Raw genomic sequence first — 57,671 nt, 5'->3', positions numbered from 1 at the left:
AATGAGCGTACGAAAAAGTTTTTACGACAATTGAATGCTTCAGAAGAAGGCAATCATTTCGTTATTTAGGAGGAAAAATTATGAGGAAATCATCATTATTACTAACATTGGCATTAACAGTATCGGTTGGGCTTTTATCTGCTTGTGGTTCAGATACAGCGAGCAAAAAAACAGATGAAAAAGTAGTGAAAGTTGGGACGTCTGCAGGTCGTAGTCCATTTATTTTTAAAGAGGGTGAGAAAGTAAAAGGCTTTGATGCTGAAATTATTGAAGCGGCTGCTAAAAAAGCTGGATATAAAGTTGAATGGAACGTTTCTGATTTTGAAGGATTATTCGGTTTATTAGACTCGGGTCGTATTGATACAATTGCAAATGAATTATCGGTTTCTCCGGAAAGAAAAAAGAAATATGACTTTTCAATTCCATATGTTTATTCAGGATCTGTTTTCGCGGTGAAGAAAGATAATAATACAATTAAATCGATAGAAGATCTAAAAGGAAAGACTGTAGGTGTGGGGCTTGGTACAGCCGGGGAACAAGAATTAAAAGCTTTAAATAAAAATAATGCTTTTACAATTAAAACGTTCTCAGAAGATCCAACAGCAGAATTGAATGAAGTGGGACTTGGTCGTGTAGATGCTTACTATAATGATAAAGTGCAAGTAGAAACAACAATTAAAAAGGCAGATTTAGATAATGTGAAAGTAGGATTTGGTCCACTTAAATGGGGAGAGATTGCATTTCCATTTGCTAAAAAGAGCGAAAAGTTAGAAGATATAAATAAAGCATTGAAAGAATTAGAACAAGATGGGACATTAAGCGAAATATCAAAAAAATGGCTGAAAGTTGATGCTACAAAAAAACAAAATTAAAGTATGTTCGTTGAATGTGGCTATTGTCCATCAACTTATATAAAAATAAAAGGAAATTGGGGAGGAAGTTACTCATGGTACAAATTCATCCAAAAACACGTATTGGTCATGTTGAATTTAAGGTGTTAAATTTAGAACGTCAAATTGCTTTTTACGAGAATGTTGTAGGTTTAGAAGTAATTAAGCAAGAGGGGAATAAAGCGTATTTATCTGGAAAAGGTGGAAAGAACACGTTACTTGTTCTTGAAAAGTTAGAGGATGGGGTACTGCAAGAGCCGCGTACGACTGGTATATATCATGTAGCCTTTTTAGTTCCGACTCGTGAGGCGTTTGCTTCGGCATTATTTGGTGTGATTCGTAATAAGAATGTAATTGATAGTCCAGCTGAGCAAGAGGGACGTTATACATATTCAAATGAAATTTTACCAATTTCAAGGTTTAATAGTGCGAGTGATCATACGTATAGCGAAGCGTTTTATTTACAAGACTTAGAGGGAAATGGTATTGAAATATATGCGGATCGTCCGCGCGATCAATGGGGAGAAGGGCCAGGAGGAAGTACCCCGCTTGATTTAAAAGAACTAGCAACGCTTGTTGATTATGAATTTGATGGATTACCTGCTAATACTGTCGTTGGACACGTGCATTTACGGATAGCCGATGTAGAGGAGTCATATGAATTTTATGTAGATACAGTAGGCTTTGAAGTACAACAACGCGAGGATGACTGCTTATTCATTTCTGCAGGAGGATATCATCACCATATCGGTGCAAATACGTGGAACGGAGTAAATAATCCGTACCCACCGGCATATGCAACTGGATTAAAAGTGTATACGATAGTACTGCCGCATAAAGAAGCGTTAGATGAAGTGAAAGAAAGATTAATAGAAAAACAACATGGAATAAATGAGATTTTAAATGGATTTACTGTAGTAGACCCGAGTGGTATTACAGTACAGTTTGAAATAGAAACAGCATAAAAGAAGTCGGAAGGTGTATAATTACCTTCCGATTTCTTTTTGATACGTAATCCAGGTAGTACAAGGATTGAAAGGGAAAGATTTTAATATCTCCATTGCATATATACTTGTTGAATCGAATTCACCTTGAAAGAAAGAATAACCGTGTGTATTTGCATACATAGCTTGTTTGAAAATGAGAAGTTTCAGTAAGGATACATTTTCTGTATTGTGAGTCCCGCACCATCCTAGTTCTACTGTATTATCCTTTTCTGATGTATGGAGGAAAGAGTATGCCATAATTCGATGCTCTTCATCTATAATGAGAAAGCTCCCATCTAGTAGTACGTCATCAGCTAAAATCATCTCTTGCCAAGTTTGTAGTGGGAATGAGGCAACGGGATTTGCTAGGTGGGTTTGCTCATAATTTTCTTTTACTAAGTAGGCTAGTTTTTCTAATAAATTATTATTTGATACGATGTTCGATAAAGTTTGTATATGATAATTTGAATTAGGGACTATCTCGATAGAAACTATTTTTTGTAAGTCTAATATCGGCATATATGTTCTTCGGATTTCCGTAAAATTATGTTCTTCAAAAAACGCTTTTAAATGAGCTGATGTTTCCCATATAGAGGTTTGTAATGGTAGTTTGAAGTTTTCTCTTTTTGAAATCTCGTTTAATAAAAATTTTTCAATGTGTAGCTCCGAATAGAAAGGATTCGTATATATTCGAAAGTATGTGCAGTATGGATGGAAGTTACTGCCCCAGGTGAAAAAGATGCCTACTACATCTTTTTTATAGTAGGCAACATACGCACATTTTGTTTTATTATCTCGTAATAAGTGAAATACGTACGATTCTTCATTATATAAATCAATAAGTTGTTTTACTTGTAGCTCATTATTTTTACTATATTTCTCTATAACAAGATTATGTTCATTCAATGACTTCTTCATAGCTCAATCCAAAAACGTCTTACTACATTTCCGTCTTCCTCAGTGAAATCATCATCACGAAGGCCGCCGTTATGTAAAATTGTTTTTTCTGAAGCAGTATTTACTTCATCGCAAACGACAAGTGCTTTCGTGATGTTTAATTGCTTCGCTTTTTCCAGTGATAATGCTAGTAACTTCGTAGCATAACCTTTTCTTCTTTCAGAAGGGCGAATGCCATAACCGATATGACCGCCAGCGTTAAATAAATGTTCGGTTAAACTATGACGTATATTAACAGCGCCTACAATTCTATTATGATCTGTAACGAGCCAATACGTAGAATCTGGTACCCAAGATTCAGGAAGATTTATTCCGTTATGTGCATCGAGTAGTTCTTGTACCATAGCAGGGAAGTTAGAAGGGTCTTTTGTAATAACCCACGGAATCATCGTTTCACCGCTATCTTTCCATTCGTTATAAAAATCTAAGTATTCGTCTTGTAAATCGGTAGTAGGTGTAATCAAAGAGACGTTCATTGTTAGCAAGCTCCTTTATTTATGTAGAATGTATAAAAAAATTACAACACAAAATGAAAGCGTTTTCTGAACTTTCTCAACCTCATTTCATGTAATCCACCTTTGTTTTTCAAGAAAATGAGTGGATGTTTAAAACTAGAAGTTATTCATTTTATGTTAATATTTAAAATATTAACATAAAATGACCTAGGTATTAAGTGTATTTTAATGAAATTCATTCATATCGATAAATCAATGTGTGTGATAATTTTTATTTTATTTATCTATAATGAATGAAAGGGGGAAGGGCTCGTGAGTGTAAATATTGATTTCATTATACGAATCGGTGTTGCTGGTTTGTTAGGAGCAATAATCGGTATTGAAAGGGAAATTCGCTCAAAAGAGGCAGGATTAAAAACACATTTCCTAGTAGCGGTAGGAAGTGCTTTAATAATGGTCGTTTCGAAATATGCTTTTTCAGATATTATGAATGAAGAACATATGGCTCTTGATCCAAGCCGTATTGCAGCGCAAGTTGTTAGTGGAGTAGGGTTTTTAGGTGCAGGTACAATTATTATTCAAAAGCAGGCGGTGAAAGGATTAACGACAGCGGCTGGTTTATGGGCTACAGCAGGAATTGGATTAGCAATTGGGGCTGGCATGTATGTAGTAGGAATTGGAGCGACGATTCTCGTTTTAATTGGTTTAGAGATTGTAAGCCGTATTTTTAAGGTGCAATTTTTATTTCCGCAAAATATAACGGTGCAAATGTGTATAAGTCAACATGAAGCAGTACAACAAATATTAGAAACACTACAAGTGAAAGGCATTCCAATACTTTCATATGAAGTGGAAACTTCACAGCAAGGTACAGAAATAGTTTATAAGATAGGGATGCAGCTGAAAAATATATCGTCAGAAGAAAAGAATGAGTTTATTCAGTATATGCAAACATTACCGGAAGTAACATTTATAAAGTTAAAATCATAGCGCTGAAAACGAGGGTAGATGTAGCGGGAATTTCGCTATTATCTATCTTTTTTTGATATAAAATGCACATAAAGTCAAGTGTTAATTTTACACGGCGTGGATACATGTGTGAACGTTACCTTATTTTTTCTCAATACAGTATAAAAAGTAAAAATAGTAAAATAATGGTGAGGAACACTAAAAAATGTAAGGTAGGGGAGAGCATGAAAGGCTATTCAAAAAAAGTGTTAGTAGGGGTAAGTTTTGCTAGTTTCATGTTAGGGAGTTTTCAAGGAGGCGCATTGGCGGAAAGTACAAAGGGAGAGCAAGTTTCTTATCGGAACGTTCTCAAAATGGAGCCAGTTGGTGTACAATTACCAGTGCAAGAATTAGCTCATTCATCAAAAGTGCTTGAAAGCAAGTCTTTTGAGAAAAGGCTACAGCTTGCTGATTTATCGCAAAGACCACCAGAAGTAAAAAAGAAAAGTAAACAATTAACCGCAGCGAAAACATATACAATTGCTGAATTAAATCAATTGAGCAATCAGCAGTTAGTGGATTTACTTGTAACAATTGATTGGGAGCAAATTACTGGGCTATTTCAGTTTGATAAGGATAGTCTTGCATTCTATCAAAATGATAGTAGAATGCAGGCAATTATTGATAAATTGAAGCAGCAAGGACAAGCTTATACGAAAGATGATTCAAAAGGGATTGAGACTTTAGTAGAGGTATTACGCTCAGGGTTTTATTTAGGATTTTATCATACAGAATTAAGTAAACTAAATGATCGAAGCTATCATGATAAATGCTTACCTGCATTAAAAACGATTGCGAATAACCCGAATTTCAAACTCGGTACGTTAGAACAAAATAGAGTTGTCTCATCATACGGAAAATTAATAGGAAATGCTTCGAGTGATGTGGAAACGATAACATCAGCTGCAAAGATTTTTAAACAATATAACGATAATTTTTCTACATTGGTAGACAATCTATCAGCTGGAAATGCAATTTACGATATTATGCAAGGTGTTGATTACGATATTCAATCGTATTTATACGATACGAGAAAAGCACCGAAAGATACAATATGGTATCAAAAAATTGATAGCTATATTAATGAATTAAGTCGTTTTGCCTTAATTGGAACGGTGACAGAGAAAAATGGTTGGTTAATTAATAATGGTATTTATTATACAGGTAGACTTGGTACGTTCCATAGTACAGGAACGAAAGGGTTGCAAGTTGTAACGGACGCAATGAAAATGTATCCGTATTTAGGAGAGCAATATTTCGTAGCGGCTGAGCAAATTGCGACGAATTATGGCGGGAAAGATGCGAATGGTAAAGTGGTTGATCTAGATCAAATAAGAGAAGATGGTAAGAAAAAATATTTACCAAAAACGTATACGTTCGATGATGGAGCAATTGTGTTAAAAGCTGGAGATAAGGTGACTGAGGAAAAAGTAAAACGTCTATATTGGGCGGCAAAAGAAGTGAAGGCACAATTCCATCGTACGGTTGAAAGTGACCAGCCATTAGAAAAAGGCAATCCTGATGATGTATTAACGATGGTTATTTATAATAGCCCAGCTGAATATCAATTTAACCGTCAATTATACGGGTATGAAACGAATAACGGCGGTCTTTATATAGAAGGAACAGGTACGTTCTTTACGTATGAACGTACGCCAGAAGAAAGTATTTATAGTTTAGAAGAATTGTTCCGACATGAGTTCACGCATTATTTACAAGGCAGATATGAAGTGCCAGGACTTTGGGGACAAGGGAAGATGTATGAGAATGAGAGATTATCTTGGTTTGAAGAAGGGAATGCGGAGTTTTTTGCAGGTGCAACGAGAACAGATAATGTTGTACCGAGAAAGAGCATTATAGGGGGAATATCTTCAAATCCAGCAGAACGTTATACAGCAGAGAGAACGTTAAACGCAAAATATGGAACGTGGGATTTCTATAATTATTCCTTCGCTTTACAATCGTACATGTACAATAAGAGATATGATATGTTTGACAAAATTCATGATCTTATTAGGAAAAATGATGTAACAGCATATGATGCATACCGCTCTGCTTTAAGTAAAGATGCGAATTTAAATAAAGAATATCAAGATTATATGCAAATGTTAGTAGATAACCGTGAGAAATATAATGTTCCGTTAGTATCAGATGATTATTTAGCAACTCACGCACCGAAACCAGTTTCAGATATTGCGGCAGAAATTACAGCCGAAGCAAAATTAAATAATGTATCAGTTAAGAAAAATAAATCACAGTTCTTTCATACATTTACATTACAAGGGACGTACACAGGTACTACTGCAAAAGGAGAATATGAAGACTGGAAGACAATTACACAAAACGTGAATGATACGTTAAAACGTTTAAGTGCGAAAGAATGGACAGGCTATAAAACAGTAACAGCTTATTTCGTAAATTACCGTGTGAATGCAGCAGGACAATTTGAGTATGATGTTGTATTCCATGGTATTAATACAGAAGAAGGTGCTGTGAATAAAGCGCCAGTTGCGGTTATAAATGGTCCCTATAGTGGAAATGTAAATGAAGCAATTTCGTTTAAAAGCGATGGATCAAAAGATGAAGATGGGAAAATTACTTCGTATAAATGGGAGTTTGGTGATGGAGCAGTAAGTAATGAGCAAAATCCGACTCACGTGTATACAAAAGAAGGAACATATACAGCGAAATTAACAGTAACAGATGACAAAGGATTAACGAATACTGCTACAACGAATGTAACGGTTCAAAAGAAAGAAGATAACAGTGTGGAAAAAGAGCCGAATAACTCATTTCAAACAGCAAACAAACTGCAGCTAAATCAAATTTTACGTGCTAGTTTAGGAAATGGCGATACGAGTGATTTCTTTGAAATTAATGTGGATACTGCTAAAAACCTTCAAATTAACGTAACGAATGAAAATAATATCGGAATGAACTGGGTTCTTTATTCGGAAGCAGATTTAAATAATTATGTTACGTATGCACAGCAAGAAGGAAATAAGTTAGTAGGAAGTTACTACACGTATCCAGGGAAATATTATTTACATGTGTATCAGTATGGCGGGGGAACAGGGAATTATACGGTAGAAGTGAAATAGTAAAAAGGTCGCCGTGAGTGGCGACCTTTTTGTTGCGTGTTATACAAAAAAATTTACAAAAGCTTGATAGGCACTACCAAGAGAAAATAACGTAGCTACCATATGTGCAGTCCATTTAGGCATATTTAAATTCAATACGACATTATACAAGATTCCATATAAGATACAAATGATTAATATAAATGCAATGAATTGAAGAACTAATAAAAATAGTGGTTGTCCCATTTATTCTCACCTCTTTATTTATTATATTAATATAATAAATTTATAAACGGAAGAATTATTTCTATAAAGTACCAAAAATGCGATATGAAAGGATCATCACCAAAAGATGGGGGTGATAAAATCAACGTTCTGTTTCTAAGCGAATGCGCAAGAAAAGATGGTCATCACTTCTTTAGCCAAACCCACGCCGTTTGATAAGTTTAATCTTATTGTTTGTTCCCTCCATGATTCCATTGGATAAAGGTGACACAATTGTATCGAGCATCGCTTTCTCACGTAATACGAAGCTTTTCACAATTTTCGCAACCGCACCGCAAACATGGAATTGATAGCGTTTTATCCAATCAGCTAATCGTCTTTTTGCCTGTTTCGATTGCCTCTTGATTACGATTCGGAACGACAGTTAAAACATGCCCTGTATCTGCATTTAGCACACTTGTTGCATACGTGTGCCCTTTACGAATCGCAAACTCATCTACACAAATTCGAGTAGCTATTTCATCATGGAATTGTTCAGGGGCATACCAATAAAACCAGCGCTCTACCGTGGTGTAAGGCAAGTTATATTCGCAGGCAACATCTGACAAAGCGCGCCCCTTACAACGCTGTACAATTTCACGACGAAATGAGGCTGTTGAAGAGTGAATCAGCCCTAACCCGTAATCAAAAGTAAATGTATAATTGCACTGTGTACAACGTTGACGAGGCACCGCTAATTCAATCCAAAGCACTCCAATTCATGCTAAGCATAAGTTTACCAATAAAATAAAAAACAAAGTCTGTAAATTTATGTAAAATAATGATATGATTTAATTGAATATAAAGAAAAAGGAAACCGATACAGCTTGTGCGTATGCAGTGCATTTTGGTCTGGGTCACAGTCTTTTAACGTGCTCGAACTACAGGAGGAGTAAGCATATTCCCGATGGATTCATTGCTGCACTTCCATTATCTGGGGGGATCCCCTGGTATCCAAGACTAAATTTTACCCATACATCATTTTTTTGATGTAGCTCTTGAAGATAAAAACTATTTAATTTTCAAGGAACAGTTATTAACTTAAAACTTATTATACGAGGAGGGTGTATCATGAAAAAAATATGCTTTGTATTAATTGTCGACGCTGGTATAAATTATGGTTCAATATTTTCTCTACCATTTTTAAGGAATCAGGATGATTTGAAGGAATATTTTTCTAAGTATTATGATGTTTCGATTAATTATATTAGGGATAAAAACTCAGTTGACTATTTGGTAGTTCCCAAACCGTGTCCACCTTTTGATAATGAAAATAATCTTCCAATAATTGAAGTACCAGCAATCTTATTTATGGAAAAGAATTTTGAAAAAATAAAGACTTATATAGACAATTATTTTTCTAATAACTCATAAAGAAAATAAAAGTACAGTAAAAAGAAGTTCGATAAAAAACGAGTGGTGAAGATTCAATGAATAAGGCACAAGCAACATTAGTAAATTACTAGCACCAACTAGAATTAGCTTCTTATTGGGGAGATGGTACCACTTCGTCTTCAGATGGGATGTGCATGCAAATTGGGGTTTCATCTTTACATGCAGACGCAAATCCACATTACGGAACAGGTAAAGGTGCTACCATTTATCCCACTTTAATGGGCAGTAAGACCCCCACCTCAAGATTCAGCGAAAGCAAAGAAGTTAGGTGGGGGATCAACTGCCCATAAAAGTCCGATTGGTTCAACTAATAATCAGTGGGGGATGAAGAAAACCCCCACTGATTAAAGTTTCACTTTATCGCTTTGTGAGTGATCAATTCTCTAGCTTTTATACAAAAGTGATTAATACGAATGCTAGGGATGCCGTTCATGTCATTGATGGTTTACTACATCACGAAACAGATTTACATATGGAAGTAGGAAAACATCAGGAGCCTTTACTTGCCCATATTCCACCTTTAGGTTGGGAGCATATAAATTTCTTAGGTCAATATAAATTCGATATTAACAGTTCCCATTCTATTCGATCATTACGCCCCCTTAGAACATAAATGAAGCCCTTGATTTTCTGCTTAGCGTAGACAAATCAAGGGTTTTTCTTTCAAAATCTTTTTTACGCGTTATACCCGAATAATTTTAAATCTTCCCCTGAGTCCGAAATGATCTCTTCGAACTTCAATCCTACTTTTTCTAAAAGCTTTCCTGAATTGATGTTATCAATAGTAGTAATTGCTACAATTCGTTTCAGTCCTAGTTTTTGTACTCCGTATTCGATTACAGCGGAGGCTGACTCGTAGCCATATCCTTTTGAACGGAATTCTTCTAAAAAGGCAAAGCCAATATCAACATCTTCTAATGAATCTCTTTTAATAAGACCGCACATACCGAGTGGAGTGAGATCTTCTTTGCGCTCTACTAAGTAAAGACCAAATCCAAGTTTGTTATACATATCGATTGGTCCGTTTACAATATAATTTGTTGCGTCTTCTAAGGTTCTAACTCCTTTATTACCGATAAACTGAATCCATGCAGGATCGTTTACTAACTCTAGAATAAACGGAGCATCTTTTATATCGAGCCAACGAAGAATGAGTCGTTCCGTTTCAAGAACTATCAAGCTACTGCACCACCTTTAACATTTATAATCATTAGTATGGATTGTGTAATACAAAATCGCAACATATTTTAAAAGAGCCCGGATTGTTCACATAAAGTTCGTTTGTTTTGCATAAAGGGATATTTTATAATTAGAATTGATTGTAAAGAGTGAGATGCTTATACAATGACTCCTAGGTGACTAGGAGTTTTTACTATATAACTATCATTATTACTAAATATGACACACTACACATTCTACTCAAGGAGGTACATAATGAAGAAATTATATAATGCATCGTTTACGTATTTGATTATCGGTTTATTATCAGGGATTTTCGCTAGGGAGTATGGAAAGTATAAAGGGATTGTAGGATCTACTTTGTTAAACCTTTTACATACACATACACTTGTACTCGGCTTTTTCTTCTTTTTAATTACTTTAGGATTAGCAAAAGTATTCGCGTTTCATGAAGCGAAAAGTTTTAATAAGTGGTTTGTTGTACATAATATCGCATTAATTTTGATGTTAGGTTCGCTAGCAGCAAGAGGGCTTCTTCAGTTAAATGGAGCGGACTTTAAAGGATTAACTTATATTGTTGGTTTTTCTCATTCGTTGATGGCAGTTACTTTAATTTGGTTTATGTTGTTAATAAAGAAGTCGTTTAAAATGTAGTTTTATAGAAAAGAACTTGCGATAGGTATTGCAAGTTCTTTTTGTTTATTCGACAGTATGAAACGAATTGCATATGTATAAAACTTGAATTATTTAATTTTTCGGATTATTATGTATAAAATACTTAACATATTTTGTAATTAAAATTTATAGAGAGTAGGAGAGTGTACGATGGAAATAACAGTAGAGCGTTTAGTAAATGAATTAAAGGGTGTGCTTCCCGAAGATCGAGTAGTAATCAATACGACAGTAAGAGAGTTGCATAGTAAAGATGAATCTTATCATGCTAGTAGTTTACCTGATGTAGTAGTTTTTCCGAAAACGACCGAAGAGGTTAGTAGAATAATGAAAGTAGCGAGTGAGCATAAAAAAACTGTCGTTCCTTTTGGGGTAGGCTCTAGTTTAGAAGGGCATGTTATTCCATATGAAAAAGGAATTACAATGGACTTTTCACTTATGAATAAAATACTCGAGATAAGAGAGAAAGATTTTCTAGTGAGAGTACAACCGGGAGTGACTCGCTCTCAGCTTAATAAAGAATTGAAAAAGTATGGATTGTTTTTTAGTGTGGATCCAGGAGCAGATGCAACGTTAGGTGGAATGGCCGCTACAAATGCGAGTGGAACGACAGCCGTGAAATATGGCGTTATGCGTGATCAAGTTCGTGATTTAGAAGTCGTTCTTGCTGATGGGGAAGTAATACATACTGGGAATTTAGCTGCGAAGTCGTCATCAGGTTATCATTTAAATGGTATTTTCGTAGGTTCAGAAGGGACGCTTGGATGTTTTACGGAATTAACTGTAAAAGTATACGGTATACCAGAGCATGTTATGGCCGCGAGAGCATCGTTTCCAACTATAAATGATGCAGTAGAAGCTGTTATTAACATATTACAAGCGGGTATTCCAATTGCGAGAATTGAACTCGTTGATGAACTATCTATAAAACAAGTCAATCATTACAGTGAAACAAGTTACAGAGAAGAGCCTACGCTGTTTTTAGAGTTTCACGGTAATGAAGCAGGGCTAAAGCAAGATATTGAGTTTACGAAAGAAATTGTTTTTGATCATAAATGTAAAGAAGTTGCGTTTGAGACGGAGACAGCAGCGAGAAATAAACTGTGGGATGCAAGACATAACTTAGCGTACTCTTATGTGCATAGTTATCCTGGTAAAAAATTAATGAGTACAGACGTATGTGTACCAATTTCAGAATTGGCTGGGGCAATTCAACATGCCAGAGAGACATTAGATAAGGTTGGTCTTGTTGGTGGTATTCTTGGTCATGTAGGAGATGGGAATTTCCATGTGCTCTTAATGATTGATCCTAACGATAAAGAAGAAGTGGAAAAGGCAGACGAAATAAATGAAAGTATCGTTTTATATGCTCTTAAACGAGGGGGAACGTGTACGGGAGAACATGGCGTTGGAATCGGAAAGCGGAAGTATCAAGAAGAAGAACATGGGGCGGCATTACTCGTAATGGAGAAAATAAAGAAAGCTCTTGACCCGCAAAATATTTTGAATCCGAATAAAGTTTTTCAGTTAAAGGATAGGGGCTGATTGGGTGAAAGTACTAGAAGCGATAAGTAATATAGCTGGAAAGTATTTTGCATTTTGGGTTATTTGTATTGCAGCTATTGCGTATTTTATTCCTGCTCCATTTCTAGGGTTAACTAGTTACATAACGATTTTACTTGGGGTTGTTATGTTTGGGATGGGATTAACGTTAAAGGCTGTTGATTTTAAAATCATTGCTACAAAACCATTGCCAGTTATTATCGGTGTATGTGCTCAGTTTATTATTATGCCACTTGTCGCATACGTACTAGCCTACGTTATGAATCTGCCAGCCGAATTAGCAGCTGGACTAGTGTTACTCGGTTCAGTACCGGGTGGCACCGCATCAAATGTTATGGTTTATTTAGCAAAAGGGAACTTAGCGTTGTCTATTGCAATGACGTCATTATCAACGTTACTAGCACCAATTGCTACACCTCTTATTTTACTATTGCTTGCAGGACAATGGATGCCGGTTAATCCTATGTCTATGTTTCTTTCTATCGTACAAGTCATTATCATACCGATTATTTTAGGATTAGTAGTGAAGAAGTTTTTCCCTAAAACTGTTACGAAAGGAATGACCGTTATCCCTTTCATATCAGTTGTAGCAATTATCATTATTGTTTCAGCGGTAGTTTCAGCAAATGTAAGTAGCATTACTTCTTCAGGACTTCTTATATTTATCGCAGTTATGCTTCATAATGCATTTGGTTTTTTACTCGGATATATAACAGCATTCGTACTTGGACTAGATGAAGGGACAAGAAGAGCTATTTCAATAGAAGTAGGAATGCAAAATTCAGGCCTAGGTGTTGCCTTAGCAACAGCACATTTTGGACCAGCAGCTGCGCTTCCAAGTGTATTAGCAGCAGTATGGCATAACATTGCAGGACCGATTTTAGCAACCATCTGGTCAAAAAATGCAAAGGATACTTTCAGTGATGAAACTTTATCGGTAAATATAGAAAAATAGGAATGATAAAGAATGCAAAAACGCATTGTACATTTTGAAGGGCTAGTTGTTTTCATAGCTGCGATTTATGCGTATTCAGTATATGAATTTAGTTGGATAATATTTTTTCTGTTCCTTTTAGCTCCGGATTTATCAATGTTAGCGTATGGTATAAATAATCATGTAGGTGCTAAGATTTATAATATATGTCACATATATATATTATATCGATAGTAATAGCTATCATAGGAGTCTATTTTAAGGTAGATACGGTTATAATGATCGGTTTAATATGGACAGCACATATTGGAATGGATCGAATGTTTGGATATGGATTGAAATATGAGACAGATTTTAAGGATACTCATATTCAGAGGTTATAGTTGCTTTTGAGGAGAGGGATACATTGAAACAAAGAATTACTATCGAAGAATATAACATCAAATGGGAAAGTGAATTTAATAAGCTACAAACTCTCATTAACGATGTAATGGAAGACAGCATTTTATCCATTGAACATGTTGGGAGTACATCTATTAAAGGGCTTGCAGCAAAACCAATATTAGATATTGATATTGTAATAGAAGATTATGAAATCTTTCCTGAAATAGTAAAAAAACTTGAAACGATAGGATACTATCATCAGGCAGAATGGAGTTACAAAGGGAGAGAGGCGTTTGGCAGAAAGGACGCTTTCGTTCCGTGGAGTGAAGAAAGTATAGTTTGGATGGAACATCATTTATATGTTTGTGATAAAAATAGTGAAGAGTTAAGAAAACATATAGCGTTTCGGGATTACCTTCGTGAACATGAAGATGTTGCTGGTGAATATGGTCGTTTAAAGGACGAGTTAGCAAGAGAATCAAAAAGTAGAACGAGCTACAGTGAAGGTAAGACGAAATTTATTACAAATATATTAGAAGAAATAAACTAAGGCGGCATGGAGTATATGCCGCCTGTTCTTTTTGGATAGAAAGCTGCTATTGTAAAAGAAATACAAACTGGCCCTATTGAATGAAACGATAAATATAATGAGAAATAAAAGAGTGGAAAAGAGGGAGTTTATGTATATACCAAAATACTTTGCAATACAAGATGAAGAGATGAAGTACGAAATAATTGAACAAAATAGCTTTGCGACATTATTTTCTCAACATAACGGGGAACCATATGCAACACATTTGCAGTTGTTGTTAAATAGGGAAACACTCACGTTACATGGTCATTTCGCACGGCCGAATGAACAGTGGAAAGATAGTGGGAATCAACAAGTACTCGCTATATTCCAAGGGCCACACAGTTACATATCGCCGTCATGGTATGAAACAAACAATGCAGTACCAACATGGAATTACGTTGCAGTGCATGTATAGGGTGAATTAGAAATTGTTGAAGAAGAACAGGAATTAATAGATTCTCTTCAAGAGTTAGTACATACATATGAAGATCCACAGAGTGCCTACTCATTTGATGATGTAGATCCGAATTATATGGCGGGATTAAGTAAGGGGATAATTGGTTTTAAAATTAAGATTAGTAAAATAGAAGGAAAAGCAAAGCTAAGTCAAAATCATTCTGTGGGGAGACGGAAATTAGTTGTGGAGGAACTTGAGAAAGTTGATAGTGAGGGGAGTAAGGGGATTGCGGAGTTGATGAGAAAATAAAGCCTATATGAAAGGGAAATATTCTAAATAAGCTTATTAAAAAAGACCTTCTTAATGAAGGTCTTTCGTTTTCTAAAGTGTTTTTTCAGCTATTGTTGAGTTATAGTCTTTACTTACGTCAACGGATTGAACAAGGTCAGGTCTTTGTGGTGCAGGAAGATCAGCATGACCCGCTTGGTATGTAAATGAATTATGAATACCAGTAGCCAAAATACCGAAAACAGATAGTCCTAAAAAAACAGAGCTAATTTTTTTAATCATTTCAATGCCCCTTTCTCAAACGTTTTTTCTTTTGCTTGTAACGCTTTATGAAAATATTCACTTGCCTTAATGTGATTATTTTCACTATAAAATTTAACAGCTAATTTTTCTGAGTATTCTTGAGTGTAGTTATATAATAATTCTTTGTCGAAAAACGTAATTCCTTTAAGGATAATTGTTTCTAATTCTTCAGAACTAACATTATTATTTAGTTCGTTTAGAATTTTAAAATGATATATATATTCTTCATTATTTAATTCCGTACAAATTTTTAACCCTTTTTGGATTAATCCTTCAGCGATACTTGTTTCATCTAGTTTAGAGTGTTCTCTTGCTTGCAAGAAGAGAGCCTTGAAATGTGTTGGTTTCTTTTCGGTCACTTCTGATAGGTGACGGATTGCGAGTGTGGAGAGGTTTTGACTGGCATATAACCAACCCAAATTATTACGTACACTTAAAATTAATTCTTTTTCATCAGATTTTTGTAAAAGATGTATTGCTGAATTATATTGCTCTTCCGCTTGTTCATATTGTTTTAAATATACAAATGAGGCACCTAATGTATTTTTACATAATCCAACTTTAACTTCAAAGCCAGTTTGTTTATCGAAAATCTCTTTAGCCTTAGTTGCATATTCAATAGATTCAATTGGTTGGTAAAAGTGATAATGGAAAATCGCCATTCGATAATAAAATTCAGCATGCTCTAGATTATCAGTGTTATTTACTAATAATAACTTAGCCTGTTCATAATGTTCGCTAGCTAAGTTATAGTCTGTGGTTAAAGTTGCATAAATACCTTTAAAAAAATGATAGTAGTAAGACAGTGGATGATTGGATGAGATTACGTAAGAATCTATTTTATCAAAGCTATCTTTTGAAATACTTAAACTATCTGTCAAAACTTTATGTCGAAACTCTAGTAAGGAATGATATAATGCTAAATTTTCATCTTCCTCGAAGTTTAGTTTCTTTTCCTCAATTTCATGCTTTAAGTTTGTCGCTTGGGACACATCTTGTTTTAGCATAGCTAAATACCAGTCATTAAATAATTTTGTAACTTGTTCATTACCTTGTAGTTGAACGTTCATGAAATCCCCTCACTTTTTGAATATTCTTATAAAATATAGTATCAAAAATAACAATATTTAGAAATATGATTTTTATTTCTCAATATTTGTTTAACAAATATTTTAGTAAGCCAATTGGAATAGTGATGTTTTTGTTTTGGAGTAAAGAAAGGAATTGGTGAAGAGGCATTTTAAAGTTCTATTTGAGAGGTGAGGATATAAAAAAGGTGTGTTCACACAATTTGTATGAACACACCTTTTTACATATTAAACAATCAAGTCCCACAAAAAGTACGATAAGGACGATTCGTAGGCGCGGGCGGAGCACAGTATTCTTCTTGCTCTGTAGCATACGCATAAGGATTTGCTAGAGCCTCAAGAAGCTTCTCCATTACGCTATAGTCGCCATTTGTAACAGCTGCTTCTAATGCTTCTTCTACACGGTGGTTTCTTGGAATGATGGATGGGTTATTATTTTTCATCATTTCGTAGGCATTTTCTTTCAATTCTTCTTGTCTTTCTAATCGAGATTGCCACAGTTTGTACCATTCTTTAAATTCAGGGCTATCGAATAGAGGGGTATTTTCTAACGTATTAAGAGTTAATGAACGGAATGTATTTGTGTAATCCGCTTTATATTTCTCCATCATTTTTAAAAGTTGCTCAATAAGTGAATGATCTTGTTCTTCGTTGCTAAATAGTCCTAATTTCTTTTTCATTCCAAGGAACCACAGGTTTTCATACTGTACGCTAAATTTTGAAATTTCGTCTTGAGCAATTTTTAATGCTTCTTCTTCATCTTCGTGCAGAATTGGTATTAAAGATTCTGCTAATCGCGCGAGGTCCCATGCGGCCATATATGGTTGGTTTCCATATGCGTAGCGGCCTTGTGTATCAATAGAGCTAAATACAGTTCCTTGGTCGTAATGGTCCATAAATGCACAAGGGCCGTAATCAATCGTTTCACCGCTAATCGTTATATTGTCAGTATTCATTACGCCGTGAATAAATCCAACAAGTTGCCATTTAGCGATGAGGCTGGCTTGTTTTTTGATGACTTCTTGTAGCAATGCAGTATATCGGTTTTCATGATCTTCAATTTCTGGGTAATGTCTTTTTATTGTATAGTCAGCTAGCGATTGAAGATCTTCGATTGAGCCCCGAGCTGCAGCATATTGAAATGTGCCGACGCGTATATGGCTGCTTGCAACTCTAGTTAAAATAGCTCCAGGTAACTTTGTTTCACGATAGGTTGGCTCACCTGTTGTGACAACTGCTAAACTGCGGGTAGTTGGGATATCAAGTGCATACATTGCTTCGCTAATAATATATTCACGTAGCATCGGACCGAGTGCAGCACGACCATCACCACGGCGTGAATAAGGAGTAGGGCCAGAACCTTTCAGCTGAATGTCAAAACGTTTACCTGAAGGAGTAATTTGTTCACCAATTAAAAGAGCACGACCGTCGCCTAACATATTAAAATGTCCAAATTGATGACCAGCATACGCTTGAGCTAATGGATGAGCTCCTTCTGGTAGTGCATTACCGGCGAAAATCGCAATTTCGGTTTCTTTCTTCAGTTCTTCCGGATTAAAGCCAAGAGATATCGCAAGTGAATGGTTTAGCTTAACTAACTCCGGTGAACTTACGGGAGTAGGGGGGATTTCTGTATAAAATGAATGTGGTAAAGTAGCATAACTATTGTCTAAATTCCAACCTGCTTCATTATTTTTAGTCATTGTATCTCCTCCTTGTTTATTTTTTTATTATGTATTTGTACGTATGTATTCTTTGTAAAATTAGCTAAAAGTATAATATGATATTTCCCCTTGCAATCTATTGTAAGGACTTCAGTACACTATGTCTATTTAACAGCAAATTTAAAACCTCCATTTTAAGAAAATGGAGGTTTTATTATTATTTCATTTTTACAATTATTTTCCCCTTTGCTCTGCCAGCCTCTGAATATTCCATTGCTTTTTGAGCATCCTCAAAAGGGAAAACGCGATCGATTACCGGTTTGATTTTGCCAGCTTCAATATAGTTTGCAATAGTGCGTAGTTGATCCCCGCTTGGCTTCATAAATAAAAATGAATATTGAGCATTATGCTTCTTTTCAAGTGCAGTAAGTTTTTTGCTTGCTAATGAAAATAAGAAAGTTTTGAAAAATCCTGAACCGAATTCTTTACCGAATCGAGCATTCGGCGTACCTGAAACGGAAACAATGTTGCCACCGCTTTTTATAATGTTGAATGATTTTTCAAGTGTTGTACCGCCAATTGTATCAAATACTGCATCATAATTTGTTAGTATTTCTTCAAATTTTTCTGTTTTGTAATTAATAATTTCATCTGCACCAAGAGACTGGACTAAATTCGCACCAGCTTCACTAGCAGTCGTTGTAACAGTAGCACCCATTATTTTTGCTAACTGAATTGCGAAAGTACCAACACCACCAGATCCAGCGTGAATTAAAATCTTTTGACCTTTTTGTAAGTGCATAATGTCATGTAAAGCTTGATAGGATGTTAAGCCAACGAGTGGAATTGAAGCAGCTTCCTCAAAACTTAAATTTTTCGGTTTTAAGGCTATATCATCTTCATGAATGGCTATATATTCCGCAAAAGTACCAATCTTATTTTTTCTTGGACGAGCATATATTTCATCACCGACTTTAAAACGAGTTACTTTTGATCCAACCTTCGTAATGACACCGGAAAAGTCATTCCCAAGGATTAGCGGCATTTCATATTTCAGTAACATTTTTACTTTTCCATCGCGTATTTTAAAATCAATTGGGTTAATGCTAGCTGCATGAATTTCTGCGAGCACTTCATACTCATTTATTTCAGGAGTAGGTACCTCTGTCATATGCATTGGGACTTTTCCGTATTTATCAATTATCATCGCTTTCATTTCTTATACCTCCAAATTTCAATAAAATGAAACTGTGGGGGGCTTCATCCCCCACTGATTATCAGCCCTCACCAATCGGACCTTTATGGGCAGTTGATCCCCTATCTAAATTATTTGTTTTCGCTGAATTTTGAGGTGGGGGTCTTACTGCCCGTTAAAGTGGGATAAAAGTTGTGCAATAGCTTTTCAATGTCTAATACAAGATTTTTTAATAAACTTAATTTTGTACGTATATCAATATAATAAAAGTTTTTTGTACCTTCTTTACGCATTAAAATAATACCGGCTTCTCGTAAAATCCTTAGGTGATGTGATACCGCTGGCCGAGAAAGGTGTGTTTGTTTCGTAATTTCTCCTACACGTAATCCGGTTTGACATTCCGTTTCCATGAGAACTAACAAAATAGCTTGACGTGTTTCATCGCCAATTGCCAATAATACTTTTTGAGAATCAATAAAATCTTTTTTTATAACATTTAATTGTTCTTGTTTATTCATTTCAATCACTTTACCTCCAAAAATTAGTCGAAAGGTTTAAGATGATGGACCATTATTTCGATACCGTAATGCTACATGATTGTTGTATGAACTGCAATATTGGGAAAGAAAATCGAGACGAATGAATTTTTTATGTTGAAAATGATAAAGGGGGTAGAAAAGAATTACATATTGGAATGGATAAAGTTTTAAAATAGAAAATGATTTAATAATACGTTGTTTCTAGATGAGGATAGTTAAGCCATTGAACAAAAAATTAAGCGGTCGTAACCCTGGATAATTTTTAGGGTTACGACCGCTTATCATGTTTTTATTATTTTAAAGTGAGTTGTTTCGTTTTACTCTTTCATACATACATAATACAAGCGGATTATAGATATATGAAAGAGTAAAAGTAATTTGGGGCGTAATCTATCTATATGATACTTTAAAATGAAATATAAGTCTATATTTTTGTTGTTTTTTTGATTATCTTTATGTCACTGAGCTCAGAACAATGATGTGGAGGATAAATATATGAAATCGAATGATGTACCAGTTTTAATTGTTGGAGGGGGATTATCAGGATTAGCATCTGCGTTATTCCTTGCAAAACATAACATTAAGTACTTACTTATTGAAAGGCATCCGTCTACTGCAATTCATCCAAAAGCGGGTGGAATTACTTTTCGTACGATGGAGTTATTTCGAGAATTAGGTTTAGAACAAAGAATTAGATCAGCGGGTAAAGCGTTAGAAAATTGCCGAGGAAGAATAGCGGTTCATACAATAACTGAGGCGAATCAGGAAGAATTGGCACAAATGAGGGAGACTCAGTATGGAAATGATGAAAAACTACTTCAAAAAATAGAAGAGATTAGCCCATCAAAACAAACTGCGTGTTATCAAATAATTTTAGAAGAGATGATGTTACAAGAAGCGAAAACGCTAGGCGGGCAACTATCTTTTTATCATGAATTAGTTTCATTTGAACAAAATGAAAACGGGGTAAAAACAACGATTAGAAATCGTGAAACAGAAAAAGAAAGTGTCATACATTGTGACTATGTAATTGCAGCGGATGGAGCGAAAAGTAAAATACGTGAGCAGCTAGGGATAAGTACGGAGGGACGAGGTACAATCGGTGGCTATTATATGAATATTTATTTTGAAGCGGATTTAAGCGAATTTATACAAGGAGATGCATTTGGTTTTTCTATGGTACTTCATCCAGAAGTTCTTGGTGCGCTTATTCCAGTTGATAACGAAAGAAGATGGATTTACCATGTATCCTACGATCCATTAAAAGGAGAGAGACCAGAGGATTTCACTATAGAACGTTGTAAACAAATTATTCAAACCGCAATTGGAAGTACAAATGTTGAGTCAGAAATAGTAAGTGTTTTACCGTGGGAAGCGACTGAAAGTACTGCTACAAAATTTCAAGATAATCGCGTTTTTTTAGTTGGCGATTCTGCACATATTATGCCGCCAACTGGAGGGTTTGGTTCCAATACAGGAATACAAGATGCGCACAATTTAGCTTGGAAATTAGCGGCTGTTATAAAAGGCAAGGCAAAACCAAAATTGTTAGAAACATATCATGAAGAGAGATATCCTGTTGCAAAATTAACGACAGATTATGCGAGTAGTTTACTGTTTCGTGCTGCGAATAGAGAGGAAGGCAGTTTGAATAATATGGATGGTTTAGCTGTTACAGTTGGATATCAGTATTGTTCAGAGGCGATTATAGATGACTCAGTCACTCCACATAGAATGGATAGCGTAGAGTTGAACGGGAGACCTGGAACGCGAGCGCCGCACTTTTTGGGGATGTATAAAGGGAAAGAAGCTTCTATATTAGACTTATTTGGTAACAATTTTGTATTACTTACTGGAGTAGACAATAGCTCTTGGGCTGAAGCTGTATTTGATGTTTCATCTAAATTAGGAATAAATATTAAACTGTATCGAGTAGGGGGAAGTGGAGACTTTATTGCTCAAGAAAATGTTTTTCGTGAATTATATGGGATAGAGAATGGAGGAGCTGTATTAATTAGACCAGATGGATTTATAGGATGGCGTTTGGAAAAAGCAGTGGTAAATCTAGATGTAATACTGGAGGAGGTAATGAGTAATTTATTATGTGATTTTTAAGTAACTATGGAAGCATTGTCTTATATGAGACACTACTATACATGTGTTCAGAAGTTATGATAATATACAGCTTGTTATATTTCTACATAAAGGGCTGAGTATGATGAGAAGAAAAGGCTATTTTATAATTAATGAAACTAAGGAAATGTACAATAATGAAATGATAATTTCAGATAATATTCTTTCTAATCCCTCTACACTAGAAGAATTGAAAGAGATGGTTTTTAATGGTGAAATAGAAGAGGTATTTATCTCGCATTATTTCGATAATCAAAAAAGTAATTTAGAACGCAAATCATTAGAAGATGTAAGGAAAGATTGGGATATAGAATATCATAATAATATTAGTTTAAGTGATGAACCGGTATCTTTAGAAGATTTCCCTAATGAATATTTTTTCTTCGTTGAAATGTGGGGAAATGAAAATGGAAATGTGATTTTAGTATTGTTTATGCACCATTAAAATTCTTAATGAATAAGGAATGAGATATTAGGTCAAAGAATAACCAATAGGAGATGTCTAATCCATCTTGATAAAAGATTCACTTTACTGAAAAAATAATATTCACAAATATTAATAGGTTTGGTATGATTAATTTCGACAAGTTAATCGAGGCCGGAGATATTTGAGATAAGCCATAAATTTATTTAGGGATACAGAAGTGTCCTCTAAATAATTTATGGCTTTTTTTATTGAATGAACTGTAAAGAATAGGCAGTTATATGTGAATAGGAGGGATATGGAAAATAAATAGTATAGTAATAACATAGGGGAATTGTATGTGTAAGATTGGAATTTTCATATAAGCTTATAAAAATAATGAAAGTGTATCTTCTATTTCGTGTAAATCTCATTAACTTGTTGAAATTTGCAACGTAGGAAGGGTTAGAAGAATGAGAAAAATTATTAGCGTGTTAGTTATTTTCTTTATGACGGGGAGTATCTTTGCTGGGGGAGCTGTTCATGCGAAAGCAGAAGGGAAGCATGAATGGAATACGAATAAGTTTTTAAATATTGCACATCGCGGAGCAAGTGGACATGCACCTGAGCATACTTTTGCTTCTTATGATCTTGTGAAAAAAATGAAAGCGGATTATTTGGAATTAGATATTCAGTTAACTAAGGACGGCCAGTTGATTGCAATGCATGATACAGCAGTTGATCGCACTACAAATGGAACAGGTGAAGTACGAGATAAAACATTAAGTGAAATAAAAAGCTTAGATGCAGGATCTTGGTTCAATAAAGCTTATCCAGAAAAGGCTAAGCAAGAGTACGTTGGTCAAAAGGTTCCGACTCTTGAAGAAATTTTCCAAAAGTACGGAAGAAGCATGAAGTATTACATTGAAACAAAATCACCAGATGTGTATCCAGGAATGGAAGAGAAATTATTAGCTTTATTAAAAAAATATAATTTAGTAGGTCAAAACATGTCTTCTAGCCGTGTTATGATTCAGTCATTTAGTAAAGATAGTTTAACAAAGATTCATAGTATGAATAAAAATATTCCGTTAGTTCAACTGCTTTGGTATTATCCAAATGAAAACAATGAGATTGTTGAATGGTCTGGCATTACACATGAACCGAAACGTGTAACAAATGAAGATTTTCAAGAAATTAAAAAGTATGCAGTTGGTATTGGACCGAACTTACGCAATGATAACGGAGAACTAATTATTGATGAGTCATATATGAAAATGGCTAGAAATAATGGTCTGTTAATTCACCCTTATACAATTAATGAGAAACCAGATATGAGATTGTTAATGAAATGGGGTGCTACAGGAATGTTTACAAATTATCCTGATCGATTACATAGTGTGTTAAAAGAAAAATAAATAGGAGAAAAGGTATACCGAGGTTTTGGTATACCTTTTTCTATTATGCTAGATTATAGTAGTAGGATACATATTCTTCTAAACCTTCAACCTCATTTTCAGGTGGCTCAATGCCGCCTTTTCTCATTTTCCATCCAATTATATCTATTAATTGTAAACTCACCATCGAAACTTGTATCAAATGTATATGGGATACAAGTAATAGTTTTAGGTAAATGTTTTTTTAATACTCTGTATTGCCGACCAGCGCCTAAGCTTTTGCAAACAAATAGTAGGCGATTAATCTTTGTAAAATCAAAAATCTTTTTCGCTTCTATTACATTAGCGATAGAATGGAGGGAGTTTTTCTCGAACATGATAGCATCTTTTGGTACGCCATGTTCAATTAATTTAGTTACAATTACTTCTGCATCTGACAAATCCCCGTAATTCCAGCTCGGATGTTTCATGCCACGTATTTTCTTTTCATGCATTGTGAGTCATCTCCATAAATTTTTGTAATGCAGCTGAGCGAAATATGTCTTTTCTAGTAATGAAAGTAGTAGGAACCTTTTTGAAGCTATTTGGTAAAGGGTTGAATGATACGTCATGTTCATGTCCTTTTAAAATTGATTTCATCATAATCGCTACGTCCATACTTGATTTTACACATGCAAGTATAGCTTCGATTGTCCCGAATTCTAAAACTCGTTTAGGTGAGATGTCTTCTTCTTGAAGCCAGTCTTCTAATAAACCCCTATAATAGCAACCGTGACTAAAAGCGAGTAAATTCATATCTTCTATGTCTGTAAGAGAGGATAAAGGTTTTTTACTAATGAGAACCAATTCTTCTTCATGAAATACAGTTGTATGGAGTTCAGTATGCTGAGTAGAGCCAGCTATAAACGCTCCGTCTAGTTTTCGCTCTAATACAAGCTTAATTAGTTGTTCAGTCGTATTTGTTTCCAAAATCAATTCGACTTCTGGGTACCTCTCATAGTAGGCCGTTAATATAGAGGGAAGCCTTACCGCAGTTGTAGATTCTGTACATCCGATTGTCAAAGTGCCTTTAGGATCAGTTCCATTACTTTGAACCGCTTTTATAGATTGATCCATTAAGTGGATAATTTGTTTGGCGTACGTTAATAAAATCTCACCGTTAGAAGTTAAAGTTACACCTTTTCCGTTACGGTAAAATAAAGGCACGCCTAATTCATTTTCTAGTTGTTTTATACGCATTGTTACGCCTGATTGCACGTAGTTTAAATTTTTCGCTGCGTGAGAAATATTATTTTCCTTCGCGACCTCGTAAAATACAGTTAAATCTTTTATGTCCACGTATCATCCCTCCGAAAAGGTATCAATTTTTTTGATGGATTATATGATGAATCTTTATTTTATATGATATCAGAACTTTCATACAATGGAAGGGGGGAGGGATTATTATGTTGATTGAAGAAAGGGTGAATCGTACTTATAAATGGGTTATGTTAATTGTTGCGACGATTGCTCAAACAACGGCGACACTTATAACGTATGGTGTCGGAGTTTTCGCTTTATTTTGGAAAGAAGAATATGCGCTTACGAATATGGAGAGTGGATTGTTAGTAAGTGTTGTAAATGTTGGGCCGTTATTTTGTATGCTTTTTGTCGGTCGGCTACTTGATCAATATAATGAAAAAATATTAATTTCTATCAGTTCATTTTTATTAGGAGGTTCGTTTTTAGTAACTAATATAGTAAGTGGATTGAATGGTCTGTTATTTGTACTTTTATTAGTAGGAATGTTTTATAGTGTTTCCCAGCCAGGAGGAAGTAAAGTGATTTTGAAATGGTTTTCAAAAGAAAATCGTGGATTAGCGATGGGAATAAGGCAAGCTGGTATACCGATTGGTGGCGCATTAGCGGGAGTGCTAATCCCATTTCTTACGATACAATATAATGTGACTTACGCGATCAATAGTATCGCATGCATTTGTATAATTGGAGGATTATTATTTTTTATGTTTTATAAAGAACCATATGTTCAAGTGGATGCAAGGAAAGGACGTATTAAAATTTCTTTTTGGACGCAGCTAAAAGTAGTGATATGTAAAAAAGATTTGTATCCAATATATATAACGGGTATTTGTATGATTTCATTGCAAATGGTGTTAGTTGGACACTTTATGAAATTTTTAGTAAAGGAACAATCTATCACATCTATTGTAGCCGGAACAGTATTTTCAGTGATGTTCTTTTCTGGAATGATTGGCCGTGTTATATTAGCATCTATTAGTGATTTGTTTTATAATGGAAATCGGCGCACGCCATTATTTATAGCTGTCTGTGCTTCTATCGGCTTAATTCTATTGTTAGTAATGAGCATACATACAGTAACGAGTGGAGTATTGTATGGTGTAAGTGCATTGCTAGGTTTCTTTTCAATTGGATGGTTTAGTCTTTTTATAGCCGAAGTTGCTGAGTTGGCGAGGGAAGATTCTGTTGGGATAACAGTTAGTTTGGCACTTACATTCAATCAAATTGCTATTATTGTTGCACCTATTTTATTTGGTTATATTGTAGATAAGAAAGGGTATACGTATGCGTGGTTGTGTATAGTAGTATTACTATGTATCTCAGCAGTCAGTTTATATAGAAAAAACAAAAAATAAAAGAAAGTTAGCAATGTAAATTTTTTATGAAGAAAGTCTAAAGAAATGCCGAATGAGCGACATTTCTTTTTATATGTTGTATAATTAAAATATAAATGAGATTCATTTTCAGTTACGTTCATTTTCTCTTTCGAAATTGCCTGTTACTTTAGCCATAATGAGTTGTTTTTCTGTATCATTATGTGCATGATTTATTTTGTATAAAAATTTGTTAGCGTCATTTCCTTTTAATATAATAATCTATTTTATGTAATATTCAATTAAAACTATGTTATTTTTTGTTACCCTGTAATGAAACATCCTATCATTTAAGCGATTGCGTTTGTCAGTATTTTTCATCGTAACAACTCCGTTTCTTATCATGTGTAACAAATGTTACATAAGATGTTGAAATTATAGTAGGGTGCATCCGATTGTAAGGTGGAAATTTTGCAAGAAAGAAATACAATAGAGAGTAGCTAAAAACTGAATATGAGAAAAAGGAATCTAGTTCATTTAGGTGAATAATAGGTAGTATTATAAAATATTTGAAAATAAAAAGATATAGAACAGAATGGATGTACGTTAAGTGAAACTATATAAAAGAGGGTTCCTATTATGCTAAAGAAATGGTTAATCGTTTTCTTTGTTTTTGCTATTTTTTGTGGGAGTGTCGTTGCACTAATACATGCAAATAAAGGTAAGAAATATGATATAAAGGCATTTTCTAATTTAAATAGTAAGCAAAAGGACGATATGCAAGAAGTTGATGCAACTGAGAAAAAACGCTATGAAGCTGTAGCTGGAAAACTAGATCAATATTTAAAAGATAAAGGATTTAATGGGAGCGTTCTTGTAGCTAGTAAAGATCATGTGATTTTACGAAAAGGTTATGGATATGCGAATGTGAAAGATAAAGTAGTAACAACGCCAAGAACGAAATATCGTATTGGTTCTATTACGAAAACGGTCGTTGCAATATCTATTATGCAGCTAAAAGAAAAAGGGAAATTAAACATTGAAGACAATGTAAATAAGTATATTCCATCGTTTCCAGCAGATAAAAACATTACGTTACGAAATCTATTAACACACACATCTGGCTTGCCAGATCAAGGACAAGGTAGGGTGGATGCAGGGTCACGTTTAAAGTTAGTAACGTGGATTGGAGCGCAAAAATTGCAATTTCCTGCAGGGACAGGCTGGAAATATACAGACTATAATTATATGGTGCTTGCATATATTATAGAAAAAATTACGAATAAACCGCTCGCTGAATACGTCAAAGAAAATATTTTTACTTCTGCTGGCATGCATGAATCTGGAATGGGGGCGACTCTCCCAGAAGATATTTTTTTAGCAGAAGGTTATACGAGAAAAGATAATGAATTAATAGCTGCACCCCGCTTAAAAATGAATTGGTTGTATGGGTGTGGTGAAATGTATACAACTGTTGAAGATATGAAAAGATTAGATGAGGCAATAATGGATGGAAAGCTGTTATCTAAACAAAGTGTATTAGATATGTTTACGGCATCACCTGCAAGAAGATATGGATTTAGTTTCTATACGTATCCAGATTATTATCATAACCACGGCGTATTAGCGGGGTGGAATACTTTTAATAATTTTAACTGGGATAAAAAAACGTTTGTCATATTATTCTCTAACGTTCAAAATGGTATGAATGATGCATTTAATCAAGAGTTTAGGAAAATGGCGAATGATTTAATAGAAGGAAAATAATAATTTGAAAATCGGTATTGATATGTAATTATCAATACCGATTTTTTTGTTTGGAGATGTTAAGTTTGCTGAAGAAGTAATGATGAAAGGGTAATATTAGAATAATTTTGTATAGGAAGTTAAATGATATGGATGTTAAATATAGGAAAGTTGCTGCGTGGAGTTCATCTATACGTAATGAATTTATGCGGAAAAATAATTGGTAAATTTTACATCGGTAAAAAAAGCTTGAGCTTCACACTATGTGAAGCTTTACATTATTGAAGTAACGAACAGGAGGTTAGAAAAATGAAAAAAGCAATAAAGTTTTGTTTAATAACTACACTCTCTACAGCGATTGTTAGTGGATGCTCTTTTGAGGGGAACAATGAAAATGCTAAGGGGAAAGAGGGAGAAAAAGTAGAGATACAGAAAACCGTCGGAAAATATACGATGCCAGATGAAAAAGATAAACATGAAGGTACATGGCTGCAATGGCCTCATGAATACACATATGGTGAAGAGTATAAGCAGGAAGTTGAACCGATTTGGATTAAGATGGCAAGTGCTTTAACTGAGGGGGAAAAAGTCCACATTGTTGCATACGATGAGGAGGAGAAAGAGCGAATCAATAAACTTTTAATAGATAAAGGACTGAATATGGATAAAATTGATTTCTTTATCGCTCCTACTGATGATGTATGGGCACGAGATAGTGGACCAATCTTTGTTTATGACAATAATAAAAATTTGAAAATATTAGACCCGGCATTTAATGGGTGGGGAAAGAAAACGCCGTACAAAAATGATGCTCGTATACGTGAAAATGTGAGTAAACAATCAGGAATTGAAAGAATTGATTGGGGGGAATTTGTCCTTGAAGGCGGCGCAATTGAATTAGACAGCAATGGGACTGCTTTATTAACTCGAAGTGCGGTAACGAACAAAAATAGAAATCCTAATTTATCAGAAAAGGAAATTGAAAAATATATAAGTGACCTGGGTGTGACAAACTTTATTTGGTTAGACGGAGTGCCTAATTTAGATATTACTGATTTTCATATTGATGGGTTTGCTAAATTCCATAATAAATCTACCATTGTAACGATGAAAGAAGATGACCTAGCCGAATGGGGTTTATCTAATAAAGATATGGATACATTGTTAGATGCAAAAAATGCTTTAGGGAAAAAATATAAGTATGAATACTTACCGCTTAGTAAAGAAAAGGTTGTATTAGAAAATGGAAAAACTCTCGATTATAAGGGATCATATATCAATTATTATATTGGAAATACAGTAGTATTGGTGCCTAATTATAATGATCCAAATGATAAAATCGCAAATGATACGATTCAGAAATTATATCCAAATCGTAAAGTAGTCGGTATTGATGTGAGAGAGCTTTATAAAAATGGCGGTATGATTCATTGTGTGACACAACAGCAACCGATTGCATTGAAGTAATAGATTGGAATTTCTTTGTGCTGCTATATAGACAAAATAGGTGGAATATTATCTTTGCCTATTTTGTCATGTTTTATTTTTTGCAAAAAGGGAGTAACGGTATTGAAAGAGATAACCTTAACTAGCTTCATAATGATAGGGATTATGATTCTATTATTAAATTTCATACTTTCATATGAATTCTTAATATTGTATTTTAAAATCCTGTCAATAGTCGATCTTTCGCTTAACTAAGGTTTTGTATATATAATATTTCACCGTACTATATCCACCCAAGAAATGTTGAGGAAGAGCGGGCTACTTAATTACTATAAAAAAGCGAGGGAAAGAAAATGGAACAAAAACAAAAGGGAATTATTTTTACTGCGATACCAAATGAATCAAATGAATATTATGAACCGTTTTATGAAGAACTTATTTATTTTAATGAAAATTTAAATGAAAAAAAGGGAGCAACAGATCAATTTATTTCTTTATCTGTTGAAGAACAAGACTTTCATACAAGCTTTTTTGAGTATGATGATATTTGGCTAAGAGATGTAGCACCAGTTGTAACGAATCATCTTGTTAAATTTAAATATCGACCAAATTATTTGCCAGGTGATCAAGGACGATATTTAGATCAACAGTTTAATAAATGGTTGAAAAAGAACGACTTTGAATATGTGAAGTCCCCGTTAATATTAGATGGTGGTAATCTGATTTGGAATAAAAAAGATACCGTTATAGTAACAGAACGCATATTTGATGATAATGATGATTGGACAGAAGAGGAAATTATTGAGCAATTAGAGTGGGATTTAGATGTAAGCCGGGTTATTATTATTCCTGTTGAAGAGGGAGATGTACTTGCGCACGCAGACGGAATGGTTAAATTTATTGATGAACATACGATGTTTATTAGTGATTTTTTAGGGGATCATGAATTTAGATATCATGTTCAAGAGATTATTCAAGAGCAAATGCCAGAAGCTGAATTTATAGTTGTTCCTTCCTCATATACAGAGAAAGGGCAATATGATCAAGAAATAGCGTCGGCAAAAGGGTTATATATAAATATGTTGGAAACATGTGATGCTCTTTACGTCCCTAAGTTTGGGCTTGCCAAAGATAGAGAAGTTTTACGATATATTCAACAACATACAGAGAAACAAGTTATTCAAATTCATGTAGGAGAAATATCGACCATGGGAGGCGCAATGAATTGTTTAACGTGGTATTGTCCGAGACATTTGTTACCTTCAAAGATGAAAAAATTGAACAATCAGAATGAAAGTTCTTCAATTAGAAAGTTTTTAGATTGGTTTTAATAATAAAGTTTACAAAAGAAAATGTATTCAAGGGGTATGTATATGTATACAATTACTGAATTTTCTCGGATTTGTAAAATGAGTACACGGATGCTAAGGCATTATGATAAAGAGGAAATATTGAAACCGGCATATGTAAATCCGGTAAATGGATATAGATTTTATGAGCAAGGGCAGCTAGAGATAGCACTGAAAATTAAAAAGCTGAGGGAGTACAAGTTTCCTTTGTCGAAAATTAAAGTAATACTGCAGTCATCAGATCAAGAGTCATTTATTCACCATATGCAGGCGCAAATTATCGAGTTGTCTCATGAGGTGAAACAAAATTTACAAGTTATTTCTGAAATGAATGAAATGGTAAATATGAATACGGCTTTAAATATTGCTCGTCATAGAAGTTACGATATATTAATTGGGATGAGAAATGAAATAACAGTAATTGCTCAAAGATTGCAAATAGATATAGATCATATGGATGATTATTTTTATGACTTATATGAAGAAGTACAAAAAAATAATTTGCAAATAGTAGGCTCTCCTTCTACCGTTTTTTATGATGAAGAGTTTATGCCGGGTCACAGTGATATTGAATTCCGAATTCCGATTATGGATGGTGACGATAAAAATGAATTGCAAGGATGCGAAATAAAAAAGATACATCAACATCAAATTGTTACTACTTTGCATTATGGTAGTTATGACTATATAGGTTATGCTTATATGGCATTAGAAGAGTGGGTGGAAAAGAACGGTTATACAATAGATGGTCATCCATATGAAGTTTATATAAAGGGGTCTGAATGTGATTGTTTAGTAGAAGAGTATGTGACACAAATTTGTTTTTTAGTTACGAAAATAGCATGAGGATAAAGTGATTCAAATGAAAAAGCATGCAGAGCATATACTCTGCATGCTTTTTATAATGCTGAAAACTCTTCAACAAGTTCACTAAAACGATTTAATGCACTTTCAATCGGTTCTGGCGTAGTTAAATCAACACCAGCTTTTTTCAATAAGTTTAATGGGTAGTCTGAACTTCCGCCTTTAAGGAATTCAATATAATGTTTTTGAGCATTTGGATCGCCGCTCAATAACTTATCGGCAATTTGGATTGCAGAAGCGAATCCAGTTGCATATTTGTACACGTAAAATGGACGATAGAAATGCGGTATTCTAGCCCATCCGTATTTTACTTCTTCGTCAAATACGAGGGAGTCGCCATTATATTCTCTAAACAAGTTTTCGTAAACCTCGCTAAAGGTTTGGGCATTTAATGGTTTACCTTGCTGTGCCATTTCATGTGTGATTTTTTCAAACTCAGCGAACATGATTTGTGTAAAGAAAGTGCCTTTAAATTTGTCGATGAAGTGATTTACTAAATGGTTACGTACATCAGCATCTTTTGCTTCTTTTAATAAATGATGAATTAATAGCACTTCATTTACTGTAGAAGCGACTTCTGCGACGAAAATAGAATAGTGTGCAGAAATTCTTGGTTGGTACCCGTGTGAATAGTGCGTATGCATACCGTGCCCGCATTCATGAGTAAGAGTGAAAAGGCTATTTAAATCATCGTGATGATTTAAAAGAATGAATGGATGAACGCCGTATACACCAAAGTTATAAGCACCGGAACGTTTTCCTGGCGTTTCTCTCACATCGATATAACGTTTATCTTTAAAGCTCTTTAATGTTTCAATATATTCTTCACCTAAAGGGGCTAGTGATTCAATCATGATGTCAAACGCTCTATCGTATGGAATGTCCTGTTTTACACCAGATACTAAATCAACACTTAAATCGTACTGGCGTAGTTCATCTACATTTAATTTTTCTTTTCGAAGTTTATTATAAGTATGTAAAGAATGAATGTTTTTTTTCGTTGTATCAATTAGGTTTTCATATACTTCTTTCGGAACCATATCGCCAAATAATGATTTTTCTAAAGCTGATGGATAGTTTCTTAGCTTAGAAACAGTAACATTATTTTTAATAGCTGCAGATAAAGTAGAAGCGATAGAATTCTTTAATTGAACGTATGGTTTGTAATAAGCTTTATAGGCTTCTTTACATTTTTCACGGTTCTCATCTTCTATTAACTTTGCATACATTCCTCTTGTTAAAGTAACTTTTTCTCCATCATTAGTAGTCACTTCACCAAATAGTATATCAGCATTATTTAACATGCCATATGTATGTTGCGGAGAGGAGAGCGCTTCGCCCATTTGTGATAAAATCTCTTCTTGGTCTTTATTCAATACGTGTTTTTTATAACGATATAATTCAAATAAGTCTTCTTTATAATATTGTAAGCCCTCTGCTTCTTCTATGTAAGATTGTAATGTGTTTTCATCTATGCTAAGTAAGAATGGGGAAAGGAAAGATTTAGCCGCACTTACTTTCACTTGTAATTGTGTTACTTTATCGACAAGAGATTGAGCGTCAGTATCGCGTGTATCAAGATCAGATTGTAATCGTGCATAAGCGAACATTAAAGTTATTATGCTAGAAATTTCTTCACTCTTTGTTAAATAGGCTAATAAACTATTGCCATCGTGAATATTTCCATTAAACTCGTGTAATTCTTTCGTTAATATTTCAATTTTATGAAAATCGCTTTCCCAATCTTCAATGGTATCGTAAATATCCGTTAAATCCCATTTTTCTTTATCCGCTACTTGTAGTCGATCTTTAAGTTCTGTCATAATCATTTCCTTTCTAAATATGTAGTTATATTCCTATATAACTATGAAATACAACAAATTGCAAAAAATCCCTGCTGAAAATTGAAAAGCCTTGCTAAAATGGCAAGGCTTAAAAAATTATAATGTAATTCCGAATTTTGCATGTAAAAGATTTTTATATTGCACATCTGTAATTTTTTCTTTCATTTTTTTACCGTTTTTCGCTATTGTGAGACTATCCTTTGTTAAAGATGCATGCCCATCTTCAGTTAGTTTTACAATGAGAGGTACTTTGTTAAATGGTGAGTCCTCATGTTCAGCGATAATTTTTTGTGCTGCATTTGCTTTTTCTTCATCCACTTCTTCTATATAAAATGCATAGCCTAACGTCCAATCATCAGTAGAAGATTGATCCAAAAACTCATTGTTTTTACGCATCTCTAACATGTAGTTTCCTTTTTCGGTCATTTCTTTACGAATACGATAATCTCCTGTAATGGAGTGAATGACTTCACCTGAGAAAGGAACAGGTGCAAGAGGTAAGTATGATCCGAATCCAACTTCAATTAGATAAAGCTCATTATGATATTTTAAAACGGTTGCGATATGGCCAGAATCAACAGCCCATATGGAGTTTGCAGCGTTATACACTGTTCCTGAAACGAGATGAACATCAAATCCAGCGTCTTTAAGGAAGTAATACATAGTAGGATTGAGTTCATAACAAAGACCGCCGCGGTTGTTTACTAAAATTTTTTCTTTTAGATTTTCTTTTGATATTTCTGTAAAGTTGTTTTCGAGTATATTTAAGTTTTCAAAAGGGACAGTTTGTGCCATCGCGTACATAATGTTAGGTAAATCTTCAAATGAAACTTTGTCTTTTTTTTCTATATGTAATCGTGCGAAAAATTGTTTTTGAAAGTCTGTCATGGAAATCCCTCCGTTAAACGATTTATATATATTGTATCTAATATTGCAAGAGGAAACATCTGCATATGTGCGTACGACTAAAGTATGACACCTTTACTTCTTGCTATACATATAGTATGATGATTTCAGTAAATTAGATTTCAATGACCATAATATAAAATAATGAGAGGTGCTTTTTGTGAGTGCGGTAGGTACTAAATAGGAAAAATTGAATGAAATAAATCGGATAAGAACAGGGGATTTTTATGTATACCATACCCCTAATTTTGTCATGGATTTATTTCGATACCTATGAAGATACCTACAATACTTTATAAAGCGTGTAATAAGGGGATTGCCATCCGTTTTTTTATGGTTTATTTCCCCATATGTTATTACTCATGCCTTGTAAATGCAAAAGCTGCGGTATCCCCGCAGCTTTTTTGTGTATATTTTTAATGTTTAAAAATGGTAATTGAATCATGTAGAACTCATTGGAATCTAATGAGTAGGTATCTTCATTTATGATAGAAATCAATCATAGTGAGGAGAAACAAAATGAATACGATGACTTTTGAAAAGTTACAATATAACGAATTAAAGGATATAGTGAAATCTTATTGTGTAAGTGGATTAGGAAAAGAATTAATAAATAAATTAGAGCCGAGTGCAAGTATAAAAGTAGTAAGGAATCGATTGAATGAAACGACGGAAGCACGAGCTATATTAGATGCAGAAGGGCATGTGCCTTTTTTCGGTATTTCAAATATTGCTAGTACAATTCAAAAATTAGAAAAAGGGATGATTTTAGATCCAGAAGAATTAGTAAGTGTTTCAGACTTTTTACGTGGATGTAGAAAGATTAAAAAGTTTATGTTAGATAAAGAATTTTTTGCGCCAGTATTAGCTTCTTATGCAAATTCAATGACTGAATTTAAAAGTATTGAAGAGGAAATTAATTTTTCAATAAAAGGTAATAGTATTGATTCTGCCGCTAGTAAAGAGTTAAAACGAATTCGAAATAACATTGATTCGGTAGATGGGAAAATAAAAGAACGTTTAACGAAGTTTTTAAATAGTAGTGCAAATAAGAAGTATATTCAAGAATTCTTTATTAGTAAAAAGGACGATAGGTACACGATTCCGATTAAATCTTCTTATAAAAATCAAGTTGCGGGAAGTATAGTTGAAGCGTCCGCTAAAGGTTCTACTTTATTTATAGAACCACATACGGTTACAAAGTTAAATGTGGAACTCGCAAGTTTGAAAGCAGAAGAAGCGATGGAAGAATATCAAATTTTAGCGACTTTATCAGGAATGGTAGTAGAAAATATTTATCATATCAAAATTAATATGGAATTGATTAGTCAGTATGATATGGTGTTTGCGAAAGCGAAGTTTAGTAAATCGATTGATGGAATAGAGCCGAAGTTAAATGATCATGGCTACGTTCATTTAGTAAATTGTAAGCATCCGCTTTTAAGTGAAAAAGTAGTACCATTAAACTTTGAAATCGGTCAAAACTATCGTAGTTTAATTATTACAGGGCCGAATGCGGGCGGGAAGACAATTGTGTTAAAGACGATTGGATTGTTAACATTAGCGACAATGTCAGGTCTTCATATTGCAGGGGATAAAGATACAGAAATCGCTATTTTTGAAAATATATTTGTAGATATTGGTGATAATCAAAGTATCGAAAATGCATTAAGTACATTTTCATCACATATGAAAAATTTATCTGAGATTATGAGGATGTCAAATAATAATACGTTGCTACTATTTGATGAAATAGGAAGCGGGACTGAACCGAATGAAGGAGCAGCACTTGCAATTTCTATTTTAGAGGAGTTTTATCTTGCTGGATGTATTACAGTTGCGAGTACGCATTACGGTGAAATTAAACGCTTCTCAGAAATGCATGATGATTTCATGAACGCAGCAATGCAATTTAATAGTGAGACACTAGAACCGCTTTATAAATTAGTGATCGGTAAATCAGGTGAAAGTAATGCACTTTGGATTGCGAACAAAATGAATGTAAGAGAACATGTACTGCAAAGAGCGAAAGCGTATATGGAAAATAAAGAATATGCTCTAGAAAAAGTGAATGAAAGTAAAATTAGAAAACCGAAATTTGTGCAAGAAAAAAGAGAAAACCATTACGAGTACAAAATCGGTGATCGTGTAAATTTATTAGATTACGATGATTTTGGTATTATCTATAAGGAAATAGATAATTTCTATAATGTTGTTGTATATTATAACGGCGAATTTGTTGAAGTAAATGTAAAACGCATTAATTTAGAAGTAGCAGCAAAAGAATTATATCCAGAGGGATACGATTTAAATACACTATTTGTCGATTATAAAGAGAGAAAAATGCAACACGACATTGAGCGTGGATCGAAAAAAGCACTTCGTAAAATCCAAAAAGAAATAAGAAAAAATAGAGGATAAGTTAAAATGGTAACGATTAGACAAGAACGACAAACCGATTATAGAAAAACGGAAGAAGTTGTACAACAAGCATTTTTACATGAAGAATTTAGTGATAAAAAGGAACATGAACTTGTAAAACGTATTAGAGAGTGTGACGCATTTATTCCAGAGTTATCAATCGTTGCAGTAGATGAAGAAATAGTCGGTCATATTATGTTATCTAAAATTACGATAGAACAAGATGGAGCTTCTGTAGATTCATTAGCACTTGCACCAGTTTCAGTTGCTAGGGACTATCAGAAAAAAGGAATTGGTGGAAAACTTATAGTAGCTGCGTTAGAGAAAGCGAAAGAACTTGGATACGGATCAGTTGTAGTATTAGGACATCCAGAGTACTATCCGAAATTTGGTTTTAAAAAAGCAAGTGAGTGGAACATAAAAGCACCATTTGAAGTGCCAGATGAAGTGTTTATGGTGATGGAATTAAGGGAGAATGCTCTTGAAGGTGTAAAAGGAATTGTACAATATTCGAGTGCTTTTGCTGAGTAGGAGTATCGGTTAAGAAATATAATCATAAAAGATGCTATCTTTTTGTATGGATATACAGAAAGGTAGCGTTTTTTATTAAGTGAAGCTACTTACATATATTTTGCTCAATGAATAATTAAGGTGGTAAAATTGATATAGAAATGTAAAGGGAGAGAATTGAATGAAGAAGCGAGAAACAAATAGCAATGAGAACGTAGTTACGTTATATGTTACAAGACACGGTAAAACAATATTAAATACGAACCATCGCGCGCAAGGTTGGGCAGACTCGCCGTTAGTAGAAAAAGGTGTGGAAGTTGCCACGAATTTAGGAATGGGATTAAAAGATGTTCATTTTATGAATGCGTATAGTAGTGATAGCGGCCGAGCGATTGAAACTGCTAATTTAGTATTAAAATATAGTGAGCAATCAAAATTGAAACTTGAGCAAAGGAAAAATTTACGAGAATTAAATTTCGGTATTTTTGAAGGTGAAAAGCTTGAAAATATGTGGGATGTGGTTGGAAAAGCTGCGGGCGTTGCATCACCAGAAGAACTTATGAAGTTTTCTATTCAAGAAGTAATTAATCTTATTAGAGCAGCAGACCCTACGAAACAGGCGGAAGATTGGGAATTATTTTCTACTCGTATAAAAGCAGAGATAGATAAAATTAGTGAAGAAGCTGCTAAAGATGGTGGCGGTAACGTTTTAGTTGTTGTTCATGGGTTGTTGATTACTACCTTAATAGAGATGTTAGATAGTAATAAAACAAAACTTGGAGTGGAAAATGCTAGTGTGACGAAGATTGTATATCAAGATGGAACATATACAGTCGAGTCAGTTGGAGATATGAGTTATGTTGCAAAAGGGAAAGAAAGTGTGGAAATATAAAAAATTCATATAGAAATAAGAAAAGGAAGGTAGAGAAATCTAGCTTCCTTTTCATTTTTTTAGTACATCATTTATAAGGTTATATTGGGATGTTATGGTAAGTTTTTCTATTGTGTAGAGTGTTTCTTTGTTCAACAATTGGGTCATTTAATTAAATAAGGGCGTATTTTTTTGAATAGGACCACTTTGTTAAAAAGGATACATCCAATTTTTAGCGAATACAGGTTTATAAATAAGAAAAAGTGGTGAGGTAAATAGGAAAAGAATGTAATTCCTTTTTGGACAATAAAACGGAAAAATGTATAATTAACAGGCTTCAGAGCGCGGGTTGTGTTTTCGCAGAAGAAGAGACCCGGTTACTTATTTCTGCAGCTCGAACTCCAGAGGACCTCAAGAGAATGGTGGAAATGCGAGCCGATGGTTTACCACTTGAATATGTTGTTGGATACACAGAATTTTGTGGATTGCGGATAGAAGTGGACCGAGGTGTTTTCGTACCTCGTCAACGTACCGAGTTTCTTGTTCACCAAGCAGAAGCTCTGTTATGCTTTGGTGATATCGTCGTTGATCTATGTTGCGGTTCAGGTGCTGTCGGTGTAGCTCTGGCGGCAGCTTTAGGACGAGTTGAATTGTATTCTGTTGACATTGATCCTGTCGCAGTACGATGTGCTAGCCGCAACGTAACAAATTTCGGTGGCCATGTTTTTGAAGGTGATTTGTATAAAGCTTTGCCTCACGCACTTAAAGGACATGTGAACACCTTAGTTGCCAACGTACCTTATGTTCCTACCGAGGCAATAAAGCTGCTTCCACAGGAGGCCCGCCTACATGAACCGAATGTGGCGCTAGACGGAGGAGAGGATGGACTCGACATTCAGCGAAGAGTAGCAAAAGAAGCATTTCTCTGGCTCGCACCGGGAGGGCATCTTTTAATAGAGACGAGTAAAATGCAGGCAACTCAGACCTTTGAAATCTTTGCTGGTGCTGGGCTTACCACAAGAGTGGCTAGAGACGAGGAACTAGACGCTACAGTCGTTATAGGATCGAATTCTAGTTTTTAGCATAAATCCGTACGTAATCTTACTCAAAAATGAAATGATAATTTCCTAGCAATATACAAATAAAAAAATCCATATTCAATTAAAGAGCGTTTTAATTGAGCAAGGAGCACAAAAATTATTAGAATTTATTCGAAAGCTATACTGGCCCGTTATTTGAAGAAGAAAGGAGATAACATATTAGTCATATAAAATATGTTATCTCCTTTCATTTATCAATTTAGGTCTTGATAAAGCTTCTTTTTTTATTGGAACAATTATGGAATTAATAAAATCTTCCCTGTACTTTTTCTGCTCTCTAATAATTCATGTGCACGGGCACCGTCTTGTAAAGAGAATGTAGTAGGGCTCGCAATGTTTAATTTTCCACTTGCGATCCAATCAAATAATTGAGTAGAGCGTTTTTTTCGTTCTTCAAAAGTAGTAAGCACATTCCAAAGGTCTCCGCCAGTTAAAGTTTTTGAAGTATCCATAAGCATACGCGGATCAACTGGCGCAGGATTACCACCGGCCATTCCGTAAAATACGACAGTGCCACCAGTTTTAGTAGCGCTAAAACTTTCCTCTAATGTAGAACCTACTGATTCATATACAATATTTACTCCAGTGCCGTTTGTTATTTCAAGTACTTTCGCAGGCCATGCTTCCGTATATAAAAATACGTGGTCAGCACCAGCTAATGTAGCTATTTGTGCTTTTTCTTTTGCTGACGTGAGGCCGATTATCTTTCCGCCTAGTAGTTTAATGATTTGAATAAGAAGTTGTCCAACACCACCAGCTGCGGCATGGACTAAAGCTATATCACCTTGTTTTATTTCATAGCTATCTTTCGTTAAATAATGTGCCGTTAGACCTTGTAATAAGACAGAAGCGGCTGTTTCAAAAGAAATAGAATCTGGAAGCGGGATTGCTTTTTTTGATGGAACGGCAACTAATTCTGCATTTGCAAATGGAACGTCAGCAAATGCAATGCGGTCTCCAGGATTAATATTCGTAACGTCAGCTCCTACTTTTTCAACAATACCAGCGCCTTCATAACCTAATATATAAGGTGGGTTGCCAGCGAGATGATAATCACCGCGGCGTCTATAAATATCGGCGAAATTTAAACCGATTGCTTTCGTGCGGACAAGAATTTCATTTGGATTTATGATTGGATCATTTAGTTCTTTATATTGTAGTACATCCGGATTTCCAAACTGTTCGAAACAAAGTGCTTTCATATGGAATACCTCCATTATATTGTTTGTCGATGCTCTTTATCATACAATATAAATATCAATAGACAAAGAGGATTATTTCGATGAAATCAATCGGGAATATCGATTGAAAAGAGGGATGATAAATGGAGATAAAACAATTAATTACATTTAAAGTAGCGGCAGATACTTTGAACTTTACACAAACTGCGAAGAAATTAAACTTTGCTCAATCGAGCGTGACAGCGCAAATTAAAACGTTAGAAGCTGAGCTAGGTACGCCGTTATTTGAAAGATTAGGAAAACGCCTTTTCTTAACTGAAGCGGGCAGAAAGTTTCAACTATATGCCGACAAGATGATTGCACTTAGTAACGAAGCGAAGGTGGCTGTGAAAGATGATGAGGAAATAGCAGGTACGTTAATAATCGGTGCGCAAGAAAGCCAATGTACATATAGACTTCCTTCTATATTAAAGAGGTTTAAAGCGCAATTTCCTCAAATAAAACTTATATTTAAACCAGCGCATTCCAATAAAGATGCGAAGGAACAATTGATGGAGGGAAAAGTCGATCTTGCATTTATTTTGGACGAATGTAAAACAGAAGATGTTTTACATGTGGAGCCGCTTATGAAAGAAGAATTAAAAGTAGTAGCTGCTCCAGGGCATCATTTACTCCAGCAAACTTCCGTTTCTATAAAAGATTTAGAGAAGGAAACACTTTTATTAACAGAACTAGGGTGTTCATATCGAATTTTATTTGAAGAGTTATTTCGCATCCAAGATGTGTATCCAGTAAATAAGATTGAGTTCGTTAGTGTAGAGGCAATTAAACAATGTGTGATTGCAGATTTAGGTGTAGCAGTTTTGCCAGCGATAGTAGTAGAAAAAGATATACGAGAGGGAACGATAAAAGAGGTACACCTAGACAATACTATCAATCCAATTTTCACACAAATTGCTTGGCATAAAGACAAATGGATGACAGTGCCACTGCAGCAATTTATTGATGTAACGAGGGAGTTTTTTACAACAGACTAAGTGGAGAAATATTTATTTTATATAAAAGAAAAAATGGCAATTTTGTATAAAAGAACCGATGCTTGCATGGAACAAGTATCGGTTCTTTTATGGTTGAAATAAAGGATGTTATAAAATGTGTATTTCTCAACTTTTTTTCTTAAAAGGATAAGTAAATTTCTTCGTATATTCCAATAATCGTAAGGGAATTTACAACGTTTATTCGTTTCTGTAAGATGCCTCTAGGCAGCACGAAAGGAGGGGCGTACATAGGGGATAGATATACGTACTTATTTTGAGGGAGGAGATTTACAATGTTTAAAAAGTTAATGAAAGTATGTGTGTTAAGTGTAGCGAGTGTAGGGGTATTATTTAGTTTTCAAGGAAGTACATTTGCAGCTACCGATCTGAGTAGTTATTATGACGGGAAAAATCCAGCAACAACGAAAGTATACGGAGGCAGTACAACATGCGATGCAGATGGATTTAATGCAAAGTCTACAGCGGTGTATGAAGGTAGTAAAAAAGTAGGAACAGTGTATTTACGTTACAGTAATAAATGTCATGCGGCATGGTCTAAGCTTGTTTTAGATCAACCAGCACCTTCTGTTTCTGGAGGAGTATATGCTTACGCTGTTATTAATAAATATAAAAATGGTGTATTTCAAAAATCAGTAGATTCTAATAGTGGTAATGGAGCAATTAAAACGGGGCAAACGAGCACCTATACAGGAATGGTATTTGATTTAACTGCTGATTTTGGTTATACAGCTGATGCTGAAGCGGTGACGATTAATAATGGCTACGGGAAAACTGGACGTTATTAATAAAGGAGTGGAATTCTATGAAGCTTTTTAAAAAGGTAAGCGCATGTCTTTGTCTGGCATTGCTCGTTGTAACTAGTATGTTTAGTACGACGAATAATGATAAAGCATTTGCAGAAGACCATTCATATGATGGAAAAAGCCCTTACTACAATAGCTGTGATCAATCAGCAGTAACGAAAGAAAAGAAGTGGATTGATTCTAATTCATATGTGGAATTAAAATTTAGCACGACGTGTAAAACAGCGTGGGCAAAGGTTACTGTAACTCGTCCAGCGCTTTATAATAACGAAGCTGATGCAAGGATCGTCAGAAAAACCGATGGAAAGGCATATACTTGCGGAAGTGCTGGAGGAAATGGTGTTGTAAATAAAGGGCAAACATCATGCTATACGCCGATGGTATATGATTTAGATCCAAGAAAAGCGCAAGCGCAGGGGAAACATGCAATTCCGAATAGTGATGCATATAATTATGCTGAGACTATTTGGTATTGATGAGGATATGGAGATTGTAAGATAGAATATTTTAAGAGCATGTTTTGATTGGATTTCAAAATATGCTCTTTTTTGTTCGTCTATCCAGTATTAACGAATAGTAAGACCTTAACTTCGAGCTTTAATTGAAGTGAAGCAGATAGCGGGATATTTCGTAAAGGTCTAATTGAGTATGGATATTTCTTTCGGATGTTGGGATAATTTAACATAATTTGTTTTCATACTTCGAAATTTGTGCTCTAATTAAAACAAAGGAGGCAAGTAGATGAGTAATGATATTAAACGATATGTAATTTGTACTTTTATAGGTACATGGACACTTTGGGGATTATTAATTAACTTAATAAAATTAAACATTACGACATTGGGTACACCGCTTGCGATGATATTATTTGTTTTCGGTGGGATCATGCCGGCAATCATTGCGATTAGTTTAAAGAAAAAATATGGATCACAAGAGGAGTTTAGAAGGTTCATTAAAAATATTGTAAATCCTAAACATCACTTTGCATGGTATATTCTAATCATTATTCTAGCCTTTATAAGCTGTTATTTTCCAACGATATTTGGTGGAGCAACAGTGCAAAAACCATTATACGTGGCATTAATTAGTTTTCCAATAATGATCATTGGTGGAGGTCTTGAAGAAATTGGATGGAGAGGAATCTTACAACCTGCTCTTCAGAAAAGGTTTTCAGAATTTTTTAGTACGATTATTGTGAGCGTTATATGGGCTATTTGGCACTGGCCGTTATGGTTTATTCCGGGCACGAATCAAACTCAAAGGGATTTTATAGCCTTTATAATTACGACAATTGCCGTATCTTTCTTATTAACTACAATTATTAACGCAACTAAAAGTATTTTTATGTGTCTAATTTTTCATGCGCTTCTTAATTCTTTTTGGAGTGTGTACGTGCCAAATGATAAAGTGTTACCAGCGTTTTCAACTTTTATTTTCGGAATTTTCGTGTTTTTTGTATACATTCATAATAAAAAGAAAGAACCTCTTATTGATTAGGTAACTGAAATTATAGAAGGAAACATATTAATATATTTTTTATGGATATGAAACTAGTTAGTAAGAACACGACACAAACATAATTAAAATATATTACAAGTTTGTGCCGCAAAAAAATTGCAAAACTATAAACAACATCAAAAAGAATGAAGGGCCTTTCCATATATATAAACACTGCTAACGATAGTTATAGTAATTCATTTGTTTGAACGATTGAATTAATTAAGATTAAGATCTGTATTAGGAGGGGTGTACCCAAGGTGTCTAGCCACAGATACAATTTGGCCTTTATGGTGAAATTCATGCGTTTCCGTATGAGTTAAAAGCCATAGCGGAGTTATGCTCCAAGGCTCTTTTTGCCATTTCACTTCATTTGCTATATTTTCGAGCCACCGGTCGTTGTATTCCTCTAAAAACCGTTGTACAGTCTCATCTACTAACTTAAATCTAGCACGGACTTTCTCTACATCTGCATGCTCAATTTCGTCATCACTAGCAAATGAAAAATCTGCTCGCTTTTGCTTAAATGCGAATGATCCAAGCCAGTATCGGTAGCAATCAGCTACATGAATATGGGTCTTTATAATACTACCGTTTCCGAAATTGGGAACAGTGCTATGTAATTTTTCTAGCGGGATTTCTTCCAAAAACGAAAATAAAGTTTCTCTTGTAGAGCGAATAAGGTGATATTGCTGTTTTAAAACATGTAACATGAAATTAACACTCCTTTTTTGTTTACTAAAATATTTGTGCAGTAAGTAATTCTATATTTACGAGGGGTGAACCTTTTTATTAAGCATATTAGGTGTATTTATTAATTGTTTCTGATAGATTATACAAGGTGAAACTTTAATAAGTTGAACATTCTTAGTTCATAATAAATTGTGCATCAAGAGGGAGAACGATAAGATGAATAGATTAGTTGGTTTAAAACAATTTGAAATAACGCGTGGGGAATTGTTTAAATTTATGGAGACGCTAGACGATAAAACTGCGGATACGCAGCCGAATGGTTTTAATAATACAATCCGCTGGCATATCGGTCACGTTTTAACGGCAGCAGAAGTTTTCATGTTTGGAAAAGAATTCAAACAATTACCAACTGAATATCCAGGTATGTTTGGATATGGATCAAGACCGTCTAAATGGAAAACAGAAGGACCAACGTTAGAAGTGTTAACGGCTCAATTAAAAGAACAAGCAAAGCGTATTAACGAAATTCCAGCAGAAGCGTTTGAAAATAAACTGCCAGAGCCATTCCTAGGATTGGAAACGGTAGGGGAGCTTTACGGCATGATGCTTTATCATGAAGCGGATCATATTGGGCAAATGAAGGCGATGGAACGTATTATTAAAGCTCTTTAGTCTTAATTGCATATAACAAGCAATACAGGTGTAATGTTAAATAATATATACAAAAAAGGTAGATAAATTATTATCTACCTTTTTTGTATAACTTCTTGAAGGATTAGGGGGGATCATCGTGCTACTGATGAAGAAGGACAAGAAACCTTCTAATTTTTAAGATGTGATTATGAAATAAGGTATTCCTAAATATGGAATATACGTATAATAAAAGAGAAGAACTAGAAATAGGGGTGAATACTATGATTACATTAGAACAAAAGTTGGAGCAATACACACATACATATGCACAGATAAAGGGAGAACTAAAATGGAAAACGAGTGATTCTCGAACAGGAATGATGATTGCTGCTATGTATGCAAGTAGTGATAAATTGCTTGATCTCAAACGTTTTTTAGAAATTAGTAGTTATATTAAGAATGAGGTAGGAATGTTTTCATACTTAAAGTCTTATCATCGCTTTGTGGTGGCCGCAACATTAGATATTCACTTTACAGATTACAAGAAAGCTTTTCGGAATTTTTTAGATTTATATGAACAATTGGTCGCTGGTGGTTTTAGCCGGAGTATATTTACTTATCTTGCAGCAGCTGTGCTTTTAACAGAAGATAATGAACATCATGGCACGCACATTCAGCGTTCGATGCAAGTATATAAACGTATGAAAGAGGATCATCTTTTTCTAACAGGTACAAATGATTATCCGCTCGCGGTTTTATTAGCGGGACAATCAGAGCATGTAGAAACACTTATGGATCGAGTGGAGCGTCTTTATCAGAAACTAGCGAAAGCTGGCTTACGCAAAGGGAATGATCTTCAATTTTTAAGTCATATTCTTTCATTAAAGAAGGATGTCCGTGAAGAAATATTAGTTGCAACATGCACAAACATATGGAATTTGTTAAAGCAAGAAAAGGTAAAAGTGAAACAAATGCATTACCCAGCAATCGGGCTATTAGCGTTACTAGAGGATGGAGAAAAAGAGATTCATTCTATTAAAGCGTTGATTGAAAAATTGCAGGGGGAGAAATTGTTCCGTTGGCATACAGATACGAATATTCTTATTGCTATTCAACTGTTCGTAAGTCAGAAAGGTGAGGAAAGTAAAGCTACCAACACAGGTTTACAAACTATGATAGAAGTCCTCATCCAAGCGCAACAGGCAGCTATGATGGCAACGATTGCCGCTTCATCTGCAGCAACCTCTTCTGCTAGTAGTAGTTCATAATGTGCAAATGCTTATGCTCTTGTAAATTATGATGAATTTATAACGAACGGTTTAAAAAATATTAATAAAAAAGCCCATTACTCTCTAATGAGTGATGGGCTATCTGTTTTTACATAATCAGCGTTATCTTTTCAACGCCTTCAAATGTTTAAGTTGTGTAACAATCATAATGCTAATAACAACGAGTAAAAACCATGAGCTAATTTTACTTAAGTGGACGAGATCCCACGCTTCCCGTTGATTTGGATATTGCCATGCACCGAAAAATGTTGCGATGTTTTCTGCAATCCAAATAAAGAATCCGATAAGAAAAAAGGAGAGAACGAGCGGCATTTTATATGTAACGCCTCGTAATGAAAATTCCACAAATGTCCGAAAGAAAACGATGAATAATAGTAAAGTTAATACCCACCTAAAGTCATATAGAAAATGATGTGTGAAAAAATTAAAGTAAATCATTGCTCCTAGCGGTACGGCAAAAATAGCCCTCGGCCAGAGATACATTTGTAAATGCAATCTTCTCCACGCTTGGCATATGTAACTTGCAACACTTGCATACATAAAGCCGCTGTAAAGTGGAACTCCAAAAACCTTTGAATATGCCTCTTCCGGATAACTCCATGAACCGAAATGAACTTTATATATTTCTAGTAAAAGGCCGATGAGGTGGAAGACAGTAATTACTTTTAATTCGTCTTTCGTCTCAAGGCCAGTCTTATACATAATCCACTGCATAAGAAGACATACGATGAGTATGAAATCGTAGCGGTAGAATCCTGGGATAGAAATGATTTTTGATAAGGCTAGTGTTAAGAAAATAACAACTGGGAATAAGCAAGATAATGCTTGCTCGTAAGTGAAGTATAGTAGTTGTTTTAAATAGAACATTGTGTCACCTTCGATTTTTTTGTTAGAAAACTCAAAATAATGATTAAGTATACTACAATTTAAAAAATATTCCAGTAGTCTATTTTGCATGTATTTGTAAGTTTTGGATAGAAATCGTAATAAGTATTTTAATATTTAACAAAGTAAAAAAATAGTTTGCTATTTAAAAAAAGTGGCGATATAATATCTAAATGAAAATGATAATTATTATCAATAATAATTACAAATAAAAAATAATTATAAAAAACAACTGAATATAAAGGATGAAATGAAACATGTTACATAAGCCTGCTGTATATGCTGGCAATAATCGCTGGCTACATATTAAGTTCATATGTTTCATGAGCTTAACAATTTTATCTTTAATCGGCTCTATATTTTTAGCTGTTGCATTTGGTGCAAAGGATATCCATTTGCAAACCGTATGGACAGCGGTTTTTGATTATAATCCGAAATTAACGCAGCACCAAATTATTTATGAATTAAGACTTCCAAGGGTAATTGGTGCAGCAGTTGTAGGAGCGGCTTTTGCAGTGGCTGGAGCTGTTATGCAGGGAGTAACACGAAATCCTTTAGCGGATGCAGGTGTGCTTGGCATAAATGCAGGTGCGATGTTTGTAGTAGCACTTAGTTTTGCCTTTTTCCCGCATATGCCGTATTCCTATTTAATGATTGTCTCCTTTATTGGAGCGGTCTTAAGTACAGTGCTCATTTTTATTATCGGATCAGCAACATCAGGCGGATTAACACCGATGAGGTTAACGATCGCTGGGGCAGTTATGGCTGCGCTTTTACATTCGTTAAGTTCAGGTGTCGCGATTTATTATGACTTAAGTCAAGATTTAGCGTTTTGGTACGCTGGTGGTGTTGCAGGTGTTAAGTGGGAACACTTGAAATTTTTAGTTCCTATTATTCTCATAACAATTCTTTTTGCAACAGTGATAGGGCGGTCTATTTCACTCATATCAATGGGGGATGACGTCGCTACGAATTTAGGAGTAAAAACGAACCGAACGAGAATACTAGGGATGATTATAGTAGTCATTCTTGCAGGTGTATCTGTTTCAGCAGTTGGTTCTATCGGATTTGTAGGACTTGTTATTCCGCATATTGCTAGAAAATTAGTTGGTGTGAATTATCGACTTATTATTCCTATGTCGGCGTTATTAGGAGCTATGTTATTAGTTTTAGCTGACTTAGGGGCAAGAACAGTAAATCCTCCTAAAGAACTTGCAATAGGAATTATGGTGGCTCTTGTTGGAGTTCCGTTCTTCCTCTATATAGCACGTAAAGTTGGGAGGGAGTTGTAAGTGAAGAAGATTTTAAACACGGATAAAAAGAGAGCCGTTACTGTAACTACAATATTTGGTTGTATTGGTCTCGCTGCTATTTTGCTTAGTTTAAATACGGGGACACTTAGCATTGCACCGCTCAAAGTAATTCAAACGCTTTTCGGTCATGGTGATTTTGAGAGCGCAACCGTGCTATACGATTATCGTATGCCAAGAATTATAATTACAATGTTAGCTGGTATTGGCCTTGGAATTTCCGGTGCGATTTTGCAAGGGTTATCAAGGAATGCGTTGGCCGATCCTGGTATTCTTGGACTGCATTCAGGTGCATCTTTCGGGCTAATTATATTCGTTACTTTCTTTCATTCTATTAATGAGAATGCATCGATTTTAATACCGTTATTTACATTTGGCGGAGGAGTATTAGCTGCATTTCTTATTATTTTACTTGCGAGTGATCGATCAAAAGGTTTACTTCCTATTAGACTTATTCTTGTTGGTATTGCTGTTTCAGCTGGCTTTAGTGCAATTTCGTTATTTTTCTCCCTCAAGTTAAATGATGAGACATATACATTCGCTTCTAGATGGCTAGTTGGTAACGTGTGGGGAAGGGATTGGATTCATGTCTTTGCATTATTACCTTGGATATTCATACTAACCCCTTATGCGTGGCTAAAATCTAAAACGTTAAATGCATTGTCACTAGGTGATAGTGTAGCAGCAGGACTTGGTGTTTCTGTTCAAAAAGAACGGTTATTACTTTTAGCTACAGCGGTTGGATTATCTTGCGCAAGTGTATCGATGGCAGGAGGGATTGGCTTTATCGGTTTAGTTGCTCCGCATATCGCCAGAAAGTTAGTAGGTACTACCTATCAACACTTTCTTCCTTTAGCTGGCATTATCGGAATGGTTATTTTAGTACTAGCAGATACGATAGGCCGTTCTATATTTGAGCCAAACTCTATTCCAGCTGGTGTAGTAGTGGCAGCTTTAGGAGCACCGTATTTTCTTTATTTACTTACAAAAACAAAATAAATACTTCAAAGAGGAGAACATATGAAAAAGAAACTTACTATTTTATTTAGCATGATGTGTATTTTAGTATTAGCAGCATGTGGTCAAACGAAATCTAATGAAGAGGCAACGAAAAAAACGGAAAAAAGTAATGACCCAAAAATTGCTTCAATGTCTATTCATTTAACAAATGATTTACTTGCATTAGGAATTACACCTGTAGGCTCTGTTATTGGTGGAGATTTAAAAGATTTCTTACCACATGCAAAAGAGCAGTTGAAAGATACGAAGAAACTTGGTGTTGTAACGGATCCGAATATGGAAGCATTACTTCAATTGAAGCCAACTGACATTTATGTGGATGAAAAATACGCGGGTAAAGATGTAGCGAAATACGAAAAAATTGCAAAAACACATACTTTCAATTTAGATGAAGGTACGTGGAGAGACCATTTAAAACAAGTTGGTAAACTTGTAAACCGTGAGAAAGAAGCGGATCAATATATTCAAGATTACGAAGAGCAATCAAAACGAGTAAAAGGTTTAATAGATAAAGAGCTAGGTAATAACGAAAAAGTAATGGCAATTCGCGTTACTGCAAAAGAATTACGTGTATTTAGTACGAAAAGACCGATGGGACCAATTTTATTCCAAGACTTAGGATTACAACCTGCAAATGGTGTAGAGAAAATTGATGGAAACCGTCCTTTCGAAGTCATTTCACAAGAAGTATTACCTGACTTTGATGCAGATGCTATTTTCGTTGTTGTAAATAGAGACGATAAAGCAAAAGCTGCATTTAAACAACTTCAAGAAACACCAATCTGGAAAGACTTAAAAGCAGTTAAAGGCAAGCACGTATACATTATCAATGACCAACCATGGCTTGACTATTCTGCTTTAGGAAACAAAATGGCAATGGATGAAGCGGAGAAAATGTTTACGAAATAATATCGATTCGTCGTTAGGAAGATCCTCTAAATTTAGAGGGTCTTTTTTTTATTGTTAGAATAAATGAAAAATTATACAATGAATTTAATTTAACGTAGAGGAGATGTGCCAATGTCAGCGCTTATTGTAAGTATCCCGTTTATGAAACAGTTTATGAAACGAGGGGGTAAATAGGCTCGAATAATTATCCCCGTTATTTAATAAAGGGGGAGTTTGAAATGACGATGAATCTTTTTCAAAATAAAACGATTAAATTATCAGCTATGAGAGAGAAAGATGTTGAAGTAATGGCTATGTGGCAAGAAGATAGTGAGTATTTAAGAAATGTTGATACAGATGTAGCATTCCCGCAATCTTTAAATGAAATAGCAAGTGATGGGCTATTAAAAGGACGGAAATCGAATAGTGTATCTTTCATGTTGAGGACAGTTCAAGATGATCGTTTAATTGGTTTTGTTGCAATTCATGGCATAGAGTGGAATAACAGAACAGGGTTATTAGCAATTGGTATAGGAGATGCAAATGATAGAGGTAAGGGATATGGAAGAGAAGCAATCCATCTTATTTTAAAGTATGCTTTTTATGAATTGAATTTACACCGTGTTGGTCTTGATGTTATTTCTTATAACAAAGCTGCTATTGAGTTGTATAAAAAGATGGGTTTTCAAATGGAAGGCTGTATGAGAGAAGCAGTGCAAAGAGATGGGAAGTGTTTTGATCGCATGATTATGGGGATATTGCGGGATGAATGGATAGAGCTGCAAGGTTAGAAAGTACATTCGAAATTATATATGTAGTATGCAGGAGATATAATAATAATTGGCGAATTTTTACAGTGTACTGATTGCATTTATAAGGAGCTATGTGAGATGAATTTAGAAAAAGCAAAACCAGTAAATGAAGAGGTCGCTGAATTAAAGGAGTTAATTAAAGAATTGCACGGAAGTGTACATCAATTGCAAAGCGAAGTGCAGCAACTAAGGCATGAAAGACCGGTTGTTGAAGTGAGGAAAGGTGTTCAACTATCACCAGCAATCATTGGACAAATTGGTGGTATGATTTTAGGTGGATTAGCAATTATCGGTATATTTTGGTGAACGAAAAAAGGTATGCAGTTTAGCGCTACATACCTTTTTCGTTGTCGTTATTTGTCGGTAAGTCGATATTGTCTGTCGAATCGTCGATATACTTAGAAAATCGTTGATATATTTTAAAAATCGTCGATATAATTTCATGCACTACAACTTTTACATTAAATAACGTAAATATATATAAGCATGTGATAATAGTAATGCAATGATTGTTAACGGCAAACCAATTTTTAAGAAGTCCATATAAGAGAAAGCATGTCCTTCACGTTTAGCAATACCAGCAACGACTACGTTTGCTGATGCTCCGATTAACGTTCCGTTTCCTCCTAAGCAAGCTCCAAGTGATAATGCCCACCATAGTACTTCGATTTGCGGAGAATCGACAGATAGTCCGAGTCCTGTAGCTAAATCTTGAATAAGCGGAATCATCGTTGCGACAAAGGGGATATTATCAATTGTCGCAGATGCGATGCCTGATACCCATAATATAAGTACGGCAGCGAAACCGATATCACCGTTTGTTACGTCGAGTACTTCTTTTGCGAGTGAAGAAATAAGTCCGATATCAATTAATCCGCCAACAAGAACGAATAGTCCAGCGAAGAAGAAAATAGTTACCCATTCAACGTGGGCAAATACATCTTCAATATCATGTTCTTTCACACCGATTAACATAAGAAGTGTAGCGCCTGTCATCGCGATAACGGCAGCGTCTACGTGAATAATCGAATGAAGTACAAAGCCTAAAATAGTTAGTCCTAAAATCGAAATGGATTTCAAAAGGAGGCTTTGATCTTTAATATAATCTTTTTCATTTAATGCCATTAATTTTTCGATTTGCTCAGGTGTTGTTTTTAGTTTGTTACGATACATGAAGTAAATAATGCCAAGTGTCACGATAGAAATAATAATTACAATAGGAGCTAAGTTAAGTAAAAAGGCATTGAAGTCTAAATGCTTATTTGCTGATCCGATCATAATATTAGGTGGATCACCGATTAATGTTGCTGTTCCGCCTATATTTGAAAATAATACTTCTGAAATCAAATAAGGAACAGGATTAACTTTTAAAATACGTGTAATGGATAGCGTAACAGGTACGATTAATAATACGGTTGTTACGTTGTCCAAAAATGCTGATCCGACAGCGGTTAATAGGGATAGCAATAATAAAATACGGATTGGTTTTCCTCCAGCTGCTTTTGCCGCTTTAATGGCCACAAATTCAAAGACGCCCGATTGACTCGTAATATGTACGAGAATCATCATCCCAATTAAAAGGGTAATCGTTTCCCATTGAATATGTGATGTGAAAGCAGTATGTAATTCTACAACTCCAAAAATAATCATAATAGCAGCGCCGAATAGTGCGATTACAGCACGATTCAATTTCTCAGAAATAATAAATCCGTACGTGACTAAAAATACGGCAATTGCAAAATAATATTGCCAATTTGCTACTTCATGTGCTGATTGTTCCAATCATGTCACCTTCTTTAAAGTATGTATTCAATTGTAAACATGCATCCTTCTGCATAATTTATATTGTAGCAAATTCAAAAAAGAAAGAAAACTATTTAACAAAGTGAAGGAAAAAATGATGATTTTACAGATTTTCCGAATAGGAAAGCCCACTACGGTGCGATAGTACCCCCTTTAGGGGTGGATGATAGTGAGGTCAAATGCGATGTACAGATAAAATACCGAAAGTATGTTCTGTGCATCGAGTATTTGAAATGGTATAATTTTCATAACAGACAAGTAAAAGTCTCTAAAACAATCTTGTTCTCTGAAAACAGAATACATATGAGGTTGGAGTAACAAATTCTTCTACTCCGTAAAATGTATTGAGTCGTCAAGTACAAGACGCTAAAACACATTTGCGAACTCACAATCTGACTCGTTTGGTAATAGAACGAGTGCCGTATCTGCTAGATGCACTGGATACGGAGTGGTGATGGCACACCGCAATCTTGCACGTCAGCGATACTAGAAATAGACGTCGCCTTTGGTAGCAAGAATCCCATTGACGTTAGTCAGCTTGCGGCTTTAGCCGTGGGAGTGTCAAATATGATATAAAAAAATGAAGAAACACAGTGCAAATTATTAGGAAAAGTGGGCGTTGTCCTCTAATATAGAGATAGCAATTTACATTATTTTTGCGTAAAATGGTTTAAAGAGGTGAATTCCGATGGAAATAGTAAAAGATAGTTCTCTTATTCAAAATGAAATTGAACGTTTTGTAAATAAAGATGTATATATTCATTTAGAAACAACGAACGGAGCGTATGCGTCACACTTTAATGAAAAGATGATGACGGTTGGTGCATTCATTCGAAATGCAATTATTCGCTTTGAGCGCGGAAAGATTACTGGAACAAACCCATACCGAGTTGGTTTAAAGATGGATCATGGCTGGGTATATGCAGAAGGTATTACGCACTGGGAAGTAGACGATAAAGAGCGTTTATTACTTGCAGGGCACGATAATCAAGGTCGCTTAGCAGTAGCGCTTGAGTTAAGCTTAACGCCATTTAAGTAAGAAGGAGGGAAACTTATGGAGAGACATGTACTTGTTGTATTTCCGCATCCAGATGATGAAGCATTTGCGGCGGGAGGAACAATTCGCTTATTAACAGATCAAGGAGTACCTGTAACGTATGCGTGCGGTACGCTAGGACAAATGGGACGTAACATGGGTAAGAACGTGTTTGCTAACCGTGAAACGATTCCAAATATACGTGAAAAAGAATTAAAAGATGCATGTGAAGCGATGGGAATCAAAGATTTAAGAATGCTTGGTTTCCATGATAAAACGTTAGAATTTGAAGATGTTGATTTCGTTGCAGACAAAATTGAAGCAATCATTCAAGAAGTAAATCCATCTCGAATTATTACATTTTATCCAGAGCACGGCGTACATCCAGATCATGATGCATTTGGCCGCGCTGTCGTTCGCGCCGTATCACGTATGTCAAAAGAAGAACGTCCAGTTATTCATGCGGTTGCGATTACGAAAAATCGTGAAGCTGTACTCGGTGAGCCAGATGTTGTAAACAATATTAGTGAAGTATTCGAGCATAAATTAGCTGCACTAGGTGCGCACCGTTCGCAAACAGAAGCGATGCTTGAAGAGACACACGCGAAAATCAAAAACAAAGATGCAGCAACATTAAAATGGTTGCAACTTGAACAATTTTGGACTTATAAATGGGAGTAGGCTAGAAGGGTATCTTCTAGTAGCTCTTACATAGAAAACGCACCGTCATTTGTGACGGTGCGTTTTTCTTTATTCTCTTGCTATTTGCAAGCAACCTTCACTTTATCCCGAATTAACGGGCAGTAAGACACCCACCTCAAAATTCGGATGGGCCAAAGAAGTCAGGTGGCAGATCAACTGTCCATAAAAGCCCGATTGGTGAAGGCTAATAATCAGTAGGTGGTGAACAAAACCCTCACTTTATCTCGTACTCCATTCTTTTGCGAATTCATCATAATATGCTTCGCTCCAATGGTATGGCTGCAATTCTTTTAACGGCTTAAAAATGATATCCTGTTTAGAATTTGTAATGGCGCATAGTACTTCTGGTCCCCAATAAAATAAACGTTCTTGGCATACACCACAAGGTGATAATACTTTTAATTCAGAATGCTCATTTTCCCTTGCGAGACAAATAGAATGTGTAACTTTCTTTTGAAATTTATGCGCTTCTAAAATTGCACCTGTTTCCATACAAAGTTCTGTTGAAGCGTTTATTACGTCAGGTGCTACACTTGTATAAATAGATCCATCTTCTACACGAATTGCTGCAGCTCCGCCCCAACCATGTGGATATCTTTGGTCAATTAAATTTTTCGCTGCATCATATAATTGTTGTTCAATGCTCAATTGTAGTTCCTCATTTCTACGTAATTTTCGATTCAATGAATGTTATTTCTTAATACTACCGATAAAAAAGAATAGATACCCAATTTCAAACTATGAATGCAAGAATTACTCTTCATCTGCATACTTTTCCTCTAAAGAGATTAAAATAGCAATTAACCCGAGTACTATAATAATTAAAGTGGTTATAAAAGATTTAGAAAGAGTAAAAGAACCTGCAATGAAAGGTGATAAAAACTTGAATGACAGTATACTAGATAGTAAGGACACTACTAAAATGGCAAAAAGAGCTACATTTTTATTACTAATAGATGATTGTAAAAAGTCTTTAATAAAGCCAATAGAGACGAATATAGTTAATATGATAAGGGAAATAAAATAATGTGTTACATTTGTCATACTAATAGTAGGATCGTCTATTATGTAGGCAAGTAACTTAGATATTAACATACCACCAAACAATAGAATGATAAAAGCGAGTAATTCTGTTGACATATAAGTGCTGAAATTATCTTTCTTTTTAAAGAGCTTATAGCTGAGAGTAGCCTGGATTATTTGCATGATAAATAGAGCGATAATCCACACATAATAGACAAGTGGTAATTCTCCTGAGAATAGAGAGATTAGGAAATTTATTACTGTCCTTAAAATTTCAATCATTACGAAAGTCCTCCTGTTTGTAAGCTTGTGACATTAAAATATGCTAGTCTATCGTTTAATAATTAAACTTATGAATTCAAACTATTTCTAATTATTCCATAAAAAGGTGACTGTATCAAGTTATCTTTTTAATAATCCTCCAAGGCCGAGCACTAGTAAAAGAAACGCAATATGTAATATAATTGAAAAAGTATATTTAAAAATCGATGTTAATATTACCCTCCTATAAGTATTAACATACGTAATTGAGGTGTTTTCTTTGTTGTTTTATAATCGAATTTCTATAATGGCCCCTCCTGTTCCGTAGCTAAAGAAAGTCTTTTTATTTCTGAGATTTTCAAAGTTATAGGAGGGTATGAAAAATGAAAAAAGTCTCAGTACCATCACTTTTGTTAATGATTATTCTTGTCGCATTTCCGCAAATTAGTGAAACGATTTACACACCGTCTTTACCTGATATTTCAAAGGCGTTACATGTAAGTAATAATGAGGTGCAGTTAACACTTAGTGTGTATTTTGCTGGATTTGCTTTAGGTGTATTTTTTATTGGATGGTTATCGGATATTATTGGCCGTCGCCCGGCAATGTTATTTGGAATTGTCGTATATGGCGCTGGAAGTTTCTTATGCTTTATTGCAAATTCCATTGAAGTTTTATTGCTAAGTCGTTTTATCCAAGCGTTTGGAGCAAGTGCTGGCTCTGTTGTGACACAAACGATTCTTCGTGAAAGTGTAGAAGGGTAACTAACTGTTACGATTTATTTAACCAATTATAACGAAAGTTAATTAAATATATCAGTAAGCCCTGCTAGTCAAGTGATTGGCTAGTAGTGAGGGTTAACTGCGGGCAATCCCTAAAGCTGATTGAACTACAACGTGGCTAGAAATAGCGAGCGTGAATGTCGCGAAAGCAGAAAAAATCAATTAGATGGTGCAAGGTTAAATCCTAAACACTAGAACAATGGGTCTTCCGCCTCGAATCATCTAAGTCAACAGTGATAAGATGAACGTTCAACGACTATCTCGTATAACTGGCGAGAGTACATCACAAGCCTATGGTGATGGAAAAATCCTCTATCTCTAAAGAGATAAACATATAGTCTGCGCTCATGTGAAAACATGAGAAGTTCATAAGAGAACTGGCTAAGGAATTGCGCCCTTAGTTGAACGAGATAAATTTAATTAAATCTATCAAACTTCATTGAATGAAACGAACGTATGTTCTATGCTAGGTTCAATGAGGTAAGAATAATAATGAAATTTTTACGAGTTAGTCAAGTATCAGAATTAACAGGTTTGCATCCGAGTAGTCTCAGGAGAATGCTGGTGGAACACGCTAC

General features: G+C 34.8%; 54 protein-coding genes and 7 pseudogenes (1 of these 61 running past the window's edge). 39 read left to right on the top strand and 22 right to left on the bottom strand.

All coding sequences use genetic code 11. The features are described from left to right. From ACTFRN_RS00305 to ACTFRN_RS00295, 3 genes are all read left to right on the top strand, one after another. Positions 1 to 69, top strand: the 3' portion of a protein-coding gene (locus ACTFRN_RS00305; protein ID WP_074567558.1) for an amino acid ABC transporter ATP-binding protein. Its footprint begins 693 nt before the window's first position; 69 of the gene's 762 nt are visible here — the last part of the coding sequence; its start codon lies off the left edge, out of view; its stop codon occupies positions 67 to 69. 11 nt (positions 70 to 80) lie between these two features. Further along, on the top strand, positions 81 to 872 hold the full coding sequence (locus tag ACTFRN_RS00300) for an amino acid ABC transporter substrate-binding protein (protein WP_001232341.1): 792 nt from the start codon (positions 81 to 83) through the stop codon (positions 870 to 872). A gap of 74 nt (positions 873 to 946) precedes the next feature. Continuing rightward, positions 947 to 1,855 (top strand): VOC family protein, encoded by a 909-nt coding sequence (locus ACTFRN_RS00295; protein ID WP_074567557.1) that lies wholly within the window; start codon positions 947 to 949, stop codon positions 1,853 to 1,855. 21 nt (positions 1,856 to 1,876) lie between these two features. On the opposite strand, the gene ACTFRN_RS00290 is transcribed toward ACTFRN_RS00295, so the two are convergent. Beyond that, positions 1,877 to 2,794, bottom strand: coding sequence for a hypothetical protein (locus ACTFRN_RS00290; protein WP_049113237.1), 918 nt, complete (start codon positions 2,792 to 2,794; stop codon positions 1,877 to 1,879). Beyond that, positions 2,791 to 3,309 (bottom strand): GNAT family N-acetyltransferase, encoded by a 519-nt coding sequence (locus ACTFRN_RS00285; protein WP_001103098.1) that lies wholly within the window; start codon positions 3,307 to 3,309, stop codon positions 2,791 to 2,793. The genes ACTFRN_RS00290 and ACTFRN_RS00285 overlap by 4 nt, the downstream gene beginning before the upstream one ends. A gap of 291 nt (positions 3,310 to 3,600) precedes the next feature. On the opposite strand from ACTFRN_RS00285, the gene ACTFRN_RS00280 reads away from it, so the two are divergent. Both ACTFRN_RS00280 and colA read left to right on the top strand, forming a co-directional pair. After that, the gene (locus ACTFRN_RS00280) at positions 3,601 to 4,278 is read left to right on the top strand and encodes an MgtC/SapB family protein (RefSeq protein ID WP_000115701.1); all 678 of its coding nucleotides are present in this window, start codon (positions 3,601 to 3,603) and stop codon (positions 4,276 to 4,278) included. A 203-nt stretch (positions 4,279 to 4,481) separates the two neighbouring features. Beyond that, on the top strand, positions 4,482 to 7,397 hold the full coding sequence (colA, locus tag ACTFRN_RS00275) for a collagenase ColA (RefSeq protein ID WP_074567556.1): 2,916 nt from the start codon (positions 4,482 to 4,484) through the stop codon (positions 7,395 to 7,397). Positions 7,398 to 7,436: 39 nt separating this feature from the next. Here colA and ACTFRN_RS00270 read toward each other — a convergent pair whose 3' ends face one another. From ACTFRN_RS00270 to ACTFRN_RS00260, 3 genes are all read right to left on the bottom strand, one after another. Further along, positions 7,437 to 7,622, bottom strand: coding sequence for a hypothetical protein (locus tag ACTFRN_RS00270; RefSeq protein WP_049113234.1), 186 nt, complete (start codon positions 7,620 to 7,622; stop codon positions 7,437 to 7,439). Between the two features lie 172 nt (positions 7,623 to 7,794). After that, a complete protein-coding gene (locus tag ACTFRN_RS00265; protein WP_367734838.1) occupies positions 7,795 to 7,962 on the bottom strand; it encodes a transposase in 168 nt (55 codons plus the stop codon). Positions 7,963 to 7,966: 4 nt separating this feature from the next. Further along, on the bottom strand, positions 7,967 to 8,353 hold the full coding sequence (locus ACTFRN_RS00260) for a transposase (RefSeq protein WP_158612355.1): 387 nt from the start codon (positions 8,351 to 8,353) through the stop codon (positions 7,967 to 7,969). 358 nt (positions 8,354 to 8,711) lie between these two features. On the opposite strand from ACTFRN_RS00260, the gene ACTFRN_RS00255 reads away from it, so the two are divergent. Together ACTFRN_RS00255 and ACTFRN_RS00250 are read left to right on the top strand one after the other, a co-directional pair. Continuing rightward, a complete protein-coding gene (locus tag ACTFRN_RS00255; RefSeq protein WP_000717615.1) occupies positions 8,712 to 9,014 on the top strand; it encodes a hypothetical protein in 303 nt (100 codons plus the stop codon). A gap of 47 nt (positions 9,015 to 9,061) precedes the next feature. Further along, positions 9,062 to 9,513: pseudogene (locus tag ACTFRN_RS00250) on the top strand (Tn3 family transposase); the annotation flags it as partial. A 197-nt stretch (positions 9,514 to 9,710) separates the two neighbouring features. Here the strand turns inward: ACTFRN_RS00250 and ACTFRN_RS00245 are convergent. After that, the gene (locus ACTFRN_RS00245; RefSeq protein WP_000636201.1) at positions 9,711 to 10,214 is read right to left on the bottom strand and encodes a GNAT family N-acetyltransferase; all 504 of its coding nucleotides are present in this window, start codon (positions 10,212 to 10,214) and stop codon (positions 9,711 to 9,713) included. 255 nt (positions 10,215 to 10,469) lie between these two features. On the opposite strand from ACTFRN_RS00245, the gene ACTFRN_RS00240 reads away from it, so the two are divergent. The 6 genes and pseudogenes from ACTFRN_RS00240 to ACTFRN_RS00215 all read left to right on the top strand — a co-directional run bounded on the left by ACTFRN_RS00240 (position 10,470) and on the right by ACTFRN_RS00215 (position 15,047). Further along, entirely contained in the window at positions 10,470 to 10,868 is a 399-nt protein-coding gene (locus ACTFRN_RS00240) for a DUF2871 family protein (protein WP_074567555.1), read from the top strand. Positions 10,869 to 11,039: 171 nt separating this feature from the next. Beyond that, positions 11,040 to 12,431 (top strand): FAD-binding oxidoreductase, encoded by a 1,392-nt coding sequence (locus ACTFRN_RS00235; RefSeq protein WP_074567554.1) that lies wholly within the window; start codon positions 11,040 to 11,042, stop codon positions 12,429 to 12,431. A 4-nt stretch (positions 12,432 to 12,435) separates the two neighbouring features. Continuing rightward, positions 12,436 to 13,404, top strand: a complete 969-nt coding sequence (locus tag ACTFRN_RS00230; protein ID WP_074567553.1) for a bile acid:sodium symporter family protein — start codon at positions 12,436 to 12,438, stop codon at positions 13,402 to 13,404. 12 nt (positions 13,405 to 13,416) lie between these two features. Then, positions 13,417 to 13,766 (top strand): annotated as a pseudogene (locus ACTFRN_RS00225) (DUF4260 domain-containing protein). A 23-nt stretch (positions 13,767 to 13,789) separates the two neighbouring features. Continuing rightward, positions 13,790 to 14,317 (top strand): GrpB family protein, encoded by a 528-nt coding sequence (locus tag ACTFRN_RS00220; protein ID WP_000813607.1) that lies wholly within the window; start codon positions 13,790 to 13,792, stop codon positions 14,315 to 14,317. Between the two features lie 130 nt (positions 14,318 to 14,447). Continuing rightward, positions 14,448 to 15,047: pseudogene (locus tag ACTFRN_RS00215) on the top strand (FMN-binding negative transcriptional regulator). A gap of 72 nt (positions 15,048 to 15,119) precedes the next feature. Here ACTFRN_RS00215 and ACTFRN_RS00210 read toward each other — a convergent pair. The 5 genes from ACTFRN_RS00210 to ACTFRN_RS00190 all read right to left on the bottom strand — a co-directional run bounded on the left by ACTFRN_RS00210 (position 15,120) and on the right by ACTFRN_RS00190 (position 19,803). Beyond that, entirely contained in the window at positions 15,120 to 15,308 is a 189-nt protein-coding gene (locus tag ACTFRN_RS00210; RefSeq protein ID WP_014893567.1) for a Phr family secreted Rap phosphatase inhibitor, read from the bottom strand. Then, on the bottom strand, positions 15,305 to 16,399 hold the full coding sequence (locus tag ACTFRN_RS00205) for a RapH N-terminal domain-containing protein (RefSeq protein WP_014893568.1): 1,095 nt from the start codon (positions 16,397 to 16,399) through the stop codon (positions 15,305 to 15,307). Before ACTFRN_RS00205 ends, ACTFRN_RS00210 begins: the two co-directional genes overlap by 4 nt. Positions 16,400 to 16,653: 254 nt before the next feature. Continuing rightward, on the bottom strand, positions 16,654 to 18,120 hold the full coding sequence (locus ACTFRN_RS00200) for a protein adenylyltransferase SelO (RefSeq protein WP_074567552.1): 1,467 nt from the start codon (positions 18,118 to 18,120) through the stop codon (positions 16,654 to 16,656). Positions 18,121 to 18,298: 178 nt separating this feature from the next. Beyond that, positions 18,299 to 19,297, bottom strand: coding sequence for an NADP-dependent oxidoreductase (locus ACTFRN_RS00195; protein WP_074567551.1), 999 nt, complete (start codon positions 19,295 to 19,297; stop codon positions 18,299 to 18,301). 110 nt (positions 19,298 to 19,407) lie between these two features. Further along, entirely contained in the window at positions 19,408 to 19,803 is a 396-nt protein-coding gene (locus ACTFRN_RS00190; RefSeq protein ID WP_074567550.1) for an ArsR/SmtB family transcription factor, read from the bottom strand. Between the two features lie 507 nt (positions 19,804 to 20,310). Between ACTFRN_RS00190 and ACTFRN_RS00185 the strand changes: the two genes are divergently transcribed. From ACTFRN_RS00185 to ACTFRN_RS00175, 3 genes are all read left to right on the top strand, one after another. Then, positions 20,311 to 21,930 carry an FAD-dependent oxidoreductase gene (locus tag ACTFRN_RS00185; RefSeq protein WP_124878331.1) on the top strand — a complete coding sequence of 540 codons (1,620 nt, stop codon included), beginning with the start codon at positions 20,311 to 20,313 and terminating at the stop codon, positions 21,928 to 21,930. A gap of 103 nt (positions 21,931 to 22,033) precedes the next feature. Next, a complete protein-coding gene (locus tag ACTFRN_RS00180) occupies positions 22,034 to 22,393 on the top strand; it encodes a hypothetical protein (protein WP_001253106.1) in 360 nt (119 codons plus the stop codon). Positions 22,394 to 22,824: 431 nt separating this feature from the next. Further along, entirely contained in the window at positions 22,825 to 23,769 is a 945-nt protein-coding gene (locus ACTFRN_RS00175) for a glycerophosphodiester phosphodiesterase (RefSeq protein ID WP_001226336.1), read from the top strand. A 43-nt stretch (positions 23,770 to 23,812) separates the two neighbouring features. Here the strand turns inward: ACTFRN_RS00175 and ACTFRN_RS00170 are convergent. Together ACTFRN_RS00170 and ACTFRN_RS00165 are read right to left on the bottom strand one after the other, a co-directional pair. Beyond that, a pseudogene (locus tag ACTFRN_RS00170) lies at positions 23,813 to 24,227 on the bottom strand (ElyC/SanA/YdcF family protein); the annotation flags it as partial. Positions 24,228 to 24,234: 7 nt separating this feature from the next. Then, positions 24,235 to 25,086, bottom strand: a complete 852-nt coding sequence (locus ACTFRN_RS00165; RefSeq protein ID WP_074567548.1) for a LysR family transcriptional regulator — start codon at positions 25,084 to 25,086, stop codon at positions 24,235 to 24,237. A gap of 107 nt (positions 25,087 to 25,193) precedes the next feature. Here ACTFRN_RS00165 and ACTFRN_RS00160 point away from each other — a divergent pair, with 107 nt between their 5' ends. After that, entirely contained in the window at positions 25,194 to 26,402 is a 1,209-nt protein-coding gene (locus ACTFRN_RS00160; RefSeq protein ID WP_049111302.1) for an MFS transporter, read from the top strand. A 108-nt stretch (positions 26,403 to 26,510) separates the two neighbouring features. Here the strand turns inward: ACTFRN_RS00160 and ACTFRN_RS00155 are convergent. Beyond that, positions 26,511 to 26,741, bottom strand: a pseudogene (locus ACTFRN_RS00155) (hypothetical protein). Between the two features lie 258 nt (positions 26,742 to 26,999). Here ACTFRN_RS00155 and ACTFRN_RS00150 point away from each other — a divergent pair. The 4 genes from ACTFRN_RS00150 to ACTFRN_RS00135 all read left to right on the top strand — a co-directional run bounded on the left by ACTFRN_RS00150 (position 27,000) and on the right by ACTFRN_RS00135 (position 31,747). Continuing rightward, positions 27,000 to 28,127 (top strand): serine hydrolase domain-containing protein, encoded by a 1,128-nt coding sequence (locus ACTFRN_RS00150; RefSeq protein WP_000915217.1) that lies wholly within the window; start codon positions 27,000 to 27,002, stop codon positions 28,125 to 28,127. A gap of 288 nt (positions 28,128 to 28,415) precedes the next feature. Further along, positions 28,416 to 29,573: an agmatine deiminase family protein gene (locus tag ACTFRN_RS00145; RefSeq protein ID WP_124878329.1), complete on the top strand. Its 1,158-nt coding sequence runs from the start codon at positions 28,416 to 28,418 to the stop codon at positions 29,571 to 29,573. 332 nt (positions 29,574 to 29,905) lie between these two features. Next, positions 29,906 to 30,883, top strand: a complete 978-nt coding sequence (locus ACTFRN_RS00140; RefSeq protein WP_074567547.1) for an agmatine deiminase family protein — start codon at positions 29,906 to 29,908, stop codon at positions 30,881 to 30,883. A gap of 42 nt (positions 30,884 to 30,925) precedes the next feature. Beyond that, positions 30,926 to 31,747, top strand: coding sequence for a MerR family transcriptional regulator (locus ACTFRN_RS00135; RefSeq protein ID WP_000288089.1), 822 nt, complete (start codon positions 30,926 to 30,928; stop codon positions 31,745 to 31,747). A gap of 53 nt (positions 31,748 to 31,800) precedes the next feature. On the opposite strand, the gene pepF is transcribed toward ACTFRN_RS00135, so the two are convergent. Continuing rightward, the gene (pepF, locus tag ACTFRN_RS00130) at positions 31,801 to 33,588 is read right to left on the bottom strand and encodes an oligoendopeptidase F (RefSeq protein ID WP_088106468.1); all 1,788 of its coding nucleotides are present in this window, start codon (positions 33,586 to 33,588) and stop codon (positions 31,801 to 31,803) included. A 117-nt stretch (positions 33,589 to 33,705) separates the two neighbouring features. Continuing rightward, positions 33,706 to 34,497 (bottom strand): arylamine N-acetyltransferase family protein, encoded by a 792-nt coding sequence (locus ACTFRN_RS00125; RefSeq protein WP_074567545.1) that lies wholly within the window; start codon positions 34,495 to 34,497, stop codon positions 33,706 to 33,708. 537 nt (positions 34,498 to 35,034) lie between these two features. On the opposite strand from ACTFRN_RS00125, the gene ACTFRN_RS00120 reads away from it, so the two are divergent. From ACTFRN_RS00120 to ACTFRN_RS00105, 4 genes are all read left to right on the top strand, one after another. Then, the gene (locus ACTFRN_RS00120; RefSeq protein WP_074567544.1) at positions 35,035 to 36,936 is read left to right on the top strand and encodes an endonuclease MutS2; all 1,902 of its coding nucleotides are present in this window, start codon (positions 35,035 to 35,037) and stop codon (positions 36,934 to 36,936) included. Positions 36,937 to 36,942: 6 nt separating this feature from the next. Next, positions 36,943 to 37,467, top strand: a complete 525-nt coding sequence (locus tag ACTFRN_RS00115) for a GNAT family N-acetyltransferase (protein ID WP_074567543.1) — start codon at positions 36,943 to 36,945, stop codon at positions 37,465 to 37,467. A gap of 160 nt (positions 37,468 to 37,627) precedes the next feature. Then, entirely contained in the window at positions 37,628 to 38,338 is a 711-nt protein-coding gene (locus tag ACTFRN_RS00110) for a histidine phosphatase family protein (protein ID WP_000745511.1), read from the top strand. A 278-nt stretch (positions 38,339 to 38,616) separates the two neighbouring features. Next, a complete protein-coding gene (locus tag ACTFRN_RS00105; RefSeq protein ID WP_000369193.1) occupies positions 38,617 to 39,399 on the top strand; it encodes a putative protein N(5)-glutamine methyltransferase in 783 nt (260 codons plus the stop codon). A 254-nt stretch (positions 39,400 to 39,653) separates the two neighbouring features. Here the strand turns inward: ACTFRN_RS00105 and ACTFRN_RS00100 are convergent, their stop codons facing one another. Continuing rightward, entirely contained in the window at positions 39,654 to 40,619 is a 966-nt protein-coding gene (locus ACTFRN_RS00100) for a quinone oxidoreductase family protein (RefSeq protein ID WP_074567542.1), read from the bottom strand. Positions 40,620 to 40,741: 122 nt separating this feature from the next. Between ACTFRN_RS00100 and ACTFRN_RS00095 the strand changes: the two genes are divergently transcribed. The 4 genes and pseudogenes from ACTFRN_RS00095 (at position 40,742) to ACTFRN_RS00080 (ending at position 43,960) form a co-directional block, all read left to right on the top strand. Further along, positions 40,742 to 41,635, top strand: a complete 894-nt coding sequence (locus tag ACTFRN_RS00095) for a LysR family transcriptional regulator (protein WP_074567541.1) — start codon at positions 40,742 to 40,744, stop codon at positions 41,633 to 41,635. A 293-nt stretch (positions 41,636 to 41,928) separates the two neighbouring features. Next, a complete protein-coding gene (locus ACTFRN_RS00090) occupies positions 41,929 to 42,441 on the top strand; it encodes a DUF2690 domain-containing protein (RefSeq protein ID WP_000473757.1) in 513 nt (170 codons plus the stop codon). A gap of 17 nt (positions 42,442 to 42,458) precedes the next feature. Further along, positions 42,459 to 42,935: a DUF2690 domain-containing protein gene (locus ACTFRN_RS00085; RefSeq protein WP_000765225.1), complete on the top strand. Its 477-nt coding sequence runs from the start codon at positions 42,459 to 42,461 to the stop codon at positions 42,933 to 42,935. A gap of 265 nt (positions 42,936 to 43,200) precedes the next feature. Then, positions 43,201 to 43,960 (top strand): annotated as a pseudogene (locus tag ACTFRN_RS00080) (CPBP family intramembrane glutamic endopeptidase). A gap of 214 nt (positions 43,961 to 44,174) precedes the next feature. Here ACTFRN_RS00080 and ACTFRN_RS00075 read toward each other — a convergent pair. After that, positions 44,175 to 44,669: a DinB family protein gene (locus ACTFRN_RS00075; protein WP_014893571.1), complete on the bottom strand. Its 495-nt coding sequence runs from the start codon at positions 44,667 to 44,669 to the stop codon at positions 44,175 to 44,177. A 196-nt stretch (positions 44,670 to 44,865) separates the two neighbouring features. Here ACTFRN_RS00075 and ACTFRN_RS00070 point away from each other — a divergent pair, with 196 nt between their 5' ends. Continuing rightward, on the top strand, positions 44,866 to 45,321 hold the full coding sequence (locus ACTFRN_RS00070; protein ID WP_001081131.1) for a DinB family protein: 456 nt from the start codon (positions 44,866 to 44,868) through the stop codon (positions 45,319 to 45,321). Between the two features lie 191 nt (positions 45,322 to 45,512). After that, positions 45,513 to 46,550: a DUF4003 domain-containing protein gene (locus ACTFRN_RS00065; protein ID WP_124878327.1), complete on the top strand. Its 1,038-nt coding sequence runs from the start codon at positions 45,513 to 45,515 to the stop codon at positions 46,548 to 46,550. A gap of 123 nt (positions 46,551 to 46,673) precedes the next feature. Here ACTFRN_RS00065 and ACTFRN_RS00060 read toward each other — a convergent pair whose 3' ends face one another. Then, a complete protein-coding gene (locus ACTFRN_RS00060) occupies positions 46,674 to 47,438 on the bottom strand; it encodes a DUF817 domain-containing protein (protein ID WP_014893572.1) in 765 nt (254 codons plus the stop codon). Positions 47,439 to 47,713: 275 nt separating this feature from the next. Here ACTFRN_RS00060 and ACTFRN_RS00055 point away from each other — a divergent pair, with 275 nt between their 5' ends. The 5 genes from ACTFRN_RS00055 (at position 47,714) to ACTFRN_RS00035 (ending at position 51,792) form a co-directional block, all read left to right on the top strand. Then, on the top strand, positions 47,714 to 48,748 hold the full coding sequence (locus ACTFRN_RS00055) for a FecCD family ABC transporter permease (RefSeq protein ID WP_000902675.1): 1,035 nt from the start codon (positions 47,714 to 47,716) through the stop codon (positions 48,746 to 48,748). Then, on the top strand, positions 48,749 to 49,765 hold the full coding sequence (locus ACTFRN_RS00050) for a FecCD family ABC transporter permease (RefSeq protein ID WP_000722675.1): 1,017 nt from the start codon (positions 48,749 to 48,751) through the stop codon (positions 49,763 to 49,765). It begins immediately after the preceding gene. Positions 49,766 to 49,786: 21 nt separating this feature from the next. After that, complete coding sequence (locus ACTFRN_RS00045; protein WP_000728227.1) at positions 49,787 to 50,695, top strand: iron-hydroxamate ABC transporter substrate-binding protein; 909 nt, start codon at positions 49,787 to 49,789, stop codon at positions 50,693 to 50,695. 218 nt (positions 50,696 to 50,913) lie between these two features. Beyond that, positions 50,914 to 51,465 carry a GNAT family N-acetyltransferase gene (locus ACTFRN_RS00040; RefSeq protein ID WP_000178478.1) on the top strand — a complete coding sequence of 184 codons (552 nt, stop codon included), beginning with the start codon at positions 50,914 to 50,916 and terminating at the stop codon, positions 51,463 to 51,465. Between the two features lie 99 nt (positions 51,466 to 51,564). Beyond that, complete coding sequence (locus ACTFRN_RS00035; protein WP_001047301.1) at positions 51,565 to 51,792, top strand: hypothetical protein; 228 nt, start codon at positions 51,565 to 51,567, stop codon at positions 51,790 to 51,792. Positions 51,793 to 51,942: 150 nt separating this feature from the next. On the opposite strand, the gene ACTFRN_RS00030 is transcribed toward ACTFRN_RS00035, so the two are convergent. Further along, entirely contained in the window at positions 51,943 to 53,268 is a 1,326-nt protein-coding gene (locus tag ACTFRN_RS00030; RefSeq protein ID WP_000438025.1) for an ArsB/NhaD family transporter, read from the bottom strand. Positions 53,269 to 53,977: 709 nt separating this feature from the next. Here ACTFRN_RS00030 and ACTFRN_RS00025 point away from each other — a divergent pair. After that, positions 53,978 to 54,328, top strand: coding sequence for a YojF family protein (locus tag ACTFRN_RS00025; RefSeq protein ID WP_000407039.1), 351 nt, complete (start codon positions 53,978 to 53,980; stop codon positions 54,326 to 54,328). Between the two features lie 15 nt (positions 54,329 to 54,343). After that, positions 54,344 to 55,006 (top strand): bacillithiol biosynthesis deacetylase BshB2, encoded by a 663-nt coding sequence (gene bshB2, locus ACTFRN_RS00020; protein WP_000439461.1) that lies wholly within the window; start codon positions 54,344 to 54,346, stop codon positions 55,004 to 55,006. Between the two features lie 240 nt (positions 55,007 to 55,246). Here the strand turns inward: bshB2 and ACTFRN_RS00015 are convergent, their stop codons facing one another. Continuing rightward, on the bottom strand, positions 55,247 to 55,675 hold the full coding sequence (locus ACTFRN_RS00015; protein WP_000021271.1) for a cytidine deaminase: 429 nt from the start codon (positions 55,673 to 55,675) through the stop codon (positions 55,247 to 55,249). A 105-nt stretch (positions 55,676 to 55,780) separates the two neighbouring features. Then, complete coding sequence (locus ACTFRN_RS00010; protein WP_014893573.1) at positions 55,781 to 56,332, bottom strand: DUF5823 family protein; 552 nt, start codon at positions 56,330 to 56,332, stop codon at positions 55,781 to 55,783. Between the two features lie 362 nt (positions 56,333 to 56,694). On the opposite strand from ACTFRN_RS00010, the pseudogene ACTFRN_RS00005 reads away from it, so the two are divergent. Beyond that, positions 56,695 to 57,072, top strand: a pseudogene (locus ACTFRN_RS00005) (MFS transporter); the annotation flags it as partial. Between the last annotated feature and the right edge of the window lie 599 nt (positions 57,073 to 57,671).

This window comes from Bacillus cereus group sp. MYBK245-2 (assembly GCF_051916145.1).
GTDB lineage: Bacteria > Bacillota > Bacilli > Bacillales > Bacillaceae_G > Bacillus_A > Bacillus_A pacificus.
Note: the sequence above shows the minus strand (reverse complement) of the source record. Positions and strands in the feature narration are given on the sequence as shown.

What these genes read in the sequence shown, in the direction of transcription:
- ACTFRN_RS00300 (WP_001232341.1), top strand. Translation starts at nt 81, where the DNA reads ATGAGGAAATCATCATTATTACTAACATTGGCATTAACAGTATCGGTT.
- ACTFRN_RS00295 (WP_074567557.1), top strand. Translation starts at nt 947, where the DNA reads ATGGTACAAATTCATCCAAAAACACGTATTGGTCATGTTGAATTTAAG.
- ACTFRN_RS00290 (WP_049113237.1), bottom strand. Translation starts at nt 2,794, where the DNA reads ATGAAGAAGTCATTGAATGAACATAATCTTGTTATAGAGAAATATAGT.
- ACTFRN_RS00285 (WP_001103098.1), bottom strand. Translation starts at nt 3,309, where the DNA reads ATGAACGTCTCTTTGATTACACCTACTACCGATTTACAAGACGAATAC.
- colA (WP_074567556.1), top strand. Translation starts at nt 4,482, where the DNA reads ATGAAAGGCTATTCAAAAAAAGTGTTAGTAGGGGTAAGTTTTGCTAGT.
- ACTFRN_RS00270 (WP_049113234.1), bottom strand. Translation starts at nt 7,622, where the DNA reads ATGGGACAACCACTATTTTTATTAGTTCTTCAATTCATTGCATTTATA.
- ACTFRN_RS00255 (WP_000717615.1), top strand. Translation starts at nt 8,712, where the DNA reads ATGAAAAAAATATGCTTTGTATTAATTGTCGACGCTGGTATAAATTAT.
- ACTFRN_RS00240 (WP_074567555.1), top strand. Translation starts at nt 10,470, where the DNA reads ATGAAGAAATTATATAATGCATCGTTTACGTATTTGATTATCGGTTTA.
- ACTFRN_RS00235 (WP_074567554.1), top strand. Translation starts at nt 11,040, where the DNA reads ATGGAAATAACAGTAGAGCGTTTAGTAAATGAATTAAAGGGTGTGCTT.
- ACTFRN_RS00210 (WP_014893567.1), bottom strand. Translation starts at nt 15,308, where the DNA reads ATGATTAAAAAAATTAGCTCTGTTTTTTTAGGACTATCTGTTTTCGGT.
- ACTFRN_RS00205 (WP_014893568.1), bottom strand. Translation starts at nt 16,399, where the DNA reads ATGAACGTTCAACTACAAGGTAATGAACAAGTTACAAAATTATTTAAT.
- ACTFRN_RS00200 (WP_074567552.1), bottom strand. Translation starts at nt 18,120, where the DNA reads ATGACTAAAAATAATGAAGCAGGTTGGAATTTAGACAATAGTTATGCT.
- ACTFRN_RS00195 (WP_074567551.1), bottom strand. Translation starts at nt 19,297, where the DNA reads ATGAAAGCGATGATAATTGATAAATACGGAAAAGTCCCAATGCATATG.
- ACTFRN_RS00185 (WP_124878331.1), top strand. Translation starts at nt 20,311, where the DNA reads ATGAAATCGAATGATGTACCAGTTTTAATTGTTGGAGGGGGATTATCA.
- ACTFRN_RS00180 (WP_001253106.1), top strand. Translation starts at nt 22,034, where the DNA reads ATGAGAAGAAAAGGCTATTTTATAATTAATGAAACTAAGGAAATGTAC.
- ACTFRN_RS00175 (WP_001226336.1), top strand. Translation starts at nt 22,825, where the DNA reads ATGAGAAAAATTATTAGCGTGTTAGTTATTTTCTTTATGACGGGGAGT.
- ACTFRN_RS00160 (WP_049111302.1), top strand. Translation starts at nt 25,194, where the DNA reads ATGTTGATTGAAGAAAGGGTGAATCGTACTTATAAATGGGTTATGTTA.
- ACTFRN_RS00150 (WP_000915217.1), top strand. Translation starts at nt 27,000, where the DNA reads ATGCTAAAGAAATGGTTAATCGTTTTCTTTGTTTTTGCTATTTTTTGT.
- ACTFRN_RS00145 (WP_124878329.1), top strand. Translation starts at nt 28,416, where the DNA reads ATGAAAAAAGCAATAAAGTTTTGTTTAATAACTACACTCTCTACAGCG.
- ACTFRN_RS00140 (WP_074567547.1), top strand. Translation starts at nt 29,906, where the DNA reads ATGGAACAAAAACAAAAGGGAATTATTTTTACTGCGATACCAAATGAA.
- ACTFRN_RS00135 (WP_000288089.1), top strand. Translation starts at nt 30,926, where the DNA reads ATGTATACAATTACTGAATTTTCTCGGATTTGTAAAATGAGTACACGG.
- pepF (WP_088106468.1), bottom strand. Translation starts at nt 33,588, where the DNA reads ATGACAGAACTTAAAGATCGACTACAAGTAGCGGATAAAGAAAAATGG.
- ACTFRN_RS00125 (WP_074567545.1), bottom strand. Translation starts at nt 34,497, where the DNA reads ATGACAGACTTTCAAAAACAATTTTTCGCACGATTACATATAGAAAAA.
- ACTFRN_RS00120 (WP_074567544.1), top strand. Translation starts at nt 35,035, where the DNA reads ATGAATACGATGACTTTTGAAAAGTTACAATATAACGAATTAAAGGAT.
- ACTFRN_RS00115 (WP_074567543.1), top strand. Translation starts at nt 36,943, where the DNA reads ATGGTAACGATTAGACAAGAACGACAAACCGATTATAGAAAAACGGAA.
- ACTFRN_RS00110 (WP_000745511.1), top strand. Translation starts at nt 37,628, where the DNA reads ATGAAGAAGCGAGAAACAAATAGCAATGAGAACGTAGTTACGTTATAT.
- ACTFRN_RS00100 (WP_074567542.1), bottom strand. Translation starts at nt 40,619, where the DNA reads ATGAAAGCACTTTGTTTCGAACAGTTTGGAAATCCGGATGTACTACAA.
- ACTFRN_RS00095 (WP_074567541.1), top strand. Translation starts at nt 40,742, where the DNA reads ATGGAGATAAAACAATTAATTACATTTAAAGTAGCGGCAGATACTTTG.
- ACTFRN_RS00090 (WP_000473757.1), top strand. Translation starts at nt 41,929, where the DNA reads ATGTTTAAAAAGTTAATGAAAGTATGTGTGTTAAGTGTAGCGAGTGTA.
- ACTFRN_RS00085 (WP_000765225.1), top strand. Translation starts at nt 42,459, where the DNA reads ATGAAGCTTTTTAAAAAGGTAAGCGCATGTCTTTGTCTGGCATTGCTC.
- ACTFRN_RS00075 (WP_014893571.1), bottom strand. Translation starts at nt 44,669, where the DNA reads ATGTTACATGTTTTAAAACAGCAATATCACCTTATTCGCTCTACAAGA.
- ACTFRN_RS00070 (WP_001081131.1), top strand. Translation starts at nt 44,866, where the DNA reads ATGAATAGATTAGTTGGTTTAAAACAATTTGAAATAACGCGTGGGGAA.
- ACTFRN_RS00065 (WP_124878327.1), top strand. Translation starts at nt 45,513, where the DNA reads ATGGAATATACGTATAATAAAAGAGAAGAACTAGAAATAGGGGTGAAT.
- ACTFRN_RS00060 (WP_014893572.1), bottom strand. Translation starts at nt 47,438, where the DNA reads ATGTTCTATTTAAAACAACTACTATACTTCACTTACGAGCAAGCATTA.
- ACTFRN_RS00055 (WP_000902675.1), top strand. Translation starts at nt 47,714, where the DNA reads ATGTTACATAAGCCTGCTGTATATGCTGGCAATAATCGCTGGCTACAT.
- ACTFRN_RS00045 (WP_000728227.1), top strand. Translation starts at nt 49,787, where the DNA reads ATGAAAAAGAAACTTACTATTTTATTTAGCATGATGTGTATTTTAGTA.
- ACTFRN_RS00040 (WP_000178478.1), top strand. Translation starts at nt 50,914, where the DNA reads ATGACGATGAATCTTTTTCAAAATAAAACGATTAAATTATCAGCTATG.
- ACTFRN_RS00035 (WP_001047301.1), top strand. Translation starts at nt 51,565, where the DNA reads ATGAATTTAGAAAAAGCAAAACCAGTAAATGAAGAGGTCGCTGAATTA.
- ACTFRN_RS00025 (WP_000407039.1), top strand. Translation starts at nt 53,978, where the DNA reads ATGGAAATAGTAAAAGATAGTTCTCTTATTCAAAATGAAATTGAACGT.
- bshB2 (WP_000439461.1), top strand. Translation starts at nt 54,344, where the DNA reads ATGGAGAGACATGTACTTGTTGTATTTCCGCATCCAGATGATGAAGCA.
- ACTFRN_RS00010 (WP_014893573.1), bottom strand. Translation starts at nt 56,332, where the DNA reads ATGATTGAAATTTTAAGGACAGTAATAAATTTCCTAATCTCTCTATTC.